The sequence below is a fragment of the Sulfitobacter sp. S223 genome (assembly GCF_025143825.1).
Lineage (GTDB): Bacteria > Pseudomonadota > Alphaproteobacteria > Rhodobacterales > Rhodobacteraceae > Sulfitobacter.
In genome coordinates this window covers 961977-1019375 of record NZ_CP083560.1, presented here as the reverse complement: position 1 = coordinate 1019375, position 57399 = coordinate 961977, and the positions used below count along the sequence as shown (strand labels likewise).

The 57399-nt window shown below is 56.4% G+C and carries 58 protein-coding genes (2 of these 58 running past the window's edge); 31 read left to right on the top strand and 27 right to left on the bottom strand.

Going from position 1 to position 57399, the window contains the following annotated elements; all coding sequences use genetic code 11:
* From ptsP to K3757_RS05120, 7 genes are all read right to left on the bottom strand, one after another.
* Positions 1–884 carry the beginning of a phosphoenolpyruvate--protein phosphotransferase gene (ptsP, locus tag K3757_RS05150; RefSeq protein ID WP_259999894.1) on the bottom strand. It extends 1357 nt beyond the left edge of the window, so the window shows 884 of its 2241 coding nt (coding positions 1–884); it begins with the start codon at positions 882–884; the stop codon falls past the left edge of the window.
* Positions 885–1062: 178 nt separating this feature from the next.
* Complete coding sequence (locus K3757_RS05145) at positions 1063–2301, bottom strand: aspartate kinase (protein WP_259999893.1); 1239 nt, start codon at positions 2299–2301, stop codon at positions 1063–1065.
* A 77-nt stretch (positions 2302–2378) separates the two neighbouring features.
* Positions 2379–3023, bottom strand: a complete 645-nt coding sequence (locus tag K3757_RS05140) for an SDR family NAD(P)-dependent oxidoreductase (RefSeq protein WP_259999892.1) — start codon at positions 3021–3023, stop codon at positions 2379–2381.
* 16 nt (positions 3024–3039) lie between these two features.
* A complete protein-coding gene (locus K3757_RS05135; protein ID WP_259999891.1) occupies positions 3040–3444 on the bottom strand; it encodes a DUF1178 family protein in 405 nt (134 codons plus the stop codon).
* Between the two features lie 57 nt (positions 3445–3501).
* Positions 3502–3972, bottom strand: coding sequence for an NUDIX hydrolase (locus K3757_RS05130; protein ID WP_259999890.1), 471 nt, complete (start codon positions 3970–3972; stop codon positions 3502–3504).
* A gap of 89 nt (positions 3973–4061) precedes the next feature.
* On the bottom strand, positions 4062–4823 hold the full coding sequence (locus K3757_RS05125) for an EcsC family protein (protein ID WP_259999889.1): 762 nt from the start codon (positions 4821–4823) through the stop codon (positions 4062–4064).
* Between the two features lie 44 nt (positions 4824–4867).
* Complete coding sequence (locus K3757_RS05120) at positions 4868–5353, bottom strand: GNAT family N-acetyltransferase (RefSeq protein WP_259999888.1); 486 nt, start codon at positions 5351–5353, stop codon at positions 4868–4870.
* A gap of 86 nt (positions 5354–5439) precedes the next feature.
* On the opposite strand from K3757_RS05120, the gene K3757_RS05115 reads away from it, so the two are divergent.
* The gene (locus K3757_RS05115; protein ID WP_259999887.1) at positions 5440–6045 is read left to right on the top strand and encodes a flavin reductase family protein; all 606 of its coding nucleotides are present in this window, start codon (positions 5440–5442) and stop codon (positions 6043–6045) included.
* A 4-nt stretch (positions 6046–6049) separates the two neighbouring features.
* Here K3757_RS05115 and K3757_RS05110 read toward each other — a convergent pair whose 3' ends face one another.
* Positions 6050–6622 (bottom strand): TetR/AcrR family transcriptional regulator, encoded by a 573-nt coding sequence (locus tag K3757_RS05110; RefSeq protein WP_259999886.1) that lies wholly within the window; start codon positions 6620–6622, stop codon positions 6050–6052.
* A 101-nt stretch (positions 6623–6723) separates the two neighbouring features.
* Between K3757_RS05110 and K3757_RS05105 the strand changes: the two genes are divergently transcribed.
* Positions 6724–7293, top strand: coding sequence for a carboxymuconolactone decarboxylase family protein (locus tag K3757_RS05105; protein WP_259999885.1), 570 nt, complete (start codon positions 6724–6726; stop codon positions 7291–7293).
* A gap of 66 nt (positions 7294–7359) precedes the next feature.
* On the opposite strand, the gene K3757_RS05100 is transcribed toward K3757_RS05105, so the two are convergent.
* Positions 7360–9036, bottom strand: a complete 1677-nt coding sequence (locus K3757_RS05100) for a SulP family inorganic anion transporter (RefSeq protein WP_260001189.1) — start codon at positions 9034–9036, stop codon at positions 7360–7362.
* Between the two features lie 261 nt (positions 9037–9297).
* Between K3757_RS05100 and K3757_RS05095 the strand changes: the two genes are divergently transcribed.
* The 5 genes from K3757_RS05095 to K3757_RS05075 all read left to right on the top strand — a co-directional run bounded on the left by K3757_RS05095 (position 9298) and on the right by K3757_RS05075 (position 13505).
* On the top strand, positions 9298–10170 hold the full coding sequence (locus K3757_RS05095; protein WP_259999884.1) for an S-methyl-5'-thioadenosine phosphorylase: 873 nt from the start codon (positions 9298–9300) through the stop codon (positions 10168–10170).
* 20 nt (positions 10171–10190) lie between these two features.
* A complete protein-coding gene (locus tag K3757_RS05090; RefSeq protein ID WP_259999883.1) occupies positions 10191–10829 on the top strand; it encodes a DUF2927 domain-containing protein in 639 nt (212 codons plus the stop codon).
* A gap of 9 nt (positions 10830–10838) precedes the next feature.
* Positions 10839–11468: a LysE family translocator gene (locus tag K3757_RS05085; protein ID WP_259999882.1), complete on the top strand. Its 630-nt coding sequence runs from the start codon at positions 10839–10841 to the stop codon at positions 11466–11468.
* The gene (locus K3757_RS05080) at positions 11465–11995 is read left to right on the top strand and encodes an adenine phosphoribosyltransferase (RefSeq protein ID WP_259999881.1); all 531 of its coding nucleotides are present in this window, start codon (positions 11465–11467) and stop codon (positions 11993–11995) included. Before K3757_RS05085 ends, K3757_RS05080 begins: the two co-directional genes overlap by 4 nt.
* Before the next feature lie 73 nt (positions 11996–12068).
* A complete protein-coding gene (locus K3757_RS05075) occupies positions 12069–13505 on the top strand; it encodes a hypothetical protein (protein WP_259999880.1) in 1437 nt (478 codons plus the stop codon).
* Here the strand turns inward: K3757_RS05075 and K3757_RS05070 are convergent.
* From K3757_RS05070 to coxB, 11 genes are all read right to left on the bottom strand, one after another.
* Positions 13502–14923 (bottom strand): FAD-binding oxidoreductase, encoded by a 1422-nt coding sequence (locus tag K3757_RS05070; RefSeq protein WP_259999879.1) that lies wholly within the window; start codon positions 14921–14923, stop codon positions 13502–13504. The genes K3757_RS05075 and K3757_RS05070 overlap by 4 nt on opposite strands.
* Before the next feature lie 44 nt (positions 14924–14967).
* Positions 14968–15792: an MBL fold metallo-hydrolase gene (locus K3757_RS05065; protein WP_260001188.1), complete on the bottom strand. Its 825-nt coding sequence runs from the start codon at positions 15790–15792 to the stop codon at positions 14968–14970.
* 88 nt (positions 15793–15880) lie between these two features.
* Positions 15881–16465, bottom strand: coding sequence for a GNAT family N-acetyltransferase (locus tag K3757_RS05060; protein WP_259999878.1), 585 nt, complete (start codon positions 16463–16465; stop codon positions 15881–15883).
* Positions 16465–17727, bottom strand: coding sequence for a pitrilysin family protein (locus tag K3757_RS05055; protein WP_259999877.1), 1263 nt, complete (start codon positions 17725–17727; stop codon positions 16465–16467). The genes K3757_RS05060 and K3757_RS05055 overlap by 1 nt, the downstream gene beginning before the upstream one ends.
* A complete protein-coding gene (thrC, locus tag K3757_RS05050; RefSeq protein ID WP_259999876.1) occupies positions 17724–19112 on the bottom strand; it encodes a threonine synthase in 1389 nt (462 codons plus the stop codon). Before thrC ends, K3757_RS05055 begins: the two co-directional genes overlap by 4 nt.
* A gap of 3 nt (positions 19113–19115) precedes the next feature.
* Positions 19116–19796 (bottom strand): SURF1 family protein, encoded by a 681-nt coding sequence (locus K3757_RS05045; protein WP_259999875.1) that lies wholly within the window; start codon positions 19794–19796, stop codon positions 19116–19118.
* A gap of 95 nt (positions 19797–19891) precedes the next feature.
* Positions 19892–20698, bottom strand: a complete 807-nt coding sequence (locus K3757_RS05040; protein ID WP_259999874.1) for a cytochrome c oxidase subunit 3 — start codon at positions 20696–20698, stop codon at positions 19892–19894.
* 25 nt (positions 20699–20723) lie between these two features.
* Positions 20724–21299, bottom strand: a complete 576-nt coding sequence (locus K3757_RS05035) for a cytochrome c oxidase assembly protein (protein ID WP_259999873.1) — start codon at positions 21297–21299, stop codon at positions 20724–20726.
* Positions 21299–21493, bottom strand: coding sequence for a cytochrome C oxidase assembly protein (locus K3757_RS05030; protein ID WP_259999872.1), 195 nt, complete (start codon positions 21491–21493; stop codon positions 21299–21301). Before K3757_RS05030 ends, K3757_RS05035 begins: the two co-directional genes overlap by 1 nt.
* A complete protein-coding gene (cyoE, locus tag K3757_RS05025) occupies positions 21493–22428 on the bottom strand; it encodes a heme o synthase (RefSeq protein ID WP_259999871.1) in 936 nt (311 codons plus the stop codon). Before cyoE ends, K3757_RS05030 begins: the two co-directional genes overlap by 1 nt.
* A gap of 97 nt (positions 22429–22525) precedes the next feature.
* Complete coding sequence (gene coxB, locus K3757_RS05020; protein ID WP_259999870.1) at positions 22526–23422, bottom strand: cytochrome c oxidase subunit II; 897 nt, start codon at positions 23420–23422, stop codon at positions 22526–22528.
* A gap of 168 nt (positions 23423–23590) precedes the next feature.
* Between coxB and tldD the strand changes: the two genes are divergently transcribed.
* The 6 genes from tldD (at position 23591) to K3757_RS04990 (ending at position 31782) form a co-directional block, all read left to right on the top strand.
* A complete protein-coding gene (tldD, locus tag K3757_RS05015; RefSeq protein ID WP_259999869.1) occupies positions 23591–25012 on the top strand; it encodes a metalloprotease TldD in 1422 nt (473 codons plus the stop codon).
* Between the two features lie 475 nt (positions 25013–25487).
* The gene (gene dprA, locus K3757_RS05010) at positions 25488–26657 is read left to right on the top strand and encodes a DNA-processing protein DprA (protein WP_259999868.1); all 1170 of its coding nucleotides are present in this window, start codon (positions 25488–25490) and stop codon (positions 26655–26657) included.
* 244 nt (positions 26658–26901) lie between these two features.
* A complete protein-coding gene (topA, locus tag K3757_RS05005; RefSeq protein WP_259999867.1) occupies positions 26902–29676 on the top strand; it encodes a type I DNA topoisomerase in 2775 nt (924 codons plus the stop codon).
* A 116-nt stretch (positions 29677–29792) separates the two neighbouring features.
* Entirely contained in the window at positions 29793–30359 is a 567-nt protein-coding gene (locus K3757_RS05000; protein ID WP_259999866.1) for a L,D-transpeptidase, read from the top strand.
* A gap of 95 nt (positions 30360–30454) precedes the next feature.
* Positions 30455–31159 (top strand): CoA transferase subunit A, encoded by a 705-nt coding sequence (locus K3757_RS04995; RefSeq protein WP_259999865.1) that lies wholly within the window; start codon positions 30455–30457, stop codon positions 31157–31159.
* On the top strand, positions 31159–31782 hold the full coding sequence (locus tag K3757_RS04990; RefSeq protein WP_260001187.1) for a CoA transferase subunit B: 624 nt from the start codon (positions 31159–31161) through the stop codon (positions 31780–31782). Before K3757_RS04995 ends, K3757_RS04990 begins: the two co-directional genes overlap by 1 nt.
* Before the next feature lie 45 nt (positions 31783–31827).
* Here K3757_RS04990 and K3757_RS04985 read toward each other — a convergent pair whose 3' ends face one another.
* The gene (locus tag K3757_RS04985) at positions 31828–32655 is read right to left on the bottom strand and encodes a lytic transglycosylase domain-containing protein (RefSeq protein WP_259999864.1); all 828 of its coding nucleotides are present in this window, start codon (positions 32653–32655) and stop codon (positions 31828–31830) included.
* A 360-nt stretch (positions 32656–33015) separates the two neighbouring features.
* Here K3757_RS04985 and K3757_RS04980 point away from each other — a divergent pair, with 360 nt between their 5' ends.
* From K3757_RS04980 to K3757_RS04900, 17 genes are all read left to right on the top strand, one after another.
* Positions 33016–33225, top strand: coding sequence for a Flp family type IVb pilin (locus tag K3757_RS04980; RefSeq protein WP_259999863.1), 210 nt, complete (start codon positions 33016–33018; stop codon positions 33223–33225).
* A gap of 109 nt (positions 33226–33334) precedes the next feature.
* The gene (locus K3757_RS04975; RefSeq protein ID WP_259999862.1) at positions 33335–33535 is read left to right on the top strand and encodes a hypothetical protein; all 201 of its coding nucleotides are present in this window, start codon (positions 33335–33337) and stop codon (positions 33533–33535) included.
* A 123-nt stretch (positions 33536–33658) separates the two neighbouring features.
* Positions 33659–34510 carry a Flp pilus assembly protein CpaB gene (gene cpaB, locus K3757_RS04970; protein ID WP_259999861.1) on the top strand — a complete coding sequence of 284 codons (852 nt, stop codon included), beginning with the start codon at positions 33659–33661 and terminating at the stop codon, positions 34508–34510.
* 219 nt (positions 34511–34729) lie between these two features.
* Positions 34730–36169 (top strand): type II and III secretion system protein family protein, encoded by a 1440-nt coding sequence (locus K3757_RS04965; RefSeq protein ID WP_259999860.1) that lies wholly within the window; start codon positions 34730–34732, stop codon positions 36167–36169.
* Positions 36170–36182: 13 nt separating this feature from the next.
* Complete coding sequence (locus K3757_RS04960; RefSeq protein ID WP_260001186.1) at positions 36183–36854, top strand: OmpA family protein; 672 nt, start codon at positions 36183–36185, stop codon at positions 36852–36854.
* Positions 36855–37138: 284 nt separating this feature from the next.
* A complete protein-coding gene (locus K3757_RS04955; protein ID WP_259999859.1) occupies positions 37139–38374 on the top strand; it encodes an AAA family ATPase in 1236 nt (411 codons plus the stop codon).
* A gap of 26 nt (positions 38375–38400) precedes the next feature.
* Positions 38401–39828 carry a CpaF family protein gene (locus K3757_RS04950; RefSeq protein WP_259999858.1) on the top strand — a complete coding sequence of 476 codons (1428 nt, stop codon included), beginning with the start codon at positions 38401–38403 and terminating at the stop codon, positions 39826–39828.
* A gap of 83 nt (positions 39829–39911) precedes the next feature.
* Positions 39912–40874, top strand: a complete 963-nt coding sequence (locus K3757_RS04945) for a type II secretion system F family protein (protein WP_259999857.1) — start codon at positions 39912–39914, stop codon at positions 40872–40874.
* A 10-nt stretch (positions 40875–40884) separates the two neighbouring features.
* Positions 40885–41871 carry a type II secretion system F family protein gene (locus tag K3757_RS04940; RefSeq protein ID WP_259999856.1) on the top strand — a complete coding sequence of 329 codons (987 nt, stop codon included), beginning with the start codon at positions 40885–40887 and terminating at the stop codon, positions 41869–41871.
* Positions 41871–42458 carry a tetratricopeptide repeat protein gene (locus tag K3757_RS04935; protein ID WP_259999855.1) on the top strand — a complete coding sequence of 196 codons (588 nt, stop codon included), beginning with the start codon at positions 41871–41873 and terminating at the stop codon, positions 42456–42458. Before K3757_RS04940 ends, K3757_RS04935 begins: the two co-directional genes overlap by 1 nt.
* A gap of 73 nt (positions 42459–42531) precedes the next feature.
* Positions 42532–43380 carry a lipopolysaccharide assembly protein LapB gene (locus K3757_RS04930; RefSeq protein ID WP_259999854.1) on the top strand — a complete coding sequence of 283 codons (849 nt, stop codon included), beginning with the start codon at positions 42532–42534 and terminating at the stop codon, positions 43378–43380.
* Between the two features lie 3 nt (positions 43381–43383).
* Positions 43384–43878, top strand: coding sequence for a prepilin peptidase (locus tag K3757_RS04925; protein WP_259999853.1), 495 nt, complete (start codon positions 43384–43386; stop codon positions 43876–43878).
* Between the two features lie 64 nt (positions 43879–43942).
* Complete coding sequence (locus K3757_RS04920) at positions 43943–45250, top strand: ATPase (protein ID WP_259999852.1); 1308 nt, start codon at positions 43943–43945, stop codon at positions 45248–45250.
* Positions 45251–45254: 4 nt separating this feature from the next.
* Positions 45255–46049 (top strand): NAD(P)-dependent oxidoreductase, encoded by a 795-nt coding sequence (locus tag K3757_RS04915; RefSeq protein WP_409202572.1) that lies wholly within the window; start codon positions 45255–45257, stop codon positions 46047–46049.
* A gap of 93 nt (positions 46050–46142) precedes the next feature.
* A complete protein-coding gene (locus tag K3757_RS04910) occupies positions 46143–48596 on the top strand; it encodes a ligase-associated DNA damage response DEXH box helicase (protein WP_260001185.1) in 2454 nt (817 codons plus the stop codon).
* 51 nt (positions 48597–48647) lie between these two features.
* Positions 48648–49310, top strand: a complete 663-nt coding sequence (gene pdeM, locus K3757_RS04905) for a ligase-associated DNA damage response endonuclease PdeM (protein ID WP_259999850.1) — start codon at positions 48648–48650, stop codon at positions 49308–49310.
* A gap of 3 nt (positions 49311–49313) precedes the next feature.
* On the top strand, positions 49314–49733 hold the full coding sequence (locus K3757_RS04900; protein ID WP_259999849.1) for a PaaI family thioesterase: 420 nt from the start codon (positions 49314–49316) through the stop codon (positions 49731–49733).
* Between the two features lie 317 nt (positions 49734–50050).
* On the opposite strand, the gene folD is transcribed toward K3757_RS04900, so the two are convergent.
* Positions 50051–50953: a bifunctional methylenetetrahydrofolate dehydrogenase/methenyltetrahydrofolate cyclohydrolase FolD gene (gene folD, locus K3757_RS04895; protein WP_259999848.1), complete on the bottom strand. Its 903-nt coding sequence runs from the start codon at positions 50951–50953 to the stop codon at positions 50051–50053.
* Positions 50954–51055: 102 nt separating this feature from the next.
* Positions 51056–52732: a formate--tetrahydrofolate ligase gene (locus K3757_RS04890; protein ID WP_259999847.1), complete on the bottom strand. Its 1677-nt coding sequence runs from the start codon at positions 52730–52732 to the stop codon at positions 51056–51058.
* 228 nt (positions 52733–52960) lie between these two features.
* On the opposite strand from K3757_RS04890, the gene K3757_RS04885 reads away from it, so the two are divergent.
* Positions 52961–53365 (top strand): cytochrome c, encoded by a 405-nt coding sequence (locus tag K3757_RS04885; RefSeq protein ID WP_259999846.1) that lies wholly within the window; start codon positions 52961–52963, stop codon positions 53363–53365.
* A gap of 11 nt (positions 53366–53376) precedes the next feature.
* Here K3757_RS04885 and K3757_RS04880 read toward each other — a convergent pair whose 3' ends face one another.
* The 4 genes from K3757_RS04880 to ybgF form a co-directional block, all read right to left on the bottom strand.
* A complete protein-coding gene (locus K3757_RS04880; protein ID WP_259999845.1) occupies positions 53377–53955 on the bottom strand; it encodes an MOSC domain-containing protein in 579 nt (192 codons plus the stop codon).
* Positions 53956–54064: 109 nt separating this feature from the next.
* On the bottom strand, positions 54065–55987 hold the full coding sequence (ftsH, locus tag K3757_RS04875) for an ATP-dependent zinc metalloprotease FtsH (RefSeq protein WP_259999844.1): 1923 nt from the start codon (positions 55985–55987) through the stop codon (positions 54065–54067).
* A gap of 82 nt (positions 55988–56069) precedes the next feature.
* A complete protein-coding gene (tilS, locus tag K3757_RS04870; protein WP_259999843.1) occupies positions 56070–57323 on the bottom strand; it encodes a tRNA lysidine(34) synthetase TilS in 1254 nt (417 codons plus the stop codon).
* Positions 57324–57327: 4 nt separating this feature from the next.
* A protein-coding gene (gene ybgF / locus K3757_RS04865) for a tol-pal system protein YbgF (protein ID WP_259999842.1) crosses the window boundary here: on the bottom strand, positions 57328–57399 show its 3' end. The gene runs 744 nt beyond the window's last position; 72 of the gene's 816 nt are visible here — the last part of the coding sequence; its start codon lies beyond the right edge, outside the window; its stop codon occupies positions 57328–57330.

The following is a 57399-nucleotide window of genomic DNA, read 5'->3' as shown; positions in this document are numbered from 1 at the left end:
TCACTGGATTGCCCGATCCGTGACCGCGCCAGTGATTGCTCTTTCTCGACCGACGCCTCGGCAGAGAGCCCCTGAGTGATGTCAGCCAGCATCCGCTTCATCCAGCTCTTGGAGTTGGCGAACATGCGATATGTTTCGATCACTTCCTGCTGGTCCTTGTCGCCCCGTGACATGGTCAGCATTTGATCCACGCTTAAACGCAGGGCATCTACCGCGTCAGTCAGGCGCTGCGCCTCGCGTTCTGGATCATCAGCGATAGGATTGGATACAACAACACGCGGGTCGTGCAGCCAGATGTGCCCTTCGGCGACGCCTTCTTGCGCAACCGTTCCGCGCAAAAGCACAGGCTGGCTGTGGCGCGCAGACATGGCAGCCCCCTCGCCCACGAACGCGCCAAGCTCTGTCATTTCGGCCAGAACCATGGCGACGACTTCGAGGGCGTAAACCTCATCCATATTAAATTCGCGGGCAGTCTTGGACTGCACGACAAGCACGCCAAGGGTATCGCCAAGGCGCTGGATCGGAACGCCCAGAAAGCTGGAGTAAATCTCTTCGCCGGTCTCTGGCATATAGCGGAAACCGCGCGCCTGCGGGGCATCGGGCGTATTGATCACACGCCTTTGCTTTGCCACCCGACCAACCAGACCTTCACCCATCTTCATGCGTGTCTGGTGAACGGCGTCCTTGTTCAGACCCTCTGTCGCGCAAAGCTCAAGCGTATCTTCATCGCGCAACAGGTAGATCGAGCAAACCTGACAGCCCATCGAGCTACCGATCAGGTGAGTGATTTTATCAAGCCGCGCCTGACCGGCGTCATCCCCCGCCATGGCGTCACGCAAACGCCCCAGCAGCTTGCGGCTGTCGCTTTCTGTACGTTCTGGCATGATGTCCCTAGTCTTTGCTTGGCCCCACCATAGCGTCTGCCTGCCCTGATGGGGAGAGGAAATACGCCTATAGCGCGAAGTCGCCTCTCCCTTGCCCAATCATCAGGCGGCACACTAACAAACGGACGTAGCCCATTGATTATTAGGGTGAACCCATCCCATCAAAGGAAGGCTCGGCTTAGGCCGCTTTATCGAGTTCAAAGGCGTCGTGAAGCGCCTGCACTGCCAGTTCCATATATTTGCGGTCAATCAGTACACTGATCTTGATTTCAGATGTCGTGATGACCTTGATGTTGATGCCCTCGTCCGAAAGAACCTTGAACATCTTGGCAGCAACACCAGTGTGGCTGCGCATGCCGATGCCTACAACCGACACCTTGGCAACGCCTTCATCGACTATCAGTTCGTCATAGTTGATCACGCCATCCTGCGCTGCCTTCTGCATCGCGATATCGGCGCGTTTCACCTGATCAACAGGGCAAGACCACGTCATGTCTGTGCGGCCTTCTTCAGCAATGTTCTGAACAATCATGTCCACGTTCACGCCGCCTTCGCTGAGCGCGGTAAAGATCGTGGCCGCGATGCCCGGCCGGTCGGCGACCGACACCAGTGTCATCTTTGCCTCATCACGGCTGAACGCCACGCCCGCTACTACATTGCTTTCCATGATTTCCTCCTCAGCGCAGACGAGCGTACCAGCATCGTCGCTTTGTTCTTCAAAACTCGACAGCACGCGCAGCTTGACCTTATAGCGCATCGCCAATTCAACGGACCTTGTTTGCAATACCTTTGCCCCAAGGCTTGCCAACTCAAGCATCTCTTCGAATGAGATCTTGTCGAGCTTGCGCGCCTTTGCCTCGACGCGCGGGTCGGTGGTGTAAACACCGTCCACATCCGTATAGATATCACACCGCTCGGCGTTAAAGGCTGCTGCAAACGCCACAGCCGTGGTGTCGGATCCGCCACGACCAAGGGTGGTGATCCGGCCTTCAGGGCTCACGCCCTGAAAACCGGCAATGACTGCGACCTTCATCCCGTCCTCAAATTTGGCAAGGATGTTCTCAGGTGGAATTTCCTCAATCCGCGCAGAGGCGTGGGCGGAGGTCGTCTTGACCGGCACTTGCCAGCCCTGCCAGCTGCGCGCCGGTACGTCCATTTCCTGCAACGTCAGCGCCATCAGGCCCGCTGTCACATTTTCGCCGCTAGAGACGACAGCGTCATATTCGCGTGCGTCATAGAGGGCCGATGTCTCGTTAACCCAGCCGACCAGCTCGTTGGTCTTGCCCGACATAGCGGACACGATGACGATCACGTCATAGCCTTTGGCCACTTCTACACCCACGCGTTTTGCCGCGCGGCGGATACGGTCCAGCGTGGCAACCGAGGTGCCACCGAATTTCATCACCAATACAGGCATCAGACCCTCGCTGTTGTCATTCCGCGATGGCTTTACGCGAGCGGAGGCGCAGGCGCAAGATCACTAGGGACAAGCCATTAGTAGGGATGCGCACGACCGTCCCATGTTTCGAAGCAGCCTGTCGTCTTGATGTTGAGCGCCGCAAACCGCTCTGTCAGGCCTGCGACCGCCTCATCCACCGTGATCGCGGCGGAGGAACCGCCCATATCCGTCTGCACCCAACCAGGGTGATAGATACCCACCGCAATGCCTTGGGCCTTGAGATCGGTTGACAGATTGCGCCCTAGATTCAACACAGCAGCCTTCGATGCGCGGTAAATATAGCTGCCACCGGGGGCAAGTTCGGACGATGCCATCTGCGATGAAATAATCGCGATCCGCGGGTTCGCAGCACGACGCAGATGCGGCAACAGCGCCTGAATGCTTAAAAACACACCTGTCACATTAGTAGCAAAGCTTTGCGCCCAAATATCTGCACCATAGCCGCTGTCCAGATCAGCGCCCTTGTCAAGATAGACACCCGCGTTACAAACTAGCAGTTCAACCGCTTGTTCGCCCAGCTTTTCCGCCATCTCTGTGTGGCTTGAGGGCTGGGTGACGTCCAGCGTGATATCAGCCGTGACAGAACGTCCGGTCCCCATCACATCAACACCCTGATCGCGGTAATACGCGGCAAGACCTGCACCAATGCCACGGCTTGCACCTGTAATCACAACTGTCATCGATCAATCCTCGGGGTTATTGCATTTTCTGTTTGGGCTTGAAGGGAAGTGGCAGCACAGGCACCCCATCATCAAGGAGCGCGCGCGCTTCGTCGGCACTTGCCTCGCCGTAGATCGAAGTTTCAGGGGACACGCCTTCGTGCATGTCGCGGGCTTTTTGAGCAAACTCGCCCCCGACATAGGTTGCATTTTCCTCAACCTCGCGGCGCATGTTTGCGATCAGTTCGGAATTCTTGTCTTGCTTCGACGGCGCGACTGCAGCGCCAACCCTTGGTGTCATCAGCGCCTTTTGCACATCACTTGTACCACAGGAGACGCAGGTGACATGGCCGCCAGCCAACAATACGTCAAACGCCGAAGCCGACTTGAACCAGCTTTCGAATTCATGGCCCTCCCGACATTTCAACGCATAGCGGATCATGTTCCATTCCTAAATCTAGCTGCAGTGTATCACGATGTGGCGTCATCGCCCAGCAGGTCAAGCGGGCTTTGGCTCTGAAACAGGGGAAAAGCCCATTATCAGCTTGGCCAGCTCTTTATGCGGCAACATTTTGGCCGCCTTCTTACGAGACACCCATTTCCGGCGGCGGTCTTTCACTTCAGGGAATTTCTTTTTCAACGACTTCACTTTGATCGGATACAGCATTGCAAGACACGGAAAATCTTCTTCCTCTTCGCGGGTACGTGCATAGGAATAGACGCCGATGCAGGTATCACTGGCCGTGCCAACAACGCCCGCCTCCTCCCAGGCCTCGATTGCTGCACATTGAGCAGGTGTCTTACCATCCATGGGCCAACCCTTCGGGACAATCCAGCGCTTGCGACGCCTTGAAGTGACAAGAAGAATTTGCACTTTGCCCCGCCGTTTACGCCAGCACAGCGCGGCGAACTGCGTGCGCGCGCTGTCTTTTGCGCCCCCATGAAGCGAGATCGGCATTTGTGTAACCATATTTTGCCTATGATCCTTCAAAAACCGGTTAGCAAGTGCGTTTAAACGCAAAACATCCGCAAAGCCAGCCGCGCGCGCTTCATCCGCATTCAGGCCAAGGCCAGTTCCCGCATCTTCACGACAAGCCGCTTGTTCAGCTCTTCTGGCGTGACATCCGCCTCAATCGCCAGCTTGCGCAACCCGAAATGCACATGCGCCATATCCTGATAATAGCTGGTGTAGGCATAGTTCGTCGCAGCCCCTGCTACAGCGCCCAGAACAGGCACAGTCTGGGCTGCCAGCTTTTGCCCCATAACGACCGCCAAGCGTGGTGCAACCTTATGGATGATCGACTGGACTGCTTTCCCGGACAGCGCAATCCGCGCTGTAAGAAATGCAAGGTCAGATCCGTCATCCTCTGACAGTGGTCCCGCCGCAGAGAAGACCTGCACACAATCAAAGCGAACTGATTCAAGGTCGGGGTCAAAACCGTGTTCGACCGCAACGCCTTCAATCACGCGCAACAGCAATGTCGTCGTCACTGGCAACTCCGCCAGCGCGGTCGGCAAACCGCCTGCACCTCCCACTGCGCCCATCGCAGCCGACACCGCCGAGTTCAGCCAAGAGGCCTGATCCGGCACATGGCCACGGCTTTTGTGGGCCGCGCTCATCGCGTGATCCAAAGCGCGCACAGTGGCGCCCTCAAGCTGTTTGCGGACGCTGGCCGGCAGCCGCTCCAACAGGTTTTCGGCTTGCCCGCCGATCAGATTGAGAACATTGATCCCAACCCCGCCCGCAGCCTTATAGCGGCGCGCGATCCTATCAAGTTCGGCTTCAACGTCGATCGCCGCAGGTAACTGGCTTTTTTGCATCGGGGTCTCCTTCACCTTCTATGTGGGCGAAGTGGCGGGCTTTTTCAACGCACGCGCGTAACCTCGCCCGCTATTCCGTCCCAAGCGCCTTCGCGCAAGGCACGCCCCAACACACGGTCGGGATTCGTGGGGGGCGGCATGATCACATTATCCAACCGCTCAAATCCGTAGCGCCCGTAATAGGGGGCATCCCCAACCAACATCACGCGATCCCACCCCTGAGGGCCGGCAAGCTCCAGCGAGGTTTCGATCAGCAAAGCCCCCAATCCTTCGCCCTGCCGGGTGGGGTGCACAGCAACCGGCCCCAAAAGCAATGAAGTATGTCCACCAACCAGAACGGGCCAGAACCGGATTGCACCGGCCAGAATATCCAGCTCGTCACGCGCCACAAGGCTGAGCCCCGAAACCGGCGGAACACCTTCACGCAATCGGTAGGATGACAAAGCAGTGCGCCCCGGTGCAAAGCACGTGTCATAAAGCGCTTCTACCTCCCAAAGGTCATCTGCATTTTCGGCGGCAAGCTCGTACAACGTCGGCGCTCCGGAGTTTTCTACTGGTCAGCGGCCTATCACGGCGCTAGCTCTGTATTCAATAACAACAGAAAGACCCGCGAAAAATGTTCTACCGCCCAGCCGACGGCCATGGCCTGCCGCATAATCCATTCAACGCAATCGTCACGCCACGCCCCATCGGCTGGATCTCTACCCGCGATGCGCAGGGGCGCGACAACATTGCACCCTATTCCTTTTTCAACGGGGTCGCCTATGTCCCCCCGCAAGTGATGTTTGCCTCAACAGGCGTAAAAGACGACGTGGACGGGACCAAGGATTCCATGGCCAATATCCGCGAGACCGGCGTGTTTTGCGTGAATATCGTTGAGTATGCCGCGCGCGACGCCATGAATGCATCCTCGGCTACGTTGCCCCATGGCACGGATGAATTTGCCCACGCCGGTATCGAGAAAGCCGAATGTGAAGCGATCAATGCCCCCCGCGTCGGCAACGCGCCCGCAGCGCTTGAATGTAAGATGACCCAGATCGTTCAGATTGAAGGTGCAGCAAACTTTGTTTGTTTTGGCGAAGTCATTGGCGTTCACCTGCGTGATGATTGTGTGGTCGACGGCCGCTTTGATGTGACCCGATATGTCCCGCTCAGCCGCCTTGGCTATCGCGATTATACCGCAGTCCGCGAAGTATTCGAGATCGTCCGCCCCGACGATTGATCACCTACCCCAAACGATCAAGATCATCTGCCATAGCCTGCGCGAGGGCTATGGCATCCACATCGGCGCGTTCCGCCATGATGCGTAGCCCCACCAGATCCGATTGATACCGCTGCGCCAACAGCTTTGGATCGTGGTCTTTGGATATATCGCCATTTTCCTGTGCGGCAGCAAAGAGCGCCGCAAAACGCGTCTCCATTTCGGACAGGCGTTCCGCGGCCTTTAACCCCAGATCATTGTTTGTACCCAGCATTTCCACGTAGGTCTTGGCCAGCATACAGGCCCGCGTCTTACCCGCCCCAGACACAACAGCCATCGGTTGCCGCTTGAGCGCGCCCAGCGCTCCGAACTCGGCCTCCAACGCGGCAAGCCGCGCAGAGCCGTCGCGGGCATAGCGATCCATTGCCAACCCATACAGCGCGTCCTTGGAGCCGAAGGCAGCATAAAAGCTGCCCGGTTTGAGCTTTAGAACACGCTCGAGGTCTTTCATGGATGTCCCAGCCCACCCCTGCTGCCAAAACAGGTCCCTTGCGGCATCAATTAGTGCTTCGCGGTCATATTCGGGTCTTCTGGCCATAGATCACCAATAGTTGAACGGTCACTCAACTATATACTTGAACGATCACTCAAGAAAGGCTAATTCCGACTCATCTAAATAATTCCCAAAGGACCTGACCCATGACCGACTTTCCATCACACGACATCGACAGCGCCCCGGAAGGCTCCAAGCCCTTGCTTGAGAAGTCACAGGCCGCTTTTGGCCGCCTGCCCGGCCTTCACAAAGTAATGGCGGAAAGCCCCCAGATGCTTGAAGGGTACCAACTGCTGCACAAGCTGTTCACCGAGACCGATTTCGACGCAGACGAGCTGACCGTGGTTTGGCAGTCAATCAACGTCGAACACGAATGCCATTACTGTGTGCCAGCACACTCCGGCATCGCGAAAATGATGAAGGTTGATGACGCGATCACACACGCACTTCGCACCGAAACCCCCCTGCCCTCGGACAAGCTTGAAGCACTGCGTACCTTTACCCTTCGCATGGTGCGCGGTCGCGGCAACGTAGACGATGCCCAAATGTCCGAGTTCTTCGCAGCAGGCTATGGCCACCGCGCGGTACTTGATGTGATCCTCGGCATCGCCCAGAAAACCATGTCCAACTATGTGAACCACGTTGCGGAAACGCCGCTTGATGATGCGGTTAAGCCTTTGGCATGGACACGCAGCGAAACGCCGCTGAAAGTCTGATATCTTACAAAAGAAAAGCCCCGCTAACGTTTATGTTAGCGGGGCTTTTTTGTGTCGGTGCCGGGATTAGTGACCGCCCAGGATACCCGTGCGCACCTGATAATTCACCGCAACCTGATAGTCCGGATCATCGTCACTATCGACCATCAGGTGACCTGCCTTTGTCAGCAAGGCATGACAATCACGGCTTAGGTGGCGCAGCTCGATACGCTTGCCTGCGGCTTCGTATTTACCGGCAATTGCCTCAATCGCCTGCAAGGCGGACTGATCTACAACTCGGCTGTCGTCGAAATCTACAATAACCACCGAAGGATCGTTGCGCACATCAAAGAGTTCGGCAAAACCTTCGGCTGAGCCGAAAAACAGCGGCCCCTGCACCTGATAAACTTTGGCGCCCTCCGGTGTTTCATAGGTCTTGGCATGAATGCGACGTGCATTGTTCCACGCATAGGCCAGCGCACTAACGATCACACCCACGACAACAGCGACGGCCAGATCTTCGTACACGGTCACGACGGTCACCAGCAGGATCACGAATGCATCCATCAGCGGCACCTTGCGCAGGATCGTCAACGAGTTCCACGCGAATGTGCCGATCACGACCATGAACATCACACCAACAAGCGCGGCTAGCGGGATAAGCTCGATCAATGGTGCGGCGACGACGATAAATAACAGAAGGAAAACTGCGGCAGCAATCCCCGCCACCCGCGTCCGACCGCCTGACTTCACGTTGATCATCGACTGACCAATCATCGCGCAGCCGCCCATACCGCCAAAGAAACCGGTCACAGTATTCGCAACACCCTGCGCGACACATTCCTGGCTTGCTCCGCCACGCGTGCCGGTCATGTCGCTGACAAGGTTAAGCGTCAGAAGGCTTTCGATCAGGCCAATCGCCGCAAGGATCACGGCATAGGGCGCGATGATGTACAGCGTCTCAAGGTTCATCGGCGCAAGAGCCGTACCATAAAGGCCTTCACCAGTGCCGAACGGGTTGTGGAATGATGGCAGGCCACCCTGAATGGAAGCCAGATCACCAACACGCGGCACATCCATACCAGTGAAGATAACAACGGCCGCGACAATACCAATCCCGGCAAGCGGCGCAGGCACAAGTTTGGTGATGCGCGGCATAACCCAGATGATCCCCATCGTTGCCGCGACAAGCGCCAGCATCAATACCATAGGCATTCCAGAAAGCCATTCCCCGCCACCAAGCCCATGACCGGTATCGACCATGGAACCGGGCACCTTGAACTGGCCCATCTGCGCCAGAAAAATCACAATCGCGAGGCCGTTTACAAAGCCCAGCATAACGGGATGCGGCACCAGCCGTATGAACTTGCCCCACTGCATGACACCAGCGAAAATCTGTAAAAGCCCCATCAGCACAACGGTCGCAAACAGATATTCGACCCCGTGCTGGCTGACCAAGGCCACCATCACCACCGCCAAAGCACCTGTTGCGCCGGAAATCATGCCCGGGCGGCCACCGATCAGCGCAGTGATCAGCCCCACCAGAAACGCCGCATACAGACCCACCAACGGGTGGACACCCGCCACAAAGGCAAAGGCAACGGCCTCTGGTACCAAGGCAAGAGCCACGGTAAGGCCGGATAAAAGCTCGATCCGCATGCGCGATACGGAAAAGCCATCCTGGCCCATCCAGCGCAAATCGGTCACGTCCATATTTTTGGAGGACAGGTTCTGGGTAAAGCTGCGGAAGATACTACGCGCCATGATCTCTCCTGAGATGTAGGGGATTGGGATGTATTGCGCAGCAACTAGACCATAGTGCACCAAAAGAAAACCCGCTGTCAGGGCCGCCATTTGTGCGGCGGCATCAGCTCGGGACACTCAACAGATTGCAATGCAAGTCTGGCTTGCCCGAGAAAGGGATGCCACCGGCCCCTCACTGTCGTGTGAATACGGGGGCTTTGGGGCTTTTCACCATCCACCAGCCAAGGCAAACTGCAAGCTGAACCAGAAATCGAGGCTCCCATGACACCCACAAAAATTGCAGTAATCGGCGGCTCCGGCATTTATGACATTGACGGGTTAACGGATGCACAATGGACCACCGTACAAACGCCTTGGGGCGACCCATCCGATGCGATCCTGACCGGGAAGCTGGAAGGCATCGAAATGGCCTTTCTGCCACGTCACGGTCGCGGCCACGTCCACACGCCCTCCACCGTGCCCTACCGCGCGAACATCGACGCGCTCAAACGGCTGGGCTGTACGGATATCATCTCAGTCTCGGCGTGCGGATCGTTCCGAGAAGAGCTGGCACCAGGGCATTTCGTGATCGTGGACCAATTCATTGACCGGACCTTTGCACGGGAAAAATCATTCTTTGGCACCGGCTGTGTTGCACATGTGAGCGTTGCGCATCCAACCTGCCCGCGTCTGTCGGACGCCTGCGAAGAAGCGGCAAAGGGCGCAGGCGTGACCGTGCACCGTGGCGGCACATATCTGGCGATGGAAGGACCGCAGTTTTCGACGTTGGCTGAAAGCAATATGTACCGCAACAGTTGGGGTGCTGACGTGATTGGTATGACCAACATGCCCGAGGCCAAGCTCGCCCGCGAGGCCGAACTTTGCTATGCCTCTGTCGCGATGATTACCGATTATGACAGCTGGCATCCCGATCACGGAGAAGTGGACGTATCCGAAATTATCAAAACATTACAAGGCAACGCCGCCAATGCCCGAAATCTGGTTGCGCGCCTGCCCGTGCTGCTGGGGACCGAACGCGCGCCCTGCCCTCATGGCTGTGACCGCGCACTTGAATACGCGGTCATGACCAGCCCTGAAGCGCGTGATCCAGCGCTTGTTGCCAAGCTGGACGCCGTGGCCGGACGGATTCTCTGATCTCTTTGGTCCGAACCTCGATGCTGCTTGCCTGCGCTGCGCTACCCGCGCTGGCGCAGGACTTTGTCGAGAGTGAGGGCGCACTGGATGACATGGCCTTCTACCGCCTAGTCGCCTGTGGAGCGTCGCCCGACGGCATTTGCGCGAAACCCTTTTACCACTGGGATCAGGATGTCATCACTGTTGGCATCGTCGAACGCGCTCCTTCGTTCTTGGGCGGCAAGTTGAAGCGTGCCGAAGCTTCGGTGGTGCGCGCGGTGCAGCGGCTCAACAAGATCGGTATGGGCGTGCGACTAGTCGAAGCCGCGCAAACGCCGGATATCAAAATCTACCTGCTTGATGCCGCCCGCGGCGACCGAATAGCTGCCGAAACAGCCACCCTTCTGGACGGCTTAATCATGGCCAATGCCATCACCGCCCTGGATATTGACGGTAATACAATCAAAGGCGCAAGCATCGGATTTTCCACCACCATGACCATCCGCCAGTATGAATCCGTGATGTTGGAAGAAATCACGCAAGCGTTGGGACTGATTACCGACATCCGGAACCCTTATTACCTCAGCCGTTCAATCCTGTCGCAAGACGCTGACAACAGCTTGAAAACTTTGGGCGCGCAGGACAAGATGGCGTTGGTCCGACACTATCCACCGCAATGAAAGGCAACTATGCCCATTGATCTATGGCTTACGTTTGTTGCGGCCTCCGTCGCACTGCTGCTCATTCCGGGCCCAACTGTGCTGTTGGTGCTCAGCTATGCCCTTTCGAAAGGGCGATCGGTTGCTGTCGCCTCTGCCGCAGGCGTTGCCTTGGGGGATCTGATCGCCATAACAGCCTCCCTGATGGGGCTTGGCGCACTGGTGTTGACCTCCGCCACGCTGTTCGTTGCCCTCAAATGGGTTGGCGCGATCTATCTGGTCTATTTGGGGGTAAAGTTGATCCGATCAGCCCCTTCCGATGGCCTGTCAGTGCCGGAAGCAGACAGTGTCACCAGCGGAAAGGTTTTCAGCCATGCCGCCGCGGTCACCGCGCTAAATCCAAAGAGCATCGCGTTCTTCATTGCCTTCGTTCCGCAGTTTGTCCGGACCGAATCCCCCCTACTGCCGCAGTTCGCCATTCTGATCGTAACATTCGTCGCTCTTGCTGCGCTCAACGCATTGGCCTATGCACTGGCCGCCGACCGGCTGCGCCGCGTCATCGCAAAACCCGGCATCATCGCGTGGATCACCCGCGCGGGCGGTGCTGCCCTTATTTCCATGGGCGTTCTGACCGCCACATTGCGCAGGAGTGCTGCATGAAAACCGTCCGTGACTACATTCGCACGATTCCCGACTTTCCGCACGAAGGGATCATGTTCCGCGACGTGACCACCCTATTTGCCGATCCGCGCGGTTTCCGCATGGCGATTGACCAGATGTTGCATCCCTATGCCGGTATGCGCATAGACAAGGTTGTGGGTCTTGAGGCGCGCGGTTTCATCATGGGTGGCGCAATTGCACACCAGCTCAGCCTCGGGTTTGTACCGATCCGCAAGAAAGGCAAACTGCCGGGCAAAACGATCAGCCAAGATTACCAGCTTGAATATGGCGAAGCCACGATGGAAATCCACGAAGACGCCGTGCAAGCTGGCGAAAAAATATTGGTGGTGGATGATCTGTTGGCCACTGGTGGCACCGCCGAGGCAGGTATCAAACTGCTTGAGCGTCTGGGCGCAGAGGTCGTTTCGGTCAGCTTTATCATTGATCTGCCAGAGCTGGGTGGCCGCAAGCGGCTTGAAGCCATGGGTATAGATGTTCAGGCCCTGTGCTCATACGAGGGCCACTAAGGTTTACCGCCAAGGTTGAAAAGATTGTCGACTTGCGCAACGCTGACCACAGGCGGGCGCAAGGAGACAATTTATGGCAGCAACGGTATATCTCGGACAATGGCCGAAAAAGGCCATAGCCATCATCGCAGCACTGATATTGGTGCAGTGCAGCAGCTTAAATATACATGTCCCCCCGGACGAAGAAAAAGCGCTGGCAACCGACGGCACGATTTCACGCTATCACGCCCTGCTCAACACGCCGTTTACCCACCCGCTAAACGCTCACGGCTATATTATTGGCATCGAAAAAAGCCCCCGCGCCAAGATCGGCTTTCAAGGCGACAGCGCTGATTTCATGCGCCTACGCGCGCCGTTTGCCGCGACAGCACAAATGCATCCGCGCGATCTGGCCCAGCAGCGCAGCTCGTTTGATGCGGCACTTGATGACCCCAAGGTCATGTTTGTTTCTCACATATTGCGGTATGGCGGCACCAGTGAACCTGCCGACGCATCAGTTCAACTGATCCACAGTGCTTATAGTAATACTGCTTTTGGTCCGTTCCGCGACACCGATATCTCTGCCAGCTATGAGGCAGGCTGGGCAGCGCTGGACAGGATGGAAGATCTGGTGATCAAAGACATCCGCGCAGCACGCGCTGCTGGTCGTCCCTATACACACCTACTGTTTGCTTCGATGGGGTGGAACAATGACCAGTTTGAGGCGATCGCACGCTATAACGCTGTGCTCCAGCATAGCCGCCGCGCCGCGCAGAAGCGGGGTGCGCAGTTCAACCCTCTGGTCATCGGGTTGACGTGGCCTTCTGTTTGGGGCGGTACATCGGTGATAGATTTGGCAAACCGCGCGGCCCACATCGGCAGCTATACGACAAAAGCGCGCGATGCGGATGAAATCGGCTACGGCATTGCCAACCATATCCTTAACGCCAGTTTGCCGCGCATTGAGGCGCAGACAGGTTTGCCACTGGTCCTGCTGGGGCATTCCATGGGTGCGCGCATCTTGACACGTGCCTATTACTCAGCCGCTCTGCTGAAATCTCCTGAAAAGCGCAGCGGCCCGGGGCCGACGGTCATCAGTCTTCAAGCGGCATTCAGCGCCAATAGGTTTCTACCCGAATATGAATTGGTCCCACCTGTCCGCTGGATACTTTCGGGCGAAGGCGGTCCTTATCAAAATCATTCTACACCCGATGGCCGCATGGTCATGACCTGGTCTGCGCACGATACCGCGAACCCCATCGCTCGTTTTGCGACAGGCGCCCGCCATGTAGGTGGCAAGGCAGGCGCGCGACGGATCGACGCCAAGCCAGAACTGACCCGCATATTCGAGCAAGCCAGAATCGCCGACCGCAACGGTGTTGCGAAACTGGACGGCGCCTGCCAATCGGCATCGCACTCAGGCAAGGTGCTATATCTTGACGCGACAGGCATAATTGCGGCGCATGGTGATATCGCAAATCCTGCCGTGGGCGAACTGGTGTGGAAGCTTGTCGATTGCTTGGGCCCCTAGCCGCGCAGCACAGCGCCCGGATTCATAATTCCATTTGGATCCAGCGCAGCCTTGATCGCGCGCATCGCAAACAGCTTTGCCGGATCGCCGTACTTCTCAAGGTCGTCGACCTTAAGCCGCCCGATCCCGTGCTCGGCCGAGATTGACCCACCCATTTCATGCGTCAGGTCATGAACACAGGTTTTGATGGCATCGCGCTGGTTTTCATGATCAGCACGGGTGCGTCCTACCTGAGGAAAAACATTGTAATGCAGGTTCCCATCGCCCAGATGGCCAAAGCAATTGATCCGGAATTCACCCATCTGTGCCAGTCGTTCACCCGCTTGTTCAATAAAGTCCGCGATGGCCCCCAACGGCACAGATATATCATGGCTGGAAACAGAGCCAACGCGCCGGTTGGCTTCCGGAATGCTTTCACGGATGTTCCAGAAATCCTGTGCCTGTGCGGTAGATTGAGCGATGAGACCATCAAGCACGAGGTCTGCCTCGGACGCATGTGAAAATAGCGTTTCAAGCGATGCTTGCGGGTCCATGTCAGCCGCAAGGCCAAGGTCGATCAGAACACACCATTCGGGCGGTTCGGCAAAAGGTTGACGGACATCTGGCATCGTCTCGGTCAGAAAATCAAACCCCTGACGATGGATCAATTCAAACGCGCTCACCATTTCTCCGAATAATTCCCGCGCCATACTCAGCAGCTTGAGCGCGCTTGCAGGGCTTTCCACCACCAACAAAGCTGTGCCGGTCCGGGCCGGCCGCGCGAACAGCTTGAGTGTCGCAGCCGTGATCACGCCTAATGTCCCTTCTGCACCAATCAAAAGGTGGCGCAGATCGTAGCCTGTGTTGTTCTTACGCAGTCGCGTCAGGCCGTTCCATATCTGCCCATCCGGCAAAACCGCCTCAAGCCCAAGGCAGAGATCACGGGCGTTACCATAGCGAAGCACGCCCGTCCCACCCGCATTGGTCGCAAGGTTGCCGCCGATCCGCGCGGTCCCTTCTGCCGCCAGAGACAGGGGGAACAGCCGGTCAACGGCTTCCGCAGCGCTTTGGACATCTGCCAATATCGCGCCCGCTTCGGCCACCAATACATTTTCATCAGGGTAGACGGCGCGAATGCCATTCATGCGTTCCAGCGACAGGATCAGCGGGACAGCGCCCTCTTCGGCGATCTGCCCCCCGACAAGGCCGGTTCCCCCGCCATAGGGCACCACACCCACGCGGGCTTCGGCGGCCAAACGGATCAGAGTTGAGACGTCTTGCGTCGTGCGCGGCTTGGCCAATATCGCTGCCTGTCCGGCGTAGCGTCCGCGCGGTTCTTCAAGATATTGCGCGCTGGCATCATACAGCGTGTCTATGGGCAAGGCACTGCGAAGCTTGTCAGCAAAGGCGGCGTCGGCGGGGTTCAAGTGATCTGTCATGGTTATTGATCTAATGCGCCCGAGTCAGATGCAAGAGCTAAGGATCACTCGTCACGCAGATATTGCGGACGCAACACCATCACAGTCGGGTGGGAGGGTAGCGCATTGCGCCGCACGTTCAGCATCGGCCCTTCGACGCGCACAACGGAAAATTCATCATCTATCCCGTCCAGAAAATCTTCTAGTGCGAAATCAGAGAACCAGTGCATGGGCAGCACAATGCGCGAACGCAGGCGTTTGACGACCGATATCATTGTCGGCAGGTCAAGGGTCATCCCGCCATCCACTGGCACCATGACAACATCCAATCGCCCGATAGCAGCATATTGTTCGTCCGTCGGAGCATGGTGCAAATGACCCAGATGCCCGATGCACAGGCCCGCGATCTCAAACACAAACACCGAATTACCATTCGGTTCAACGCCGGAGAATTGCGACCGGATATCTGTCGATACATTTCGGATCAGCACTTCGCCCAGATCAAGGCGATGCGTCACCCCCTCTCCGAATGGTCCCCATCCCGGCAGCACATGTGCGATGGCGGGATCAGGGAAGGCCGTCCAATGGGTGTCATGCGCGTGGTTCATTGTCACCAAATCCGGGATTATGCGGGTATTGCCAATGAACCCCGTGAAGTCGGTGACCATGTTCAGGCCGCGGGCACTGCGGATAAGAAAGCTCGCGTGAGAGATGTAGTGCAGGTCAACTGTTTCATCCGGGACCGTGCGCAGTGAGGCAAGGCGCACATAGCGCATCCCAGCCGCGCCATCAGCCAAAGCATGACAATGGCTAGGCGTGCGCGTGGTGGCATCCTGCGCAAAAAGCGGTGCAGACATGAGTATGAAAGCGGCAATCAGACGGAACATCATAGAAGTAAATATAGCATCAGTTACACAATCGACCAAAGCCAACTTGCTTTTGCTGTTGTCTGCCTCTGACCGAATGCCTGCTGATTAATCAGGAAACGATTGTTTTTCCGCGCCTGTCGCCGCGCAAGGCAGCATAAAGAACATGGGTGCGCCAGCGTCCATCAATTTGAAGATAACTCTGCGCCACGCCCTCGTACTTGAAACCCGAACGCTCCAGAAGACCGCGCGAGGGGGTGTTCTCAGGCAGGCATGCAGCCTCGATGCGGCTTAGGTCCAGATGGTTAAACGCATAATGCACAACGGTCTCGATCGCCTCACGCATGTACCCCCGACGCGCAAAGCTTTCTCCGATCCAGTACCCCAGTGTTCCCGCCATTGCCGGGCCACGCCGAATGTTGTCCAACGTGATCGCCCCCAAAAGCACTTGATCCTTACGACGGATCAAAAACAGAGGCAGCGCGGTGCCTGCGCTGATTGACCTATTGGCCCAATAGACGCGGTTGGAAAATGCCTTTCGCGACAAATGATCTTCTGACCATGCCGGCTCCCATGGGGCAAGAAAGTCGTGGCTGGTACTGCGCAGGGCCACCCAAGCACGAAAATCCGTATGCACCGGTGACCGCAAAGTCATCCGCTCTGTTTCAAGCTTGAGTTTGCGCCGCGCAAGAAGCATTAGGCAGCGCGCCTTGCCTCAAGCGCTTCTAGCGTTGGCGCCCCGTCCACCGGACCATAAAGCGCAAGGGCGGCTGGCGCAGTGGTGGCCATCCGTTCGGCAAAGTCACGCACGTCGCCTGTGGTCACTGCATCAATTTGCGCAATCGTTTCCTCAAGCGGCGGAATTCGATCCCAGATTTGCATCAGACGGGCCAGACGCTCCGCCCGGTTGGACGGGCTTTCCAGCCCCATCAGCAACCCTGCTTTCATCTGCGCCCGCGCACGTGCGACTTCAGCAGGGGACATGTCAGAAGCTGCACGCTTCATTTCGTCGATGGTAATGCCCGCGAGTTCCGGCAATTGCTCACCCGAGGTACCGGCGTAGATCGTCATCATGCCCGTATCAGCATAGGCGCCCGCCTGCGCGAAGATCGTGTAGCACAGGCCACGGTTTTCACGAACCTCTTGAAACAGACGGCTCGACATGCCGCCACCAAGAGCCGAAGCATAGATCTGCGCCACATAGATATCATCTGCACGGTAGCCGGGCGATTCAAACCCAAGCGCGAAATGAGCCTGCTCCAACACTTTGGACTGGCGATGCTCCCCGCCTTGGTAAACGGCTGGTAATACCTGCATAAGCGGCTTTGGCTTCATATCGCCGAATAGCTTTTCTGCCATAGCGACAAGGGCATCATGGTCCACCGCACCGGCAGCCGATAAGATCATCTGCTCGGGACCATAATGTTGGTCAATGAAACCGGTGAGGTCCTCACGGGAAAAGTTTGATACACGTTCTGACGGCCCAAGGATCGTGCGGCCCATTGCCTGATCGGGATAAGCCTGTTCTTGCAACCAGTCAAAGATCACGTCATCTGGCGTGTCCAGCGCCTGACCGATCTCTTGCAGGATGACACCACGCTCGACCTCGATCTCGGCGTTGTCCATGACCGGATTGCGCAGGATATCCGCGATCACCTCAAGGCCAAGCGGTACATCGTTCTCCAGAACACGTACGTAGTAAGCTGTCACCTCGCGGGAGGTATAGGCATTGATATACCCGCCCACGTCCTCGATCGCCTCGGCAATCTGCAACGCGGATCGGGTCTTGGTCCCTTTGAACGCCATATGTTCAAGAAAATGGGCGATGCCATTCTGGGCAGACGTCTCATGACGGCCCCCCGCGCCTACCCATACCCCGATAGAGGCCGAGGCAAGGCCCGGCATTTGTTCTGTCACGATGCGAAAGCCGTTCGAAAGGCGGTGCGTTTGCAGTGTCACTGAGCAATCAGTCCTTTGATATGGGTCTTGAGCGCATCCAGATCGTTTGGCACGCGGGTCAAACGCTCTGGGCGGTCATAAAGGTCCGCCATGCGCGGAGGCAAGGGGGGACGGATGCCTGTTGCCGCTTCTACGGCGTCAGGGAATTTGGCTGGATGCGCCGTGGCCAGTGTGACCATCGGCGTTGCCGGATCGCGCATCTCATTCGCTACCTTCACACCAACGGCAGAGTGCGGGCACAGCAGTTCGGCGCTATGCGCAAGAACATGTGTGATTGTGGCCGAGGTTTCTTCCTCTGAGGCGCGACCGGAGACATAGTGTTCGGACAGGGCCTGCGCCGCCCCTTGGGACACATCGAAGCCACCCTGCCCCAGCTCTGTCATCAACTGCGCCACGGCATTGCCATCGCGGTCATAGGCGTCAAACAAGGCCCGCTCAAAGTTCGAACTGACCTGAATGTCCATGGAAGGGCTGATCGACGGATGCACAGTGTCCTTGTGATAACCTTGCCCGCTTAGGCAGCGGTGCAGGATGTCGTTCTGGTTGGTGGCCACGACCAGTTGATCAATCGGCAGGCCCATCTTCTTGGCGATGTATCCAGCGAAGATATCGCCAAAGTTACCAGTTGGCACGGTAAAGCTGATCTTGCGGTCCGGTGCACCAAGGCTAACGGCGGAGGTAAAGTAATATACCACCTGCGCCAGAACGCGGCCCCAGTTGATCGAATTCACACCAGCGAGCTTTACCCCGTCGCGGAATTCGAAATCGTTAAACATGTCTTTCAGACGCGCCTGACAGTCATCAAAATCGCCATCCAGCGCGAGCGCATGAACGTTGTTCTCGGACGGGGTGGTCATCTGACGGCGCTGCACCTCAGAGACACGACCATGGGGGTAGAGGATGACGACATCGACATTATCAAGGCCGCGAAACGCTTCAATCGCGGCGGATCCGGTATCGCCGGACGTCGCACCTACGATGGTCACACGTTCGCCCTTACGGCCAAGGGCCAGCTGGAACATCTGACCAATCAACTGCATGGCAAAGTCTTTGAACGCCAGCGTCGGGCCGTGGAACAGTTCAAGCAGGAAGTGGTTTGGCGCAAGCTCCTTGAGCGGTGCGCGGCTGTCATGCCCGAAGCCTTCATAGGCGTTGGCAATCAGCGCGCGAAATTCCGCATCGGTGAAGGTATCCCCAATGAACGGGCGCATCACGGTAAAAGCGACGTCTTCATAGGATTGACCAGCCATTGCTTTGATGTCGGCATGGCTCAACTGTGGAATGGTCTCCGGTACGTAGAGCCCTCCGTCACGGGCAAGCCCCGTCAGCATCGCTTCCTCGAAGGATAGGATCGGGGCGGTTCCGCGGGTGGAGATATAGCGCATGGATCAGCTCGTCTGTTGGGGGGCGCGGCGGGCGCGCAGGATAAAGGCTATGCTCATCGCGATCCAGATCGCGGCAAGGGAGAACCACGTGATCGCGTATTGCAGGTGGTCGTTTGGAATCGCAGCAGTGTCAACCGGCAGCGGCGTCACGGGCGCATCATCGAAAGATGTTTGCTTGGCCACGACAAGCACGGGTTCGGTGCCCAATGCGACAGCCATGGCTTCGACATCACGCGCGAACCAGATATTTTTGGCGGCATCGGGCCCCGGTGTGAAGCCGTCTGTTTCGTCCGGCCATTGCAGGTTCCCACGGACCGTGACGGAACCTACATGCGCTGGAACATCCTGTTGGTCCACGGGCGTAAAGCCGCGGTCCAGAAGCACGCGACGGTCCCCCATCTCCAGCGGGGAAATGATGCGGTAGCCGGCGCCAATCTCTTTCTGGCTGACAAGGACGCGCAGGTAGGCAGGCGCGATCACCCCCCTGACCTCCACCGGCAGATAGGAATCATTCATCGGATCAAGCTGGTCAGGCAAAGGAATCGGCGCTGCGTCAATCCGCGCGTCGATGTCGGCAATCACACCCAGCTTCCAGTCCAGTCTTTGCATCTGCCAAAAGCCAAGCCGCAGCAGAATAGCTGCCCCGCCAAGGCCGATAATAATAAGGAAAAGGCTGCGGCGCATGAGGTATCCCACTGGCAGGTAGTGACGAAAAACGCGCGAGGCAGGGCCCCGCGCGTTGGTATTTAACCTTATAGGCTAAAGGTGCAAGCCCGTGCTTACGCCGGAATGCCCCAGATGTAGACGGCGAAGAAAAGGAAGAGCCATACAACATCAACGAAGTGCCAGTACCAAGCAGCGGCCTCAAAGCCTACGTGCTGTTCGGGTGTGAAGTGGCCGGCGCGCGCGCGCATCCAGCAAACGAACAGGAAGATTGTACCGATCACAACGTGGAAGCCGTGGAAGCCTGTTGCCATGAAGAAGTTGGAGAAGAACGCGTCGCCGCCGAATTCCCAACCTTCGTGCAGCAGGTGCTCGTATTCATACGCCTGCAAGCAAGTAAAGAGCAGACCCAGAACAACTGCGATGATCAGGCCGTTTTTCAGATCAGCGCGGTTGTTGCCGTGTACCAGCGCATGGTGCGCCCAAGTAACAGCACAGCCAGACAACAAAAGGATCAATGTGTTGATCAGTGGCAGGTGGAACGCGTCAACCTGATAGATCACCGGCTGCACGTAGGATGTGCCGAAATACTCGCTCATCGGGTAGATCGCGTGCTTGAAGAAGCTCCAGAACCACGCTGCAAAGAACATCACTTCGGACATGATGAACAGGATGAAGCCATAACGCAGGCCGATTTGTACCACCTTGGTGTGATCGCCGATCTTGCTGTCTTCAACAACTTCGGACCACCAGGCAAAGCTGCAATACAGCGTGCCGACGAAACCGATCCAGAAGACGAATGGTGTCACTGCATGCATCCACAGAACACCGCCTGTGAGCATGACAAAAGCAAACAGCGCGCTCAGCAGCGGCCAGATGGATGGGGCTAGAATGTGATAGTCGTGATTTTTTGCATGGGCCATGGCGCGCGTCCCTATGTCCTTTTGTTTAGTTCAGGTCAGTTGGCTGATCCGTTTCAAGGGCGGCATACCCCTCGGGCAGATCAATTTCGTAGAATGTATAGGAGAGCGTGATGGTATGTATATACTGACCTTCACGATCCGATACGATTTCGGGGTCAACAAAGAAGCTGACGGGCATTTGCACGCGCTCACCGGGGGCAAGCACCTGCTCTTCAAAACAGAAACAGTCGATTTTTTCAAAAAACGCGCCCGCCTGATAGGGGGTTACGTTATAGGACGCCTGGCCTGCGATTGGCTTGTCAGTAGGATTGTAAGCCTCGTAAAACGCGAGGCCGGTCTCACCGATGCGGATTTCCATCTCGCGGACAACGGGCTTGAACTCCCATGCCATATGGTTGTTCACGGAGCCATCGAAACGCACTTTAACAGTTTGCTCCAGAACCTCGTCCGATGCCACGGACGACACACCCGGCACACCGCCAAAGCCCGTTACGCGACAGAACCAGTCATAAAACGGAACGGAGGCCCAAGCGAGGCCACCCATCACCACCACCAGACCAACGGTCTGGGCGACAGTCTTTTGTGGTCCGGATATCGCCATCAGTCGTTGCCTCCCTCACCGATTTGCTCACCGACGCCGTTTGCCTGCGAGGCAGGAATACGGAAATCGGTAGATGTAATCTTGGTGTAGGTCAGCGCCATCACGAGGATGACAAATGCACCCAGCATAAGGCCAACGCCGATGTTCAGGCTTTTGCGGCGTCCGTGTAGTTCGTGTTCAGGTCTCAGGGCCATTACCAGCCTCCCAGTCCAACAGGTTTCAAGGTCGCTTCGATCAGGATCGCTCCAAAATGGGCAAAGAGGTACCACAGCGACAGCAAGAAGAACTTGCGCTCTACCGCGAAATTGTCGGCTTCGGACATATCTTCGTCCCGCTTCCAGATGTCATAGGCGCCTTTCAGGAAAAGCGCGTTCAAAACCAATGCAGTTGCCAGATAGATCCAGCCGCCGATTGCGGTGAAGGCCGTACCAACAGCAAGGATGACCAGCAGGACAGTATAGGCAAGAATATGGTTGCGCGTGGCGCGGCGGCCATGCGTGACGGTCAGCATCGGCACTTTTGCATCATCGTAATCGTTGCGCATGAACAATGCGAGCGCCCAAAAATGGGGCGGCGTCCACATGAAGATCAGCGCAAACATCAGCCAAGGCTCGATTGCGAAGCTACCAGTTGCAATTACCCAACCGATGACAGGAGGAAACGCGCCCGCCGCGCCACCGATCACGATGTTCTGCGGGGTCGAGCGTTTCAGCCACATGGTATAGGGCACAACGTAGAAAAAGATGGTGAAGGCCAGCATGAAACCAGCCAACAGGTTTGCGCTGAGTGACAGCATCATCACGGACAATCCGGACAAGGCAGTGCCCAGATACAACGCCGCTTGAGGTGTGACCTTGCCTGCCGGGATCGGACGCTTGGCAGTCCGCTTCATCACCGCGTCAATATCTGCATCCCACCACATGTTCAGTGCACCAGAGGCGCCTGCCCCGATGGCCAGAAACAGGATAGACGCGAAACCGATGACGGGATTAACGGACACAGGTGCCGCCAACATGCCCACAACAGCTGTGAACACAACAAGCTGCATAACCCGTGGCTTCAACAGGGCATAGTAATCCCCCAGTTGAGGATCAGCGTCATAGCTTTGTGCGGTTGTCACGTCAGTCATCGGAGTTTCATCCTAAAACAGGCTAATACGGAGACGCCACAGCGCAGGGTCAGGCGCTGTGGCGGCAGTCGTCGGGGTCAATGCCCCGACCTAAGATTTAGTCAGCCGAAGCAACAGTCAGTGGCTGCGGTATACCCGCATACTCTTCTTTGGCGCGGCTCAACCATTCGGCATAAGCCTCTTCGGAGACGACCTTGACTGTGATCGGCATGTAAGCGTGGGCAATGCCGCACAGCTCTGAACACTGACCAAAGTAAACGCCTTCTTTCTCGGCTTTGAACCAAAGCTGTGCCAGACGGCCCGGAACAGCGTCCTGCTTCACGCCAAAGGCTGGAATGGTCCAAGCGTGGATCACGTCGGAACCGGTTACCTGCACAACAACCGTTTTGTTCACCGGAACAACAACAGCTGTATCTGTTGCCAGAAGCCATTCGTTTTCACTATAACCTGCGGCTTCCAGTTCTGCGATCACTTCAGGTGTCTTGCGGTTCTCGCCGCCCAGCGCTGGAGCGCCGATCATGTAGCTGTCGAAGCCAAAATCATCATCAACGTACTCATAGGACCAGTACCACTGGTTGCCTGTCGCTTTGATGGTCACGTCAGCAACAGGAATCTCCTGCTGGCGGAACAGAATCGGCAGCGACCATGCGCCAATACCCACGAGGATCAGGATCGGAACAATTGTCCAAGCGATCTCAACCGGTGTGTGGTGCGTGAATGTCGCAGGTGTTTTGTTGCGCTTTGCATTGTAGCGGAAGGCAACCCAGAGGATCAAAGCGGTTACGAAAAGTGTAATCGCAGTGATGATCACCAGAATCATACCGTCGAGCCATTGAAGATCCGTTGCCAGCTCCGTCACGCCGGGCTGAAAGCCCATCTTGCCGTCTACCGGAACGCCAATAATCTCAAGACCCTGTGGATCAACGCTTTGTGCCCAAGCGGGCATGCTTGTAAAGGCGGCCATAAGGCCCGCAAGTGTGAGGTGCTTTGTCATCATTTTCGTCCTGATATTCTTGACCCTAGGTGGCTAAAACGCGCAGAGAAGCTCCCCTGCCGTTGTAATCTGGCGCCTTACAATCATATTCTGTGAACGAAAGAAAGTCCTATGCTTGCGTCAGATGGACGCGAAGCGCCCCTTCCCCGCCCTCAGGAGCACCTTCTCATGTCAGACACCCCCTTCTCACCTTTTGACGACAGCCTTGATCGCGATACCGCGTTGCAGGTCCTGCGCGAAGCTGTGGCAGGGGCAGATGACGGGGAACTGTTTTTCGAGCGTCGCCGCTCCGAGGGGTTGATGTTCGACGATGGCAGGCTCAAGACGGCAAGCTATGATGCCGCAACGGGCTTTGGCCTGCGCGCGGTGCGCGGAGAAGTGGCCGGTTATGCCCACTCCACCGAACTTTCCGAGGCGGCCCTGCGCCGGGCCGCGCAAACAGCACGCCTTGCCGTTGGTGATGGCGGAGGCACATGGGCCGATGCGCCTGAAGGCACCAATAAAAAACTGTATACAGACGAAGATCCGATCGCCGGTGCGGCATTTTCGGTAAAGGTCGAAACACTGCGCGAGATTGACGATTTCTGCCGCAGCCTTGATGGACGTGTGGTGCAGGTCAGCGCCTCGATCGCGGCGTCTATTCAAGAGGTCGAGATTCTGCGTCCTGAAGGCACGTCTGTACGGGATATCCGCCCGATGACCCGCGTTAACATATCGGTCATTGTCGAACATGAAGGCCGCCGCGAAAGCGGTACTGCAGGCGGCGGCGGGCGGATTGGCCTCGACGGTATGCTTAAGCCCGAAGACTGGCAGGCAAGGGCCCGCGAGGCGCTGCGCGTCGCGCTTGTGAACCTCGAAGCGGTCCCCGCCCCTGCGGGCGTGATGGACGTGGTCCTTGGACCCGGCTGGCCGGGTATCCTGCTGCACGAAGCCATCGGTCACGGACTGGAGGGTGATTTCAACCGCAAAGGCTCCAGCGCGTTTGCAGGGTTGATGGGCCAACAGATCGCGGCCAAGGGTGTGACCGTTCTCGACGATGGCACCATCCCTGATCGCCGCGGCAGTATCAGCGTCGATGATGAAGGCACGCCCAGCGCCAAGAACGTGTTGATCGAAGACGGTAAGCTGGTCGGCTACATGCAAGATCGCCAGAACGCGCGCCTGATGGGCGTGAAAAGCACCGGGAACGGACGCCGCCAAAGCTTTGCCCACATCCCTATGCCGCGCATGACCAACACCTACATGCTGGGCGGTGATACCGCACCCGGAGATATAGTAGCCGGTCTAAAAGACGGCATCTACGCTGTTGGATTTGGTGGCGGTCAGGTAGATATCACCAACGGCAAGTTTGTGTTTTCCTGCACCGAAGCCTACCGCGTGCAGAACGGCGTCGTCGGTGCGCCCGTCAAAGGGGCAACACTCATCGGCGACGGGGCCACGGCCCTCAAACAAATCCGCGCTATCGGCAATGATCCGAGCCTTGATCCCGGCATGGGCAACTGCGGCAAACAGGGCCAGTGGGTGCCTGTGGGTGTCGGCCAGCCGACGTTGATGATCGGTGGCCTGACGATTGGTGGTGCAGCGGCTTGATATCAAACCATCCAGCCCAAGCTGGCGCAATGATCTAAGCGCGGCCCGTTCCCGCAAGGTAACTGGTCCGCTTTGGTGCGGCGTTGTGTCAATCTGCTGTATTCTGGTGACGGGTACCTTTGTCATGCTGGTCGGCAAATAGCTGCAAGGCATGGTTTTGGTGGCTGGTTGCCTACGGCGTTAATAGGAGCCGTGGGCGCCGCAAAATTCGGCTATCCTTTTGACGAATTTGTCGCTGGCACCGCGGGCGACGAATTTGTCGCTGGCACCGCGGGCAAAGGTTAACCATTTCTCATGGCTCAAGGCGTCGGTGCGGCCATAATATTCGGGATGCTCCTACGTTTTTGGCCGCCGTCCGCGTTAGGGGGCCCCAGCAGATGAGCTAACTTGCTTCAGCCAAAATGCCCGCAAACGATTCATTCCTTGTTAACCAGCAAAAGTTATATCTGATTCTAGCAACAGACGGAGACACGGGATGACTATCGAGGACCATAATCCTTCTTCCACTCACCCCCCACTCCCACCCACCCCGGAAGACGAACAGTTTGCCCGTCTCCGTCTGCTGCGCTCGCGCCGGGTCGGCATATCTACGTATAAACGTCTGCTGATCGAACACGGCACTGCGCAAAATGCGCTGGCCGCGCTGCCCGAGGTGGCGCGCGCTGCGGGCGTCTCTGGATACGAGATTTGCCCCGAAGGTGTTGTTCGGGCAGAGCTGCGCGCAGGGCATGCCTTAGGGGCGAAGTTGCTGCATGCAGACCACCCCGACTATCCAACAAATCTGGCAGAGCTCGACGACGCGCCACCATTTCTCTGGCTCATGGGTGATCCCGCGCTTCTCACCCGGCCGATGATCGCGCTGGTGGGTGCGCGCAATGCGTCATCGCTGGGGACGCGTATGGCGCGCACTTTGGCACATGAACTGGGTGAAGCCGGATTCGTGGTAGTTTCAGGCCTTGCGCGCGGCATTGATACCGCGGCACATCTTGCCGCTTTGCCCCACGGCACCATCGCAGTACAGGCCGGCGGTGTTGACGTTATGTATCCTGCAGAGAATACCGGCCTTGCACAGGATATCGCCAAGCAGGGCCTGCGGCTATCGGAACAACCCATCGGTTTGCAGCCTATGGCACGACACTTTCCAACCCGTAACCGGATCATTTCCGGCCTTGCCCGAGCCACGGTTGTTGTAGAAGCCGCCGCAAGGTCCGGCAGTCTGATCACCGCCCGCGACGCGCTGGATCAAGGCCGCGATGTGTTTGCCGTGCCAGGCCATCCCTTTGATGCACGCGCCGCCGGTGGCAACATGCTGATCCGCGATGGCGCAACACTTGTGCGCAACGCAGCCGACATCATTGAAGCGCTGGGTCCAACATTTGAGGATCAAGAGCAGCTACCGCTTACGCCAACCAATTTTAGTCCGACTGTCCCTCAAGCAGCCAAGAAACCGCGGCGCACCCTGCGCGAAACTGCGAACCTGCACATGTCGATATTGCAACGGCTTGGCCCCTCTCCCGTCGCAGAAGATCAACTTATCCGCGATCTACAAATCACCCCTGCTACCTTTACACCTGCTGTCGTGGAACTGGAGATGGATGGCAAGGTAACGCGCTCTGCCGGGGGTCTGCTGTCACGTCCGGTCTGACACTGGTCTTAGCGCACCGCCACCTCAACGCCACAGCGATGAATATCTGCGACAAGATGCACACAACAGGATTTCAATCCCTGAATTCAGCGACAGATTACACAGCAAAAGCCAGCATATTCAGGTGCGTTTCAACAGTATGATCCACGACATCACAGCGGTACGCATTGACAAAGACCCCTTGCATCCCACATGTCAAAGGCCATAGACGCCGCAAAACACCCCGTCGAAGGACCTTAGTTTTATGCCAGTAGTCGTTGTCGAATCTCCCGCCAAGGCCAAGACGATCAACAAATATCTCGGTGACAATTTTACGGTTCTGGCCTCTTACGGCCACGTACGTGACCTGCCTCCCAAGAACGGATCGGTCGATACAGAAAACGATTTCGAGATGATGTGGGAAGTCGACTCAGGCTCGAAAAAGCACATGAAAGCGATTGCCGATGCGCTGAAGAATGACAATGAACTCATTCTCGCGACTGACCCCGACCGCGAAGGCGAAGCGATCAGCTGGCATCTTCAAGAAGCTTTGACACAGCGCAAGTCGATCAAGAAAGACACACCTGTAAGCCGTGTTGTGTTTAACGCCATCACCAAATCGGCTGTGACCGAGGCGATGAAAAACCCCCGTCAGGTGGATATGCCTCTTGTGGAAGCATACCTTGCCCGCCGTGCGCTTGATTATTTGGTGGGCTTCAACCTTAGCCCGGTTCTGTGGCGCAAGCTGCCCGGCGCCAAATCCGCTGGCCGTGTGCAGTCTGTCACCCTGCGGCTGATTGTCGAACGCGAGATGGAGATCGAAGCGTTCCGCCCCCGCGAATACTGGAGTGTAAAGGCGCTGCTCAGCACACCGTCTGGTCAGGAATTTGAGGCACGGCTGACCGAACTTGCTGGCAAGAAGCTTGATAAATTCGACCTTGGGGATGCGACAAAGGCCGAAATGGCCGTGCAGGCTGTATCCAGCCGCGATCTAAAGGTTGCTTCGGTTGAAGCAAAACCGGCAACGCGCAACCCTTCTGCCCCCTTTATGACGTCGACCCTCCAGCAAGAGGCGAGCCGGAAATTCGGCATGGGCGCACGCCAGACCATGAGCACCGCCCAGCGTCTCTATGAGGCGGGTCACATCACCTACATGCGGACAGATGGCATTGATATGGCACCGGAAGCAGTACAAATGGCGCGTGATGCGATCTCTGATCGCTATGGCAGCCAATATGTGCCTTCCAGCCCGCGCGTCTACAAGAACAAGGCCAAGAACGCGCAAGAAGCCCACGAATGCGTACGCCCCACCGAGATGTCCAAAGACGCCGACGCGCTCAAGCTCATGGATGGCGACCAGCGCAAACTTTATGATCTGATCTGGAAACGCACGCTTGCCTGCCAGATGGAAAGTGCCCGGCTTGAACGGACTACGGTAGATATTTCCTCGGCGGACAGTCAGGTGAATTTGCGCGCCACGGGGCAGGTTGTTCTTTTTGACGGGTTCCTCAAAGTCTATGAGGAAGGCCGCGATGACGTCACCGATGAAGACGAACGCCGCCTTCCCCAGATCAGGCAGGGCGATGCCCTGAAAAAAGCAGCAGCCGCGCGCTATAGCGAAGAGTTCGGCAAGGCCGCTGGTCTTACGAGCGAAGAGTTGATTGACGCGGGCGACAAAGGACCATCCGGCATGCAGCGCAAGTCAGGTGCGCTGTTGGCTGAGAAAGACGCGGTTTTAGGGGCACAGCATTTCACCCAGCCGCCCCCACGGTATACCGAGGCCACGCTGGTCAAGCGGATGGAAGAGCTCGGCATTGGTCGCCCGTCCACATACGCGAGCATTGTCACAACAATTCAGGATCGCGGCTATGTTCGGCGTGAAGGCCAGCGCCTGATACCCGAAGACAAAGGCCGTCTCGTTACAGCATTCCTTGAGAACTACTTCCGTCGTTATATTGGATACGATTTTACAGCCGATCTGGAAGACCAGCTGGATAAAGTTTCTGCCGGTGATGCGGAGTATAAGGCTGTCCTCGACCGCTTCTGGCGCGACTTCTCTGCTGCAATTGCAGAAACGTCAGAACTGCGGATCACGGAAGTGCTTGAGAAAATCAACGATGTGTTGGCGCCTCACCTCTTCCCGCCGACAGAAGATGGATCAGACCCGCGTCTATGCCCTAACTGTGGCGCAGGTCGCCTCAGCATGCGCACAGCACGCTCTGGTGGTGCCTTCATCGGGTGCTCCAACTATCCTGAATGCCGCTATACCCGCCCCTTCGGCCCGCCGAATCCTGAAGCTGAAGCGTCGGCTATTCCTCCAGAAGGTAAGCTTTTGGGCGAGGACCTAGGCGATGAGATTCGCGTGTTCAAAGGTCGCTTTGGCCCGTATGTGCAACGCGGCGAAGTCACCGAAGAAAACAAAAAACCTCCGCGCCAGTCAATTCCAAAGGACTGGCCGCCTGAAGAACTGGACCTTGAGCGTGCCGTGATGCTGTTGTCATTGCCGCGCGAAATTGGCCCCCACCCAGAAGACGGAATCATGGTCTGGGCCAACATTGGCCGCTACGGCCCCTACCTTAAACACGCGCCCAGCACGTCTGATCGCGGTGGCACCAATGCCAACCTTGAGGGGATCGACGAAGTCTTTACCGTTGGCATGAACCGCGCGGTTCAGCTGCTGGCGGAAAAGGTTGCCTCACGCGGGGCACGCGGTAAGGCGGCAGCACCCTTGCGTGAGCTGGGCGAACACCCCGAAGCAGGTGGGCCGGTCAATGTGATGAAAGGCAAATATGGGCCTTACGTGAAGTGGGAGAAGATCAACGCGACCATTCCCGACACGGTAGACCCCGAAGAAATCACACTGGCGCAAGCCATTCACCTGATAGACGAGCGCGCCGAAAAGGCGGGCAAGAAAAAACCGTCTGCAAAAAAGAAGGCCCCTGCCAAGAAACCGGCAGCAAAGAAGAAAGCGCCAGCAAAGAAACCTGCTGCGAAGAAAACGGCGGCTAAGAAGCCCGCCGCGAAAAAGAGCGAAGAATAATCCGGCGCAGGGATGTCGCAGTTTTGCAAAAAACATGAGGCATCCCTGCTCCGCGCTTTGTAATTTCTACATTATGTGATTGCTTCTGCTCAAAACGAGCAGAAAACGAGAGCAGTATGACGACTTCACGAGTGACGCGCCGGCTGATGCTGGGCGCGACAGGTTTGGCCCTTTCGGCTCCTTCCCTTCTTTTGGCTAAGCAAAGTGCCCGCCCATCAGTGAACCGCCACAACATAATGGGTTTCTCTACACATGACTGGCAGGATCATTTCGATACCCTTGGAAAGGCGAGTATCATTGCAGACACCAGCTCTCGTGCGCTGCACTTCTGGAGCGGGGATGGCAAGACATACAAAGTTTACCCAACATCTGTGCCACGCAGTGACGAGCTGACAAAACGAGGCTTTACGACCATCGTACGCAAGCGTGTCGGGCCCGACTGGACACCGACCCCGTCCATGATCGAAGAAAACCCCGACCTTAAGTACATGCCACCCGGCCCCCACAATCCACTGGGCACACATGCGATGTATCTTGGATGGCCTGCCTATCTGATTCACGGCACCCACGACCAACGCAAAATCGGCCGCCAATCCTCAAGTGGCTGCATTGGTCTATATAACAGAATGATTGCAGAGCTCTACGAAGCCGCTCCGGTAGGGACGCAGGTTCGCATTATCTGACAGGCCTCTGCCGCGGCGCGGCATTCCATTGACATGGGAATGACGTGCCGTCACATATTGCCCTGAACGTACACACGGAAGGGGAGCACCATCTGATGAAAAAAGTCTATCAAAACGCCGCAGAGGCCCTAGAGGGGGTCCTTGAGGACGGTATGCTGATCGCCTCAGGTGGTTTCGGCCTATCTGGCATCCCCGAACTACTGCTGGCCGCGATCCGCGATGCCGGCGTCAAAGATCTGACCTTTGCGTCCAACAACGCCGGTGTGGATGATTTCGGTATCGGCATCCTGTTGCAGACCAAACAGGTAAAAAAGATGATATCCTCTTATGTGGGTGAGAACGCCGAATTCATGCGCCAGTATCTCTCTGGCGAGCTGGAGCTGGAATTCACGCCACAAGGCACATTGGCCGAGCGTATGCGCGCAGGCGGTGCAGGCATTCCGGGCTTTTACACAAAGACGGGCGTCGGCACAGTGATTGCCGAAGGCAAGGACGTAAAGAATTGGAACGGTCAGGACTATATCCTTGAAGAGGGTATTTTTGCCGATCTCTCGATCGTCAAAGCCTGGAAAGCAGATGAAACGGGCAACCTGATCTTCCGCAAGACCGCGCGCAACTTTAACCCGCCGGCGGCGACATGCGGAAAGGTCTGCATCGTCGAAGTCGAAGAGATCGTACCGACAGGTAGCCTTGATCCCGACCACATCCACCTCCCCGGTATCTATGTGCATCGCATCATTCAGGGCACGCACGAAAAGCGCATCGAACAGCGCACAACCCGTAAACGTGAGGAAGCATAATCATGTGGGATCGCAATCAAATGGCAGCACGCGCCGCGCAAGAACTTGAAGACGGCATGTATGTAAACCTTGGGATTGGCATTCCGACACTGGTTGCCAACTATGTGGGTGACAAAGACATCACCCTGCAATCAGAGAACGGCATGCTGGGCATGGGTCCCTTTCCCTATGAGGGTGACGAGGACCCCGACCTGATCAACGCAGGCAAGCAGACGATCACAGAAATGGACCGCACGGCGTATTTCGACTCTGCCACCTCTTTCGCGATGATCCGTGGTGGTAAGATCGCTGCTGCGATTCTTGGTGCGATGGAAGTTGCCGAAAACGGTGATCTGGCAAACTGGATGATTCCCGGCAAGCTGGTCAAAGGCATGGGCGGTGCCATGGATCTGGTGGCCGGCGTTGGCCGCGTGATCGTGGTTATGGATCACGCCAACAAGCACGGCGAAAGCAAAGTACTGAAGGAATGCACGCTGCCACTAACCGGTAAAGGCGTCGTAGACCGCATCATCACTAATATGGGTGTGCTGGACGTGGTCGAAGGCGGCCTGCGCATCGTTGAATGTGCCGAGGGCGTCACAGAAGAAGAGCTACGCGCTGCAACCGACGCTACTTTGGTCTGATAACAAGGTGCTGGCAAAGTCTCAAAGTTAGGCTTTGCCCGCTCTCTACTTCATCTGGTTAAACACGCAGCCGTCCGAGATTAACTCGGGCGGCGTTTTACATAGCCCCTTGGCCACTTGGAATGCTGCCAGCACCTTTGGCACATAATCGCGGGTTTCAGGAAATGGCGGCACACCTGCGTGTTTACGTACAGAACCCTCCCCCGCATTATATCCTGCAAGCACCAAGATAGGATCATTGGCGAACTCACCCATCAGCCAATCAAGGTATTTGATCCCGCCCGCAATGTTCTGCTGGGCGACATTACTATCCGTAACGCCGAAACGGCTGGCAGTATCCGGCATCAACTGCATAAGCCCCTGCGCGCCCGCACTGCTGATGGCATCAGACTTACCGGACGATTCAACCGAGATCACAGCAAGCGCCAAAGCTGGCGACACCTTCGTCCCGATAGTTGAGCGCAAAATATCCACACCATGGACCTTTGCGATGTCCTGCATCTGCTGGAGGCGAGGTGCAGGCACACGGGAATTGGAGGCAGACAATGTATTCATCGCCATTTCCAGCCTTCCCGGACCGGATTCTGCTGCATCCGGCGAAATCTTGGCCCAGAACCAATCGTACTGCCCCCCCTTTGGCCGTGTGATTGCACCCGATGGCGCTGCTGCGACGGCGGCTGGCGCAGGCGTCACGTTTTGCGCAGGTCGGTTGATCTGCACTTTTACCCGTTTGCGCGCCCCGGATTTGGGCGGTTTTACAAATTTCGGTTTAAAGTCAGCGAACGGAGCCGGAGAATCTGCGCTTAGTTCGGCTCCTACGGGCGAAAATGCCAGGGCGGCACCCAATACAATAGATAGGGATGTGCGTTTCATGATGCCTGCTCTCGTTTTTGGACTGCTTTTTTCCGTTAATATTGCGCAAAATACCCCCCCGATCCAGCAAATGTGCCCATAGATGATGGCGATTTCGCCACAATTGGGGTGTTTGGGACGCATGAATTAACTATTTAGGCTCAAGGAAATATTAAATCTCGTTAAATATCAGTTACTTAAAGCAAACATAGCGATTTTAACGGTTACCAGTGTAAATGCCGCAATTGCGGTCAAATTGATGCCCCATTCATCCAGCTATATAGCGTCATACCAAGTCAAGCAGGCCTGAATGAGAGCGGGCCGGGACGCAAGACAGGGTTGGAAACTAGAAAACTTATAGATCCTTTGGAGGGATACAACATGATGAAATTCGTAAAAAACTTCCGCAATGACGAAGACGGCGCCGTAACAGTTGACTGGGTTGTTCTGACAGCTGCGGTTGTTGGCCTGGCGATTGCTGCCTATGGCTCCATCAAATCCGGTGCAGAGTCCATGACTTCCAACACAGGTAACTTCCTTGGCGCACAGACTGTTGGTGCTGCTGACTTCGGTACACAAACCGCTCCTTAAGGTTTGCTAACCCAACCTTAAAATTTCAGGGGCTGCGTTCTGCATAGAATGCAGCCCCTATTTCATTCCCGCAACCGCGCTTATCAAAATAAGAAACAAGAGTATCAATATGATGAAGCATATCCATACTTTCATGAACGACGAAGACGGGGCAGTCACAGTCGACTGGGTCGTCCTTACAGCAGCAATTATTCTGATTGCTATATCCGCCTTTGTGTCGATCAAGCAGTCAAGCAGCGCAATGAGTGCATCCATTGGAACGTACCTGACAGAGACCGACCAGGACGCACTTCGCAACCCGAACCAATAAGCCCGCAGGGCCACAATTGACCCTCATTCGGATACAATACCGCCACAATCCAAGGGTAACGTAAGGCATACCGGAAACTTCCGGAGAGCTTTTCAACCACCCTAATCGAAAGAGGAACACAAAATGCGTATGATCTTTGGACTCGTGCTGCTGGTCGGCATCGCGTTGGCTGGCGGCGCGGTGTATCTCGCAAAGGGCCAGATTGGCCAATACAAAACTGCCATTGCGCGTGCAGAAGCCGCGAAATCCCAAATTGTTCCGACAAAGAGCATCTTTGTTGTGAACCGCGCTCTGAAGTATGGCGAAAAACTCGGTAAGGACGACGTACGGGCGGTAGACTTCCCTGTTGCGGCCCTTCCCGAAGGCCATTTTGATGATCTGGCCGTCATCTTTCCCGACAACACCGACCTGCCCCGCGTTGTGCTGCGCCCTATTGAAAAGGACGAAGCACTGCTGGAGATAAAGGTAACAAAGCCAGGCGAAGATGCCGGCCTTACGTCACGGCTTGAACGTGGCATGCGTGCCTTTGCAATCCGGGTCGACGTATCATCCGGCGTATCAGGCTTCCTGCGCCCCGGTGACCGTGTGGATGTCTATTGGACTGGCCGCGTTGGCGGAGGCCAAGACCGTTTGGAAGTGACCAAGCTGATCGAAAAAACAGTGCCGCTGATCGCAGTCGATCAAAGCTCCGGTGACGTAGAAGGCGCGCAGATCGCACGTACTGTAACAGTTGCAGTCAGCCCGAACCAGGTCGCCGCGCTGGCGCAGGCCCAGTCCACCGGTCGCTTGTCACTTTCGCTGGTTGGCGTTGGCGATGACCTCGAGATTGCGCAGAATATCGAGGTCAATCAGAAGGACCTGCTTGGCATCGAAGAGCAAATTGAAGCACCCGCTGCGGCTCAGGAAAGGGTTTGCACCATCCGTACACGTCGCGGAGCCGAAGTTGTTAACCTGCCAATCCCGTGCACCAACTAAGGCGCAAAAATCACTGCCGACCCCCTAATTATATAGCTATTTATGACGCCGTTCCCTTTTGGGGGCGGCGTTGTGCTTTGCGGCTCTGTTGCCATTTATCCACAACAATTACCCCTCGGAGTGCATTGATTCTTGCAATAAAATCCGAATTGCCGCAGAGTTATCCAAACGACGGGCAAAAAGACCCTATTTTGAGGCGTGATCAAAAAGGCAGGTCACATGAAAATCGATAGATTTCTGAAGGCAGCTCTTCTCGGGCTGACACTCAGCGTATCCGCATTTGCAGTGACCGCCCCCACGGTGGTCAACGCAGATAACCTGCGCGTAGTGAAAAGTGGTACCAGCACCAGGCTGCAGGTGCCGCTCAACCGTGCGATTGTTGTAGAAAGCGATACGCCATTTGCAGAGTTAAGCATTGCCAACCCAGGCATTGCGGACCTCTCCTCGCTGTCGGATCGCACCATTTATGTTCTTGGCAAAGCGCCTGGCACAACAACCCTGACGCTTTTTGATGCAGCAGGCCGCTTGATCACAAATGTCGATGTGGTCGTGACGCCTGACTTGTCTGAATTCAAAGAACGTCTGCGGCAAATCTTGCCCGGCGAACGTATTGAAGTACGCTCCGCCAATGACGGCATTGTTCTGTCAGGTGTTGTGACATCAGCCCAAAAGCTCCAGCGCGCACTTGAGCTCGCAGAACGCTATGCTCCCGAACGCGTATCGAACCTGATGAGCGTGGGCGGCATTCAGCAAGTCATGCTAAAGGTACGTTTTGCAGAGATGCAGCGTTCGGTTTCAAAATCTCTTAGCTCTTCGCTGTCTCTTAGTGGTGGCATCGGGAGCGACTTGGGTGTGCGTGCCGGTACTGGTGGCTTGACCACCAACGGTGGGAGCACAGCAGCGATCGCAGGGTCCCTGCCCGACGCAAACACAAACACTGGCGCGATCCTGTTCGGCTTTAATGCCGGTTCGACGCAAGTGGGCATTCTACTTGAAGCGCTTGAGCAAAAAGGCGTTGTTCGGTTCCTCGCAGAACCCAACCTTGTTGCACTTTCCGGTCAAGAGGCGAAGTTCCTCGCCGGTGGCGAATACCCGATCCCAGTATCCCAATCGGACGGCAGAACCTCCATTGAATTCAAGCCCTTCGGTGTAGAACTTGCATTCATTCCCCGTGTTGTGGACAAAGATCTGATCAACCTCGAACTCAAGGCAGCAGTCTCTGCGATTGACCCGGCCAACGGGATCACCCTTGACGGCGGCTTCTCGGTTTCTGCCTTCTCACGTCGCGAAACTTCGACCACGGTCGAGATGCGCGATGGCGAAAGTTTCGCGATTGCCGGTCTGCTACAGGATGATTTCACAGACAACTCTTCCCAATTACCTTGGATCGGCGATGTGCCGGTGCTTGGCGCGCTTTTCCGCTCTGCCAACTACCAGCGAAGCCAGACGGAATTGGTGATTATCATCAGCGCACATCTTGTCACGCCGACACGCGGCGAAGCCTTGGCACTGCCGACTGACCGCATCAAACCACCCACCGAACAAGACCTATTCCTTCACGGCCGCACAGCCGCAGGTACGCGCACTCCTAGCAAGGGCGCTGCAGGCGAGGTTGCCAAGCAGGACTTTACCGGGTCTTATGGCTATGTACTGGATTAAGCTAATGCAACGCATGACCCATCGGAATATCATTACGGGCAGCCTACTGTCAGCGGTTTTGGGCCTTGGTGCCTGCGCCCCGAGCTCGGATGTGGTCTATACTCAGTTTTATTCCGAAGCAGGCTCACTGGTGGATACCGGCAGTTTTGGCGAAGCGACGCTGAACAACCGCTTGGTCATGACCGGAGAGCGTCAATATACCTTCGATCTTGCCAAGCGTTTCTCGACCGAAGTGGACAGCACGGTGAACTTCGCGTTCAACTCCTCACAGCTGGAGCCGGGCGCGCAAGCGATCCTGCGCAAGCAAGCTGATTGGATCCGCCAGTTCCCAGAAATCCGCTTCCGCGTATATGGGCATACTGACGCTGTCGGTTCAAATCGTTCGAACAAGGCCCTCGGCCAACGCCGCGCGAATGCAGTTGTCCGCTACCTTTCTACGCTCGGGATCAGCTCCAGCCGTCTTGAAGCCGTTGTTTCCTTCGGAGAAACACAACCTCTGGTCGTGACTCAGGGTCGCGAACGCCGCAATCGCCGGACGGTGACAGAAGTGAGCGGTTTTGTATCGCGTCACCCTACCGTTTTGGACGGGAAATACGCGCAGATCATTTACCGCGACTATGTCGCAAGCGCGGTCGCCAGCGCTACGCTGTCTACGCAGGGCGTCGGAACACTCGGCACAAACTAAATAACTGAAATTACTTACAAAGCCGCCCTTCAGGGGCGGTTTTTCCATTTTGTCCCCCGCGTTGGCTGACGGGTCAATCCCGCGCTAAGCCCGTGATCGTTTCAAGATACCCAACAATCGCAGCTTTTCGGCCCCAATCCTGCCCAACTTCACTGCGATGAATTCCTCAACAAGAAAACTCTGTCCGGGCAAAATGTCTGGCGGGGGGCTGGCGTGGTCCGACACAGTGCCTTTCGGGCCCGTCAGACCGGGCAGAATGCCCTTTGATAGAAGGAATGAAGGCAATGAGCAGCGTAATGCCGCAACCAGAACAGGATATGATCCTTGCGTGCACGGTCAGCCGTGATGTGCAAAACTTCGATCTGCTGATCGAAGACATGGAGAGTGTACTTGGCGAAAGCTGGGGGGATCTGGGTTTTGCCGAGGCTCTGTCGTTCTTCGGGCAACCCGAAGCAAAGGGCATGGAGTTCATCGCCCTCGCGCTGGATGACGCAGACGAAGACAATCTGCCCATGATGTCCGAAATCATCCTTCAAGCCAAAAAACGCGATATCAAGGTGATCCTGATCGCTGAGGATGTCACACCTGCGGCGCTCCACTCCCTATTGCGGCAGGGCGCCGATGAATTTGTACCCTATCCGCTGCCCGAGGGTGAATTGGCGCAGGCCATCGAGCGGATCCGCACCCCTGCCCCCGCTCCGGTTGAGGCTGCTTCGTCCTCACCGTTACGCGCAGGCGCCCAAAAAGATGGTGCTGTCATTGTTGTTCACGGCCTGGCCGGTGGCACAGGCTCTACCACGTTGGCAGTCAATCTGGCTTGGGAGCTCGCCAATCTTAGCAAAACTGACAGCCCTTCCGTCTGCCTGCTGGATTTGGATTTGCAGTTTGGCTCGGCCTCTACATATCTTGATTTGCCGCGCCGCGAAGTGGTCTATGAAATGCTGTCGGACACCGAATCCATGGACGAAGAAATCTTCGGTCAGGCGCTGGTAAGCTATGAAGACAAATTACAGGTTTTAACCGCCCCTTCTGACATGTTGCCACTGGACCTGATCACTTCCGAAGACGTCGGTCGGGTTCTGGATATGGCGCGGAACCAATTTGACTATGTAATCATCGACATGCCTTCGACGCTTGTTCAGTGGTCCGAAAGGGTTCTGACCTGCGCCCATATCTATTTCGCTATGCTTGAGCTGGACATGCGATCGGCCCAGAACACGCTGCGCTTCAAACGTGCGTTGCAGTCCGAAGAGCTGCCTGTTGAAAAACTGCGCTATGTGTTGAACCGCGCCCCCAAATTTACCGATCTCAATGCCAAGAGCCGGGTCAAGCGGATGGCCGAGAGCCTTGAAATCAGTATCGATCTACAGCTGCCTGATGGTGGCAAACCAATCACGCAAGCAAATGACCACGGCATGCCGCTGGCCACGTCCACGCCCAAGAGCCCGCTTCGAAAAGAAATCGCGAAGCTGGCAGCGTCCCTGCACAACCTGCGCGACAATGATGCCGCGGCGGCCTGAGTTCCGAGCAAAGAAAGCATACTGAAATGTTCTCCAAATATAAAAAGCCGGAAGCCGCCCCTGCCCCAGCAGCCTCGGTAACCGCAATTGAGACAGCCAAAAAAGAAGCCGCTGCATCGGCCTCCATGCGCCGTGCATCGCAGCCGGCGGCTGCGGCTCCGGTAGACAAGGAGGTAAAGCGCAAGCAGCGGATGGGCGACATCAAGCTCGAACTTCACCGCGTTCTCCTCGACAATTTGAACCTTTCAGCTCTTGAACACGCCTCTGAAGCGGACCTGCGCCAGGAGATCAATTCGATCTCGGCCGAATATCTTGGCGAAAAGTCGATCGTGCTGGGCCGTGAAGACCGTATGACGCTCAACTCCGAGCTTTATGACGAAGTGACCGGCCTTGGCCCGCTTGAGACGTTGCTAAAAGACGACACAGTAAACGATATTCTGGTAAACGGACCGCAGCAGATTTTCGTAGAACGCTCAGGTAAGCTGGAGCTGACGGATGTTACGTTCAAGGATGAGCGTCACTTGCTGCGCATCATCGACAAAATCGTTTCAGCCGTTGGTCGCCGCGTAGATGAAAGCAACCCTTACGTCGATGCGCGTCTCAAAGATGGCTCGCGATTTAACGCGATGGTGCCGCCAGTTGCGGTGGACGGTAGTCTGGTTTCCATTCGTAAGTTTAAGAAAGACAAGCTTGGCATCGATGATCTGGTGCAATTCGGCGCCTTCACCGAAGAGATGGCTGCATATCTGCAAGCCGCCGTTGCCACCCGTTTGAATGTGATCGTTTCCGGCGGTACAGGTTCTGGTAAAACGACCACGCTGAACGCGCTGTCATCGTTCATCGACAACGCCGAACGCATCCTGACGATCGAGGATACGGCCGAACTTCAACTGCAACAGACACACGTGGGCAGGATGGAATCCCGCCCGCCAAACGTGGAAGGCAAAGGCGAGGTTTCCCCCCGCGACTGTCTGAAAAACGCTCTGCGTATGCGTCCGGACCGTATCATCGTGGGTGAGACGCGTGGCGAAGAAGTTATCGACATGCTTCAGGCTATGAACACGGGCCATGATGGTTCCATGACCACGATCCACGCAAACTCTGCCCGGGACGGCGTGTCACGTCTTGAGAACATGATCGCCATGGCCGGCATCGAAATGCCCTTGAAAGCGGTGCGTTCCCAGATCTCCAGCGCTGTGAACCTGATTGTGCAGGCTTCACGTCTGCAAGATGGTTCGCGCCGCATGACGTCGATCACCGAAATCACGGGGATGGAGGGCGATGTTATCTCGATGCAGGAAATTTTCCGCTACCAGCGCGTCGGCCTGACCCCCGAGAACAAGATTATCGGCCACTTCACAGCCACAGGCGTGCGCAGCCACTACGCTGAACGTTTCCGGATGTGGGGTTATGATCTGCCGTCATCCATCTATGAGCCCATCGCGGCCCAATAACATCAAGCGCCGTTGGCGCACCAACACGATGCGCCTCAGGCGCGCTAACACGATGCGCCTCAGGCGCAATAAGGACCAAGGTCATGAGTGCAGAACCAATCATCTACGGGCTGATCTTTATCGGTGTACTGGTGCTCGTCGAAGGCCTCTATCTGGTGGCGTTCGGTAAATCCATTTCGCTGAACAGCAGGGTGAACCGTCGCCTTGAGATGCTGGAAAAGGGCCAACGCCGCGAAGAAGTGCTGGATAAGCTGCGCAAGGAAATGCAGCAACACATGAAAGCGCGCTCTATCCCGCTTTACTCTTTGCTTTCCGAAAAGGCTCAAAAAGCCGCAATCGCCTTTACGCCACAACAATTGCTTTTGGTCATGGCAGCGGCTTCAGCCATTATCTTTATGGGGCTGACAGTCGGCACAGCCACTGATCCTCTTGTCCGGCTTGTGATGTCTATCGGCATGGGCATCGGTGGCGTTTTTCTGTGGATTTCCATGAAAGCCGGCAAACGGATGGGTCTGATCGAAGAACAGTTGCCTGACGCGGTTGAACTGATGGTGCGCTCCTTGCGTGTGGGTCACCCCTTTACCAACGCAATTTCGATTGTCTCAAAGGAAATCCAGGATCCGCTGGCATCAGAATTTGGTGTAATCGCTGACGAAGCGGCCTATGGCCGTGACGTAGGCGAAGCGCTGAAGGACATGGCTGAACGCTTGGACATGCAGGATTTGCGCTTCCTCGCCGTGGCTGTGACGATCCAGCAGCAATCAGGCGGTAACCTTGCAGAAATTCTGGCCGGTCTGGCCAAGGTTATCCGCGCACGTTTCCGTCTGTTCCGGAAAGTGAAAGCGATCACAGCCGAAGCAAAATGGTCTGGCAAATTTCTGTCCGCCTTCCCGATCCTCGCGCTGATCGCGATCAACGTGACGAAGCCGAACTATTATGACGAGGTCAAGGAAACGCCATACTTCATTCCGGCTTGCTTCTTCGTCGGGATATTCCTTGGCATTAACCTTCTGGTGATGCGCGTGCTCACCAACATCAAAGTTTAAGGGGGCAGTCATGCTCAGTACCATCAATACAGCAATCGGTGACGTGATGGGTCCCTTCGGGATGATCATCATCCTCGGTGTGATCGGGACCATCCTCGTCTTAGCGACGGTTGCTATGATGATGAACCAGCCGGAAGACCCTCTCGACAAGCTCAAGCGTCAGCAAAAAGGCGGTGGCAAGGGGGCCAATGATCAGGTCCAAGCCTTGCGTCAAAAGGACGGCAACGCCCAGCTTGAAAAATTCGCGACCTTCCTTGAGCCGTCAGACGACAAAGAACTTAGCCAGAAGCAGCTTGAATTGCGTCAGGCGGGCTATCAGTCACGTGATGCGGTGCGCATGTTCTATTTCGCGCAGATGTCTCTGGGTTTGCTGGGCCTGCTGATTGGCGTGGTTTACACAAATATCATCGTCGAAGGCGATATGAGCACACAGAAAACCGTCATGTGGACCCTTGGGCCCGGCGGCATGGGATACTGGCTGCCGAAATATTGGGTCACGCGCCGTGTCGCTGCCCGCAAAGAAGAGATTGAACGCGGTTTCCCGGATGCATTGGACATGATGCTGGTCTGCGTGGAAGCGGGTCAATCACTGGACCAATGTATTGTACGTGTCGCCCGTGAACTGCGTGCATCCTATGCCGCGCTTGCCGATGAATTCGAAGTCGTCGCGCATGAGATGAAAGCCGGTAAAGACAAGGTGAACGTGCTGAACGACATGGGCACGCGCTGCGGCGTACAGGACGTGTCATCGTTCGTAACCGTGCTGGTTCAATCTGCCGCTTTCGGTACATCCATCGCTGATGCCTTGCGGGTCTACGCAGAAGAGATGCGGGACAAACGCGTAATGCGCGCCGAAGAGGCCGCAAACAAGTTGCCAACCAAGATGACACTTGCCACAATGATGTTCACGGTCCCACCGCTGCTGGTCATTCTTGTTGGTCCTTCGGTCATGGGTATCTCGAAAATGGGCGAATTGGGTGCTCCTGGAGCGAATTAATGATATCACGGTTGTGGCGCACGATCGCCCTTCTGATCCTGTCTCTTGCTTTGGCCGCCTGTTCTTCAGGCGGCTTTGGCACGTCTTTGTTCGGACCGAAAAAGAGCGCGCTGGATGCACCTGGCGTTGATTTGCGCGCCGATGGTGCGGACAATCTGGAAGTAGGTCACCGCCTTGTAGCCTCCGGCCAGTATGAGTTGGCAATCCGGTCTTTCAACCGCGCCGCCATTGATCGCGGGACCGTAGATGCCGAAATCCTGTCCGGTCTGGGCACAGCCAATCTGGGATTGGGACGTTTGGGACAGGCTGAAACCCTGCTGCGCCGAGCGGTTGAACGTGACGCAACCCAACCCGAAATATGGAATAATCTTGGTGTTGTCCTGATGGAGCGTGGCAAAAATGCCGATGCCACACAGGTATTCCGCAAGGCTTTTGCGCTGGACAATGGCGAAAGTGTCTCAATTCGTGACAATCTACGTTTAGCACTCGAAAAAACAGAGAATTCTGGTACGTTTTCGGATAACTTGAATGAATATAAATTGGTGCGCCGTGGATCGGCTGATTATCTGATCCGTTCGGGGCTGTGACCTAAAAATAGGCATGGCATCGCAAATCCCGCACTGGGGCACCGCATGAGGCAGAAGCAGTAAAGGACGCAAAATGCGCCACACCTCCGTTTTGAGCGCCCTTTTGGTAGGGGCAACCGTTTTGGCAGCCTGCTCTGAAAAGAGCGCGGATGAGACCGTTGAGCGTGCCTTTCAGGACGTAAACGTCATTGATGATGCAAATCTGAATGATGTGATGCTGACAGTCGCTGACCCGAACGAGGCGGTGACATACTTCCAACGCATCGTCAAAGAACAGCCTGATAATATCGAATTCAACCGTGGCCTTTCGCAATCACTAATCCGTGCCAAGCGCCACGATGAAGGTGCCGCCGCATGGCAGCGCACCGTCGCTCTTACCGGGGCTACTGATGATGACCGCGTTGAACTCGCCGATGCCTTGATCCGTGCTGGTGACTGGGCCAATGCCGAGAAAACCCTGACAGCGATCCCCCCCACCCATGAAACATTCAAGCGCTACCGCCTTGAAGCGATTGTTGCTGACAGCAAAAAGCAATGGAAAAAAGCCGATAGCTTTTATGAAATTTCAGCAGGGCTGACCACTTCGCCTGCGCCGGTACTAAACAACTGGGGCTATTCAAAGCTTACGCGCGGTGATTACAAAGACGCAGAGCGTCTGTTCACCAGCGCGGTTACTCAGGATGGAACGCTGTTTACAGCCAAGAACAATCTTGTCCTCGCGCGGGGGGCTCAGCGCAACTACAACCTACCGGTTGTCCCCATGGACCAGACAGAGCGCGCGCAACTGCTGCACACTATGGCGCTTTCTGCGATCAAGCAGGGTGATGTGGAGACAGGCAAAGGCCTGCTGCGCGAAGCCATAGAGACCCACCCACAACATTTCGAGGCAGCGTCACGTTCACTTGCTGCCCTTGAAGCTTAAACAATGACGATCACAAGCTACGCCGCTGCGTGGTATCTGCCATTCGTCCTGCCTGTGTGCCTCTATGTGATGTACACTGACCTGTCGCGAATGAAGATCACCAACAAGGCAAACCTCGCGCTGGTTGGTATTTTCCTGGTTACTGGATTGATCGTCCTGCCGTTCGATACCTACTTGTGGCGATTGCTGAGCCTTGTGATCGTCCTGATCGTCGGGATGTTGCTTAATGCCGCAGGGCTGATGGGCGCAGGGGATAGCAAATTCATCGCAGCCGCAGCGCCCTTTATCGATTTGGGCGATCTCAACCTGCTGACCTGGCTGTTTATGGCCACACTGGTAGCCGCAGTCGTCACCCATCGCGGCATCCGCATGACCTCTCTGCGCCAGCTCGCGCCCCATTGGGAAAGCTGGCATCAGGGCAAGAAATTTCCAATGGGCCTCGCCCTTGGTGCCACACTTATTATCTATCTGGTCCTTGGCCTCCTTTATGGTGCCTGAATAACGCCATTTTTGTCCCGTAAGGCATTTCAAAAGCCCGGGTAAATCAGAGGGACATAGCAGTATGAACGCCCCGAACACCGCCGTCATGGCACCACCGCCACCTAAGACATTGACAGACATGCGTCTGCCCATCGTCATGATGCGTGACATTCTGATCAAGACGATCTTCCGCAAGAACCTTGATCTTGTAAGTGACCTTTCAAAGGCTGTCTGCCTACCAATCCCCGTTGTGCAAGAGCTGGTCGATATGTGTCGTACCCAGCGCCTGATCGAAGCGACAGGCACGCTTAACGCGCAGAACGGCAACGAAATGGGTTACCAACTGACCGACGGCGGCAAGGCGCGCGCACTTGATGCCCTTGCGCAGTCTGAATACTTCGGCCCTATGCCTGTCCCGCTTGATGTTTACAAAGAACAGGTCAAACGCCAGTCGGTCCGCAATATGCAGATCACCCGCGCGCAGCTGACCGGGGCGATGGGCCATCTGGTATTGCCGGATGATCTTTTGGACAACCTCGGCCCGGCCGTTTCTGCAGGTCGTTCCATTCTGATGTACGGCCCGCCCGGCAACGGTAAATCCTCTATCTCGAACGGTATCCGTGATGCTTTGGGCGATCAGGTCTATGTGCCGCGCGCAATCGAATATGCCTCGCAGGTTATCACGGTGTTTGACCCGATTGTGCATAACGAAGTCGCCTCTGCCGAGCAGGACCCGACATCGCTGCGCCGCGTCACGCGCTTTGACGCCCGCTATGTCTGCTGCGAACGACCCACCGTGATTACAGGCGGTGAATTGACGATCAGCATGCTTGATCTGGTCTACAACCCAACCGCACGCACCTATCAGGCACCCTTGCAGCTCAAATCAACCGGCGGCATTTTCATTGTGGATGACCTTGGTCGTCAGGCTGAATCGCCTCAGTCTTTGGTCAACCGCTGGATTGTTCCCCTCGAAGAGAGCAAGGACATTCTCGCCCTGCAATCGGGCGAGAAATTCGAAGTCCCCTTTGACACGCTGGTGATCTTTTCCACCAACTTCCACCCGAACGAGATCTTTGACCAAGCGGCCTTGCGTCGTATTTTCTTCAAGATCAAAATTGACGGACCGGATCAGGCAAACTTCCTCAAAATCTTTGCCATGGTTGCCAAGAAACGCAAAATGCCGCTGGACGAAGCCACACTTATCCATCTGCTGAAGAACAAATACCCTACAATCGACAACGTCTACGCCAACTATCAGCCGATCTTCCTGATCGACCAGATCATCGCGATCTGCGAATTTGAAGGCATCCCCTACCAGATGAGCCCCGAATTAATGGACCGCGCCTGGGCAAACATGTTCGTCAAAGACGAGCACATCGTGAAATGATGCCATGCGGTCACTGACAGGTGTTGCAGGGTGCGGCCGAATGGGCGCACCGATGCTCAGAGCTCTACGCGCGGCGGGTCTACCGGCACGGGGCTATGATGTTGTCCCTATGGACAGCCCCCATATCACCGATGATATTGCCGTATTTTCAGAAGATCTCGACACGCTTATCACCGTGGTACGTGACATCGATCAAACCGAAGCTGTGCTGTTCGGCGAACAGAACCTTACGGCTATTCCCAGCCTCATCCGGATCATCATCTGCTCCACCCTGTCACCGCGCTACGTCCGCGACCTGCGTGCCCGTATACCGTCACATATATCCCTAATTGACGCACCCATGTCCGGTGCCCAAATCGCCGCCCAGGAGGCGCGCCTCAGCTTCATGCTTGGCGGCGACGAGAGCGATCTTGACGCGGCTCAACCCCTTTTCAGCGCGATGGGCAAACATTTTCACCGGATGGGAGAATTCGGTGCAGGTATGCAGGCCAAGGTTCTTAACAATCTGCTGGCTGCGTCCAATACCGCCATGACCCGTCTGGTGCTTGATTGGGCCGACGACGCCGGCCTCGAGATCAGCGCCCTGCTTGACCTGATCCACACCTCGTCCGGACAAAACTGGTTCGCATCGGGCTTTAACAGCATCGAATTTTCCCGCGATGGACATGCTCCTGACAATACCATCGCCATTCTGGTCAAGGATATCGCAAGTGCCTTGGACGCGGCCCCCGAGAACGCGGATACCTCCCTGCCCGAAACCGTACAGCGCAGCATTGCGGCACTAAAACCCCGCCGCTGATCCGGCATCGCATTTCGGTAGGGCACAAAAACTCTGACGATTGGACCGCGAGAGGGGCTGGCCGCAATGCACTCCGGTGCTATCTTGCACACCATGCAATCCTTGCCCCCAAAATTCCAACAATGGTTCGCCACAAAAGGCTGGTCGATCCATCCCCACCAGCAAGACATGCTGGAGCGCGCAGATGCGCCTGCTTTGTTGTTGATCGCCCCTACAGGCGGCGGCAAAACCCTATCGGGCTTCCTGCCCACCCTTATTGATCTGGCCGAGGGCGATCACGAAGGGATGCACACGCTCTACATCTCGCCGCTCAAAGCACTGGCCGCAGACATAAAGCGCAACCTGACCACGCCCGTAGCCGAAATGGAGCTGCCCATCCGGATCGAAGAACGCACAGGAGACACCACTGCCAACGCGCGCAAGCGCCAGCGCGCCGATCCACCTCATATCTTTCTTACTACGCCCGAAAGCCTGGCCCTGCTTGTCAGCTACGAGGATGCGCCGCGCATGTTCAGGGGCCTCAAGCGCGTCGTGATCGACGAAATTCATGCGCTTGCAGAATCCAAACGCGGGGATCAGATGATGCTCGCGCTGGCGCGGCTCAATGCCATCTGTCCGGATCTCAAAAGAGTTGGCCTATCAGCCACCGTTGATGATCCTGCTGCCATCGCGCATCTTATGGCCCACCACCCCGACCCCTGCGAGATATTGCTTGCCGATCCGGGCCCGGCCCCTGACATTCAGATGCTGCGCACGCAAGAAGCGCCGCCTTGGTCCGGCGGTGGCGCGGCTTATTCAATTCCCGCCGTGTTGGAACAGGTCAAACAGCACAAAACCACTCTCATCTTCCACAACACCCGCGCGCAGGCCGAAATCTTCTTTCACAACCTCTGGCTCGCCAATGACGAGAGCCTGCCAATCGGAATCCATCACGGCAGCCTTGACCGTGAACAACGCGCGCGTGTTGAAGGCGCAATGGTGCGCGGAGAGTTGCGCGCGATTGTCTGCACCGGCAGTCTCGACCTTGGCATCGACTGGGGGGATGTCGATCTGGTGATCCAGATCGGAGCGCCCAAGAACGTTAAGAGGCTCGTCCAAAGAATCGGGCGCGCCAATCACCGCTACAATGCGCCCTCCAAAGCGTTGCTCGTGCCTGCCAACCGCTTTGAGGTGGTCGAATGTTTGGCCGCACTTGAAGCAGTGCTGGAAGGAGAACTGGACGGTGACCCGCGCGGCGCAGGTCCCCGTGATGTTCTGTGCCAACACATCCTGATCACGGCCTGCGCCGGCCCTTTTGACGCAGATGCGCTTTTCCGCGAAGTTACCTCCGCCGGCGCCTATAGCGCCCTCACCCGCACGCAGTTTGACGCCTGCCTCGATTTCTGCGCGACAGGCGGCTACGCCTTGCGCGGATATGACCGGTGGCAACGGTTGATCCAGCGACCCGACGGGCAGTGGCAATTGCGCGACCCGCGTTCAGCACGCGCCATCCGCATGAATATCGGCACAATTCAAGACACGGACACCCTTAAGGTCCGTATGAAGCGCAACCGCGGCGGCAAGCCGTTGGGCGAGATCGAAGAAGGCTTTGCCGCGACCCTCACGCCGGGGGATACGTTTCTGATTGGCGGGCAAATCGTGAAATACGAAGGCCTGCGCGAAATGACCGTAGAGGTTTCACGCGACAGCGCCAAAAAGCCCAAGATCGCCACCTTCATGGGGACAAAATTCGCGACCTCAACCCAGCTCAGCGCACGGGTCCAGCGCCTGTTCACCCAAGAAAGCTGGCCAGAACTACCTGCGCATACGGCCCAATGGCTAGAGCTTCAACGCACCCACAGCCAGCTACCCCAGCCCGGCCGCCTACTGATCGAAAGCTTTCCGCATGATGGCCGGGAGCAGACTGTCTTTTACGGGTTTGCAGGGCGCAATGGTCAACAGACGCTCGGCCTGCTGCTGACCAAACGGATGGAAGAATTGGGCCTCAGCCCCCTCGGTTTTGTTGCCACAGACTACGCGACCCTGATCTGGAGCCTTGATCCCGTCACTGACCCTGCCCCCCTGCTGGACTCCACTGCGATAAACGAAGGCATGGAAACATGGCTGGCCGGGAATGCCGTCATGAAACGCACCTTCCGGGCCAGCGCAACCATTGCGGGCCTGATTGAGCGAAACAGCCCACAAGCACGCAAATCCGGACGACAAGCGACGTTCAGCTCGGATATCCTTTATGACACGCTAAGCAAATATGATCCTGATCACCTGATGCTCGACATCACGCGAGAAGAGGCGATGCGCGGGCTGGTGGACTTTGGCCGCATCGAAGAAATGTTGGCGCGTACTCGGGGGCGGATTGATCATATTACACTGCCCCGCGTCACGCCGCTTGCAGCGCCGCTGTTTCTGGAGATGGGGCGTGTGCCCGTCAAAGGTGCCGCAGAAGAGCGACTGCTGGCCGAGGAATCTCGCCGCCTGATGGAGCAATCCGGCTTGGCACAGATTACTCCTGCCGCCTCGGACAAACCCCGCTGGCGCGTGGGGTTCTGAGGCACGCAGCCCCCTCTTGCGCAGGTTCGTATTCTGTTCCACACCATTTATATGAACGGATATGAATTCACTCTCTCGGGCGCACCGCTAAAAGCGCTGGGATCAGGCGCATTGTGGTGGCCGGACGAAAGTCTTCTGGTGGTAAGTGACCTGCATCTGGGCAAATCCGAACGCATCGCACGTCGCGGCGGCACGTCATTGCCGCCCTATGATACCCGCGACACGCTGAACCGGCTTGCTGCTGATCTGGCTCTTACTCATACACGCACGGTAATTTGTCTGGGTGACAGTTTTGACGATTTGGCCGCTGCCGAAGCGTTACCCGAAGAAGAACGCCAATGGATTTTCCGCCTGCAAGCGGGCCGTCGCTGGGTTTGGATCGAAGGCAACCACGATCCTGGTCCCGTCGAATTTGGCGGCGCCCACTTGGCCGAGCTTCCGCTTCCCCCGCTTACCTTTCGCCACATAGCCCAAGTAGGCTCAAGCGGTGAAATTTCGGGGCATTATCACCCGAAGGCAACGCTACAGGCGCGCGGCCGCAGCATCACCCGCGCTGCATTTCTGATCGACAGCAATCGCGTGATCCTACCGGCCTATGGCACCTACACCGGCGGGCTACACAGCAGGACGCCGGTTCTGGGTGATCTGATGCGAGCCGAAGCGATTGCCGTTCTTACCGGTCCCAACCCCACAGCCATTCCTATGCCGAGGTAACAAATGGAAAAGTCAGCAGTCAAACGCATCACCGAAAGCTTTGCCGCACAAAGCATGATGACCACGCTAGGGGCCGAATTGTCAGAAATCACAGCGGGATTGGTCCGGATCACTGCGCCCATCCTTCCCGGTTCACGCCAGCAACAAGGATTCGGCCATGCGGGGCTTACCTTCGCGATTGGCGACAGCGCTGCTGGCTATGCTGCTCTGACAATGCTGCCGCTGGATCAGGAGGTTGTGACGGCAGAGATCAAAATCAACCTATTGGCCCCTGCGCGGGGCGATCTACTGATCGCAACCGGCCGCGTGATCAAACCTGGCAAAAGGTTGAGCGTTGTGACCGCTGAGGTCCACGCAGAGGAAGACGGTAAACAGACCCTTATCGCGGTCCTGCAAGGCACGATGGTGCCTGTCCCTTGCTAGACCAGACTTACCGGAATACCCGTCGCCCAATCCTGTCAGGGAAAGGCCCGCTGCGACATGATCGCGAACACGTGGGCGCGGTTCTAGATGTCGTACCGGACCACGAACGCTACGCTGCCATTTCATTGGCATAGCCGACGGGACAAAAGTAATCCGCCTCCTGTCTGCTCGTGCATTCTTTCACGTCGTTGCTGCTGTTTCTGATGCGCTTTGACATTGCGGAAACGATCAAAAACGCACCTAGGGAACGAATAAGGCCCCCGCCAATCGCGAGGGCCTTCAGGTTTCTACAGGCAGGCCTGAGATATCGTTTGCTATCAGGCTGTCAAACCTTCGGGTTCGTCCAGACCATTGGCGCGGCAGCAGGCCGTCACCGTGTTGGCCAAAAGACACGCAATTGTCATCGGCCCAACGCCACCTGGTACTGGCGTGATCGCCCCAGCAACAGCTGCGCAGCTTTCGTAATGCACATCCCCCACCAGCTTGGTTTTGCCTTCACCTTTTTCCGGTGCATCCAATCGGTTAATGCCCACGTCAATTACAGTTGCACCAGGCTTGATCCAGTCACCGGGCACCATTTCGGGGCGGCCAACTGCTGCCACAACGATGTCCGCGCGGCGGACTACATCGGCCAAGTCTTTGGTTCGGCTGTGGGCAATCGTGACTGTAGCACTGTCGTTGAGCAAAAGCTGCGCCATCGGCTTACCAACGATGTTGGAGCGCCCAATCACCACCGCATCCATCCCCGAGATCGACCCGTGGTGACCGCGCAACATCATCAGACAGCCAAGCGGCGTACAGGGTACCATGCTTTTTTGACCCGTGCCTAGCAGGCCAACGTTAGATATGTGGAACCCGTCCACGTCCTTTGCCGGATCAATCGAATTGATGACCAAGTCTTCGTTCAAATGCTTGGGCAAGGGCAGCTGCACCAAAATACCGTGGATTTCGGGATCATTGTTAAGCTGGTCGATCAACGCCAGCAAATCGCCCTCGGCGGTATCAACGTCAAGCTTGTGCTCAACTGATTTCATGCCGACCTCGACGGTCATCTTGCCTTTGGAACGGACATAAACCTGTGAGGCGGGGTCTTCGCCCACCAGCACCACGGCCAAACCAGGTGTGATCCCGTGATCTGCCTTCAGGCGGGTCACATGTGTTGCCACTTGTCCCCGAACCCGTGCTGCAAATTCTTTACCGTCAATAACCGTCGCCGACATATGCCCTGCGCCCCTCTTTTCGTGTTGCCGTTAAACTCAGGCCCTAAACCAAAGCGGGAGAAGGGTCACCCCTTCTCCCTAGTCAATGTTTGGGTGTCCGGATCAGAACAGCCCTTCTACGTCACCGTCTGCGTTTAGCTTGATGCTCTCTGCCGATGGGACACGTGGCAGGCCGGGCATGGTCATGATCTCACCACAGATTGCCACAATGAAACCGGCACCTGCGCTCAGCCGGACTTCGCGTACGGGGATGTTGAACCCTGTCGGCGCGCCGCGCAATTCCGGATCAGTGGTAAAGCTGTACTGCGTCTTGGCCATACAGACAGGCAGATCGCCATAGCCTTGCTCTTCCCATTCGGCCAGCTGTTTGAGGATTTTGTTATCCATCAAAGCTGCATCCGCGCGGTAGATTTTGGTCGCGATCGTGTTGATTTTATCCGCAAGTGTCATCTCATCGGGGTAGATCGGCGCAAAGTTTGCTTCGCCCTTTTCGATGGTCTCAACCACTTTGGTCGCCAGATCGGCAGAGCCTTCGGAACCCAACTCCCAATGGCGCGACAACACAGCTTCGGAGCCTTGGGTCGCTACATAGTCTTTAACTGCCTGCACTTCGGCGTCGGTATCCGTGACGAAATGGTTGATCGCTACGACCACTGGCACACCAAAGGATTTGAGGTTTTCGATGTGACGGCCAAGGTTGGCACAACCGCTTTGCACCGCTGCGACATCCTCGTTGCCCAGATCGGCCTTTGCAACGCCGCCGTTCATCTTCATTGCGCGCACAGTGGCAACAAGCACAACTGCGGAGGGCGCAAGACCCGCCTTGCGGCATTTGATGTTAAGGAACTTTTCAGCACCCAGATCAGCACCGAATCCAGCTTCGGTCACAACATAATCTGCCAGCTTCAGGGCTGTGGTTGTCGCGATGACAGAGTTACAGCCGTGGGCGATATTGGCGAAAGGACCGCCATGCACGAAGGCAGGGTTGTTCTCAAGCGTCTGCACAAGGTTCGGCTGCATCGCGTCTTTCAGCAGCACAGTCATTGCGCCATCGGCTTTGATATCGCGGGCGAAAACAGGTGTGCGGTCACGGCGGTAGGCCACGATCATGTCACCCAGACGCTTTTGCAGGTCTTCAAGGTTTTTGGACAGACACAGGATCGCCATAACTTCAGAAGCCACAGTGATGTCAAATCCTGTTTCGCGCGGAAAGCCGTTGGCCACACCGCCAAGGCTGGTGGTGATTTGGCGCAAAGCGCGGTCGTTCATATCCACCACGCGGCGCCAAACGACGCGCCGGGTGTCGATCTCAAGCTCGTTACCCCAGTAGATGTGATTGTCGATCATCGCACTCAGCAGCGAATGCGCCGATGTGATGGCGTGGAAATCACCGGTGAAGTGCAGGTTCATTTCTTCCATCGGGACGATCTGCGCATAGCCGCCACCCGCAGCACCACCCTTCATGCCGAAGTTTGGTCCAAGCGACGCTTCGCGGATACACACAGCCGCGTTTTTGCCGATGCGGTTCAGGCCATCGCCCAGACCCACAGTCGTCGTGGTCTTGCCCTCACCAGCCGGTGTCGGGTTGATCGCAGTAACAAGGATCAGCTTACCATCGGGGCGGTCCTGCACTGAGTTGATGAACGACTGGCTTACCTTGGCCTTGTCGTGCCCGTAGGGCAGCAAATCATCGCTGGAGATACCCAGCTTGGCGCCGATCTCCTGAATGGGTTTCTTGGACGCTTCACGCGCAATTTGGATATCAGTCTTGAAAGCCATGGTTATCCCCGTTGTGAGCCGCTTGGGCTTGTTCTAGCTGATGCATACAAGGGCGCGCTACAGCGACACGTCAGGATTGCGACATTTCTGCCTTCCGTTGCGGCGTTGGGTGATCGCATCGTTTCTTTTAAGAAACCACCGACGTGCTTTGGTACTGTAGGGACCGCCATTGACCACCGCACGCCCATGTCCCAAGCTGGTCGGAATTAAAATATGTAAAGGTCCGCTATGATCCGCTCACTTCCCTATATCGCCTTTCTGGGGCTGGCACTGTCTGCTTGTACGCAGCAACAGCCCCCGCAGGCGCGCGGCGCTGCGTTCTATGCAAAGTATTGCACAAGCTGCCATGGCACGTCGGCGCAAGGCGATGGTCCGGTTGCCGCCAGCTTCCGCGTCCCGCCGGCGAACCTTACCCTGATAAGTGAACGCAATGGCGGCGTCTTTCCAACAGAGGATGTCATGGCGCAGATCAACGGGTACGAAGGCCGCCATCAGTTCGGCGGAATGCCAGAATTCCAGAAAGACCTGAACGGACCTATGGTTGATTATATGACCGCGTCTGGCGAAGTTATCGCAACTCCACAGGCGCTGATTGATATCACAAGCTACCTAGAGGACATCCAACAGGATTGATCAATCGCGCGTTATGGCGCCCAAGCCCGTTGGTCTGGCACATGTAGGCGAAGCTTATCGCCTACCGCCAACATGCCTTCACATTCAATCCATGCGGTGACTCCGCGTTTGCCGCGGGCTGCGGCCTTGAAGGCTTTCCCGCGGCCGTCCGCTTCTTTCTCAATCTCGCGGGCAGGTAGATTGCAGGGGCCGTTTTCCACATCGATCACAATCGTCGCACCGCTGTCAGCTTGCAGCCGCGACGCAGGGGGAAGGAAGGTGAAGTCGGGAATTCCCTCAACGACCATCGATGCACCCAGCAGCCGCGGATCCAGTTCCTCAAGACCGATAGCAGCGGCGATTTGGTGCAGTTCTTCAACAGACAGGATCGATAGCTGCCGCGTGTTGCTGATTTGCGTGCGCTTGGGATGCCGCGATGTGACGCGCACACAAGACGCCCGCGTCAGCCCGCCGTGATAATCCGCGTCAAACCCAGCAAAGGTCGCCATCACAGCCTCCAACGATTCCGAGCGGATGTCAGGACGATCAAGCGGGACTTTTCCCAGCCATGTGATCGTGCCGTAATGATCGGTGGGAATGTGTTCTGCCATGTCGGCCTCCTGCTTCTTTCTACAAACTGATCGAACACACTGGAAATGAAAAGGCCCCGCACTGGGCGGGGCCGATCAAATTTTGTTCTGTCCGTTTCACACAAAGTGATCAGACAGAGGGTTCAGGCTCCATTCCGCCAGCCGGTGGGTTCTTCTTACCCTTGGCCTTTGGGATAGCAGTGACGCTTGGCGCAGAACCGCTATCGGGCTTGTCATCCTCATCAGGCTCGGTTGGCGGATTACCTGCCATCACACGCTTGATTTCATCACCTGTCAAAGTCTCATATTCAAGAAGACCCTGAGCCAGGCGTTCGAACTGTTCCGCATTGTCTTCGATCAGCTTGTACGCGCGGGCATACCCCTCATCGATGATGTGCTTCACCTCGGATTCGATCAGCTCTTTGGTCGCTGCAGAGACGCTAAAGCCGCCTGCCCCGCCGTTGGCCTGGTAACCTGCCGCAGCTTCCTGATAGTCGATATTACCAACTTTGTCAGACATGCCATAACGCATCACCATGGCGCGGGCCAAAGCACTGGCCTGCATGATATCACCAACTGGGCCGGACGACACGGAATCAGCACCATACTTCCAGATCTCGGCCGCTTTGCCTGCCATTGTCATGGCAATGCGCTCTTCGGCTTCGTCTTTGAACATTTGCAGCTTGTCCATTTCAGGCAGGCTCATCACCATACCCAAGGCACCACCGCGCGGGATGATCGTGGCTTTATAGACCGGATCACATTTCGGCAGCATGATTCCCACAATGGCGTGGCCTGCTTCGTGATAGGCCGTCTTTTCCTTCTGATCCTGCGTTAGCACCATCGAACGGCGCTCAGCACCCATCATGATTTTATCTTTGGCGCTTTCGAAATCCAGCATCGCGACAAAGCGTCGGCCAAGACGGGCAGCTGTCAAAGCGGCCTCATTCACCAGATTCGCAAGGTCGGCACCAGAAAAGCCCGGCGTACCACGCGCAATGATGCGCAAATCAACGTCAGGACCAAGAGGTGTCTTGCGTGCGTGTACGCCCAAAATCTTCTCACGACCCTTGATATCGGGGTTGCCCACGGTGACCTGACGGTCAAAGCGGCCGGGGCGTAACAAGGCAGGGTCCAACACGTCCTTACGGTTTGTAGCAGCGATGATGATCACACCTTCATTGGCTTCAAAGCCGTCCATCTCGACCAGCAACTGGTTGAGGGTCTGCTCACGCTCGTCGTTACCACCGCCATAGCCTGCGCCACGGTGACGGCCAACGGCGTCGATTTCATCGATGAACACAATGCAAGGCGCGTTTTTCTTGGCCTGCTCGAACATGTCGCGGACACGGGACGCACCAACACCCACAAACATTTCGACAAAGTCAGAACCCGAGATCGTAAAGAACGGCACGCCTGCTTCGCCCGCAATTGCGCGCGCCAGCAGTGTTTTACCGGTACCGGGAGGGCCCTCAAGCAACGCGCCCTTAGGGATTTTGCCGCCAAGACGGCTGAATTTCTGCGGATTGCGCAAGAATTCAACGATCTCTTCAAGCTCTTCTTTAGCTTCATCAATGCCGGCCACGTCGTCAAATGTCACACGACCATGCTTTTCTGTCAGCATCTTTGCTTTGGATTTGCCAAAGCCCATAGCCCCGCCTTTGCCGCCGCCCTGCATCCGGTTCATGAAGTAGATCCAGACACCGATCAGCAACAGAATAGGAAGCAGCGAGACAAGGAATGTCTGCAAACCGCTTTCCTGCTGGCTTTCAGCACGGAAAGGGACGTTGTTTTCGGTCAAAAGCTTCGTGACCTCTGCATCCGTAGGCTTGATCGTCAGATAATCATTCCCGTCGGACTGACGGAAACGCACCTGCTCGCCGTCAAGAGTTACGTTGCTCACATTGCCATTCGAAACAGATGTTACGAAATCGGAATAGCTGATCTCACGATTTTGCATCGTGCTGCCGGCGTTTCCGTTGAACAGATTGAACAACGAGAAAACGAGTACCAGCAATATGGCCCAAAAAGCGAGATTGCGAAAATTGCCCAAGGATAGTCTCCTGAATACATCTCAGCCAAAGGAAAGCTTTGGCTACTGCCCTAAGATAGACATGCACAGGCTCAGTTCAATGTCATAATGCAGATCGAAAAAACGCGTTGGCGCCCTGTGCCAGCTCCCAATGCCAGTTTTGACTGGTTTTAACCACAGGTGAGGATAAAAGCGTGTCACCATGCCACAGTCCCGGAAGGCTAAGTAAGACACTTCGCGGAAGGTCGAAATCTCTCCAATTATCGCATTGTTTCAATCCGTTAGATGATAAAGCGCGAAGCTCCAACAGCATTGGGTCTGTGTTGTTAGCCACAGGCAGACAGCGCCAGCGTCCGTCCCAAAGGGCGTCTATTGATGCCACCTCACTTTTTACCGCATTAAATTCGCGAAAAAGCCAAGCATCATCTTTTCGGCAGAGAAGTGCGCATCCGGCAAGCGTTGTTGCCTCTCCCGCCACCAAAGCATGCATCAACTGCGTAAGACCCGCTCGTCGGGGGGGATAAGAAGAAGGTGCAATCCAGTCCAAAGCGCGGCGTAATAACCGCCGCTGAACCTCCGGTGGATAAGTTGCGAATGCCTCCCTCCGCAGAACGATTGCCCCGTGCAGCAGACGCACGCAAGACTGTGCAGCCAAGGTGGTATAACGCTCCAGCGCGTCGCGCGCCTCGGCCATATTGGCCGCGACTACGCCCAGACCTTCCGCAGTGATACCAAGCGCTTCGAGCGCCCCCATCGCTTGGCGTGCCTTGATCCGATCAAAGCGGGCATCTTCGTTACTGGGGTCGTCGATCCACGCAATTCCTGCCTTTTTCAGATAGTCTCTGAGAGCAGTGCGGCTGATTCCAAGCATCGGCCTGAGCCACAGCACACCCGCGTCTGTTCTTTGCGCCGCCATCGCGGACAACCCATCCACGCCAGACCTGCGACCAAGCCGCAAAAGAACGGTTTCAGCTTGGTCATCTGCGGTATGGCCCAAGGCCACAGCATCCAAATTTTGTGTTTTGGCCCAATCGGCCATGAGCCGGTACCGGGCCTGCCGCGCGGCATCCTGCAAGTTTCCGGATTGGTCCCACTGCTCCCACCGCAAAATGTGATGTTGCAGACCCAAACCCGCACAGACCACGGCAACCTGCTCTGCCTCGGCTGCTGAGCCTTTGCGCAATCCGTGATCCACCGTCACTGCCTGCAAATAGCCGCCGCGACGCGCGTAGATTCGGGCCAACAGGTGCAACAATGCAATGGAATCACTACCACCGGAAACAGCAACGCCCAGCCTTGCTGGCAGGGGAGCACCAAGAGCCGTCTCAAGCGCTGTCTCAAGCGGCTCTTGCTGCATTAGCTTACGAACAGCCCAAAGCCTGCTGGCGGCTGGTCGCCTGCCCTACATAGGGGCTGTCAGGGAAACGCACTGC

Bases quoted from the DNA above. Each gene is read 5' to 3' on its own strand.
- K3757_RS05145 (WP_259999893.1), bottom strand. From the start codon at position 2,301: ATGCCTGTATTGGTGATGAAATTCGGTGGCACCTCGGTTGCCACGCTG.
- K3757_RS05140 (WP_259999892.1), bottom strand. From the start codon at position 3,023: ATGACAGTTGTGATTACAGGTGCAAGCCGTGGCATTGGTGCAGGTCTT.
- K3757_RS05135 (WP_259999891.1), bottom strand. From the start codon at position 3,444: ATGATCCGCTATGCGTTGAAATGTCGGGAGGGCCATGAATTCGAAAGC.
- K3757_RS05130 (WP_259999890.1), bottom strand. From the start codon at position 3,972: ATGGTTACACAAATGCCGATCTCGCTTCATGGGGGCGCAAAAGACAGC.
- K3757_RS05125 (WP_259999889.1), bottom strand. From the start codon at position 4,823: ATGCAAAAAAGCCAGTTACCTGCGGCGATCGACGTTGAAGCCGAACTT.
- K3757_RS05115 (WP_259999887.1), top strand. From the start codon at position 5,440: ATGTTCTACCGCCCAGCCGACGGCCATGGCCTGCCGCATAATCCATTC.
- K3757_RS05110 (WP_259999886.1), bottom strand. From the start codon at position 6,622: ATGGCCAGAAGACCCGAATATGACCGCGAAGCACTAATTGATGCCGCA.
- K3757_RS05105 (WP_259999885.1), top strand. From the start codon at position 6,724: ATGACCGACTTTCCATCACACGACATCGACAGCGCCCCGGAAGGCTCC.
- K3757_RS05100 (WP_260001189.1), bottom strand. From the start codon at position 9,036: ATGGCGCGTAGTATCTTCCGCAGCTTTACCCAGAACCTGTCCTCCAAA.
- K3757_RS05095 (WP_259999884.1), top strand. From the start codon at position 9,298: ATGACACCCACAAAAATTGCAGTAATCGGCGGCTCCGGCATTTATGAC.
- K3757_RS05090 (WP_259999883.1), top strand. From the start codon at position 10,191: ATGCTGCTTGCCTGCGCTGCGCTACCCGCGCTGGCGCAGGACTTTGTC.
- K3757_RS05085 (WP_259999882.1), top strand. From the start codon at position 10,839: ATGCCCATTGATCTATGGCTTACGTTTGTTGCGGCCTCCGTCGCACTG.
- K3757_RS05080 (WP_259999881.1), top strand. From the start codon at position 11,465: ATGAAAACCGTCCGTGACTACATTCGCACGATTCCCGACTTTCCGCAC.
- K3757_RS05075 (WP_259999880.1), top strand. From the start codon at position 12,069: ATGGCAGCAACGGTATATCTCGGACAATGGCCGAAAAAGGCCATAGCC.
- K3757_RS05070 (WP_259999879.1), bottom strand. From the start codon at position 14,923: ATGACAGATCACTTGAACCCCGCCGACGCCGCCTTTGCTGACAAGCTT.
- K3757_RS05065 (WP_260001188.1), bottom strand. From the start codon at position 15,792: ATGATGTTCCGTCTGATTGCCGCTTTCATACTCATGTCTGCACCGCTT.
- K3757_RS05060 (WP_259999878.1), bottom strand. From the start codon at position 16,465: ATGCTTCTTGCGCGGCGCAAACTCAAGCTTGAAACAGAGCGGATGACT.
- thrC (WP_259999876.1), bottom strand. From the start codon at position 19,112: ATGCGCTATATCTCCACCCGCGGAACCGCCCCGATCCTATCCTTCGAG.
- K3757_RS05045 (WP_259999875.1), bottom strand. From the start codon at position 19,796: ATGCGCCGCAGCCTTTTCCTTATTATTATCGGCCTTGGCGGGGCAGCT.
- K3757_RS05040 (WP_259999874.1), bottom strand. From the start codon at position 20,698: ATGGCCCATGCAAAAAATCACGACTATCACATTCTAGCCCCATCCATC.
- K3757_RS05035 (WP_259999873.1), bottom strand. From the start codon at position 21,299: ATGGCGATATCCGGACCACAAAAGACTGTCGCCCAGACCGTTGGTCTG.
- K3757_RS05030 (WP_259999872.1), bottom strand. From the start codon at position 21,493: ATGGCCCTGAGACCTGAACACGAACTACACGGACGCCGCAAAAGCCTG.
- cyoE (WP_259999871.1), bottom strand. From the start codon at position 22,428: ATGACTGACGTGACAACCGCACAAAGCTATGACGCTGATCCTCAACTG.
- coxB (WP_259999870.1), bottom strand. From the start codon at position 23,422: ATGACAAAGCACCTCACACTTGCGGGCCTTATGGCCGCCTTTACAAGC.
- tldD (WP_259999869.1), top strand. From the start codon at position 23,591: ATGTCAGACACCCCCTTCTCACCTTTTGACGACAGCCTTGATCGCGAT.
- dprA (WP_259999868.1), top strand. From the start codon at position 25,488: ATGACTATCGAGGACCATAATCCTTCTTCCACTCACCCCCCACTCCCA.
- topA (WP_259999867.1), top strand. From the start codon at position 26,902: ATGCCAGTAGTCGTTGTCGAATCTCCCGCCAAGGCCAAGACGATCAAC.
- K3757_RS05000 (WP_259999866.1), top strand. From the start codon at position 29,793: ATGACGACTTCACGAGTGACGCGCCGGCTGATGCTGGGCGCGACAGGT.
- K3757_RS04995 (WP_259999865.1), top strand. From the start codon at position 30,455: ATGAAAAAAGTCTATCAAAACGCCGCAGAGGCCCTAGAGGGGGTCCTT.
- K3757_RS04985 (WP_259999864.1), bottom strand. From the start codon at position 32,655: ATGAAACGCACATCCCTATCTATTGTATTGGGTGCCGCCCTGGCATTT.
- K3757_RS04980 (WP_259999863.1), top strand. From the start codon at position 33,016: ATGATGAAATTCGTAAAAAACTTCCGCAATGACGAAGACGGCGCCGTA.
- K3757_RS04975 (WP_259999862.1), top strand. From the start codon at position 33,335: ATGATGAAGCATATCCATACTTTCATGAACGACGAAGACGGGGCAGTC.
- cpaB (WP_259999861.1), top strand. From the start codon at position 33,659: ATGCGTATGATCTTTGGACTCGTGCTGCTGGTCGGCATCGCGTTGGCT.
- K3757_RS04965 (WP_259999860.1), top strand. From the start codon at position 34,730: ATGAAAATCGATAGATTTCTGAAGGCAGCTCTTCTCGGGCTGACACTC.
- K3757_RS04960 (WP_260001186.1), top strand. From the start codon at position 36,183: ATGACCCATCGGAATATCATTACGGGCAGCCTACTGTCAGCGGTTTTG.
- K3757_RS04955 (WP_259999859.1), top strand. From the start codon at position 37,139: ATGAGCAGCGTAATGCCGCAACCAGAACAGGATATGATCCTTGCGTGC.
- K3757_RS04950 (WP_259999858.1), top strand. From the start codon at position 38,401: ATGTTCTCCAAATATAAAAAGCCGGAAGCCGCCCCTGCCCCAGCAGCC.
- K3757_RS04945 (WP_259999857.1), top strand. From the start codon at position 39,912: ATGAGTGCAGAACCAATCATCTACGGGCTGATCTTTATCGGTGTACTG.
- K3757_RS04940 (WP_259999856.1), top strand. From the start codon at position 40,885: ATGCTCAGTACCATCAATACAGCAATCGGTGACGTGATGGGTCCCTTC.
- K3757_RS04935 (WP_259999855.1), top strand. From the start codon at position 41,871: ATGATATCACGGTTGTGGCGCACGATCGCCCTTCTGATCCTGTCTCTT.
- K3757_RS04930 (WP_259999854.1), top strand. From the start codon at position 42,532: ATGCGCCACACCTCCGTTTTGAGCGCCCTTTTGGTAGGGGCAACCGTT.
- K3757_RS04925 (WP_259999853.1), top strand. From the start codon at position 43,384: ATGACGATCACAAGCTACGCCGCTGCGTGGTATCTGCCATTCGTCCTG.
- K3757_RS04920 (WP_259999852.1), top strand. From the start codon at position 43,943: ATGAACGCCCCGAACACCGCCGTCATGGCACCACCGCCACCTAAGACA.
- K3757_RS04915 (WP_409202572.1), top strand. From the start codon at position 45,255: ATGCGGTCACTGACAGGTGTTGCAGGGTGCGGCCGAATGGGCGCACCG.
- K3757_RS04910 (WP_260001185.1), top strand. From the start codon at position 46,143: ATGCAATCCTTGCCCCCAAAATTCCAACAATGGTTCGCCACAAAAGGC.
- pdeM (WP_259999850.1), top strand. From the start codon at position 48,648: ATGAACGGATATGAATTCACTCTCTCGGGCGCACCGCTAAAAGCGCTG.
- K3757_RS04900 (WP_259999849.1), top strand. From the start codon at position 49,314: ATGGAAAAGTCAGCAGTCAAACGCATCACCGAAAGCTTTGCCGCACAA.
- folD (WP_259999848.1), bottom strand. From the start codon at position 50,953: ATGTCGGCGACGGTTATTGACGGTAAAGAATTTGCAGCACGGGTTCGG.
- K3757_RS04890 (WP_259999847.1), bottom strand. From the start codon at position 52,732: ATGGCTTTCAAGACTGATATCCAAATTGCGCGTGAAGCGTCCAAGAAA.
- K3757_RS04885 (WP_259999846.1), top strand. From the start codon at position 52,961: ATGATCCGCTCACTTCCCTATATCGCCTTTCTGGGGCTGGCACTGTCT.
- K3757_RS04880 (WP_259999845.1), bottom strand. From the start codon at position 53,955: ATGGCAGAACACATTCCCACCGATCATTACGGCACGATCACATGGCTG.
- tilS (WP_259999843.1), bottom strand. From the start codon at position 57,323: ATGCAGCAAGAGCCGCTTGAGACAGCGCTTGAGACGGCTCTTGGTGCT.